This is a genomic window from Actinopolymorpha sp. B9G3 (assembly GCF_040120725.1).
GTDB lineage: Bacteria > Actinomycetota > Actinomycetes > Propionibacteriales > Actinopolymorphaceae > Thermasporomyces.
In genome coordinates, this window is sequence record NZ_JBEEAB010000034.1 from 1 (window position 1) to 56,575 (window position 56,575).

Here is a 56,575-nt window from a genome sequence, read left to right on the forward strand (position 1 = left end):
AGCCCTCCAGCGCCGATGGTACTGCAGGGGCCACCCTGTGGGAGAGTAGGACACCGCCGGACACCACACACAAGAAGAGGGCCACCCACCAGGGCGGCCCTCTTCTTGCGTCCCGAGGTATGTACGGTGTTCGGCAGTGTCGCAGGCTTGGAGGAACGAACGGAATGGGTGAGCGGTCGCGACGCGATGGCAGCGGCGATGATGGCCGTGACGATCGACAGCGCAAGCGGCCGGACCGGAAGCGCGGTCAACCGGACGATCGCCGCTCTGCGAAGGGACGGCCGTCCAAGGACACCAGGTCTTCCGACCGGGGGCAACCTAGGCGGCCCTCGGGCTCCGGACGGACAGATAAGCCCGCCGGGGGCGGCGGGGCGGCTCCGCGTCCGGCCCGGGAGGGCTGGGGTCGGTCGAGGAGTGGCGAACCTTCGGGTCGCCCATCCCGGTCCGGTGACGATCGCCGCGGGCAGGGTCGTTCGCAGGGAAGTCCGGGTCGTTCCGGCGGCGGCGGGGCCATGCGGGGTTCCCGTGCGGGGAAGCCAGGCGGAGATCGCCGAGAGCAACGGTCTGGCAAGGCGGGCGGGCCCAGTAAACGGCCAGCGGACCGGCGAACCGGGCGAACGGGGGGTGGCGCACCTGCACGGCCAGCTCCCGATCCTGGTCCGACGGTGCCGGATGGCATCACCGGTCTGGAGCTTGACTCCGCGGTACGCAGCGAGCTAGGCACCCTGACCCGACCAGCTGCGGAACGGGTCGCACGGCACCTCGTCGCCGCGGGCCAACTGCTTGATGACGACCCTGAAACCGCTCTGGCGCATGCGCTGGCCGCGCGGCGGGAGGGCTACCGACTGGGCGTCGTCCGAGAGGCCTGTGGGTATGCCGCCTACGCGGCTGGACACTTCGAGCAAGCGCTGGCCGAGTTACGAGCGGCACGCCGGATGACGGGGAGCGAGCACTACGCGCCCGTCATGGCGGACAGCGAACGCGGACTAGGCCGGCCCGAACGCGCCTTGGAGCTTGCCGCAAGTGTCGAGCGGGCCCGCCTCGATCACGCGACGAGAGTCGAGCTTCTGATCGTGGAGGCAGGGGCCCGACGCGATCTCGGCCAGCCAGGTGCCGCCTTGGGTCTGCTCGACGTGCCGGACCTGCACAGCCAGGCGATCGGCACCTCGGTAGCGAGACTTCGTTATGCGTATGCGGATGTCCTGCAGGAACTGGACCGCCGCGAGGAGGCCTCCGAGTGGTTCGCGCGAGCTGCGGCCGCAGACGTCGACACCGAGACCGACGCTGACGAACGTCGAACGGCACTCCAGTAGCGGGTGCGTTCGTTGCGCTACCCGTGGGACGGAGCGCACTTTCTGTCCACAGCAACAGAATCGGCGAGGTTCTCCACAGGCGGCCTGAGAGTTCCGGGATCCTTGCCACGTAGGAACGAGAGTGGGATCACCTTGAATTCTTGACGGAGGTGAGCCATGACGCTGGAAGAGCGGTCACTCACTGTGCACCGTAACGAGGTGCTCCTGGTGGGCAGGGTGTCCATGTGCGCCACCCGGCGTGAACTTCCCAGTGGGGACATCGTCAGCGGCATACGCATCGTTGTGGAGCGTGACCCGGAATCCCTGCACGGCCGCACTGCCAGGATCGACGCCATCGACTGTGTGGCGTGGTCCGAACAGTGGCATGACGAGATGCGACGGTGGGAGCTCGGCGATGTCGTCGAGGTCGTCGGTGCGTTGCGGCGCCGGTTCCGGCGGACGGAAGCTGGGACAGTCAGTCGTTACGAGGTGGAGGTCCAGCGTGCACGGCTGATCGGCGCGACGGCCGACGGTGCGCGACCACATGCCGAAAGCCGCAATGTCGAAGGTCAGGACGGTGGTGCGCGCCAGGTCGTCTAACCCTCGTCGAAACTCCGCATGACGAAGCCGGTCCGTGGCTTCGGCCCGAACGACGTCGACTTTCGCGGCATGCGCCCGCCGTGGCGGGCTACCTGCTGGACCCGGGTGAGATCCACGGGATTGAGCAAGACCGCCACCGTGTCCTCGTCAGCTCGGGCCGCCTGAATCGCAGAACCGGCGTCGTGCACGTATCTGATCCGGTCCTCCGGAATGCGCAGGAGGTGGCCGAGGATGAGTCCGTGCAGGATCTCGGTGTCGAGCGCCGAAGGGGTATCTGACGTTTGCTTGCCGCGGAGGGAAACACGCAGGAGCATCCAGGCGCTCCCGTCGGTCAGCAGGAATCCGTGTGCTGCGCCCTGGCAGTCTGCGATCGCCTGCCGAGCTGCCGAGCTGTCACCGCCGTACGCGAGGACCTCAACCTGAGGTGCCACGCGGTCGGCGACGTCCTGCATAGAGAGTCCGGTGACCAGACGGTGGATGGCGCGAAGTTCGAGCGGATGCGCGCGGTGGTCGACCAGGAGTGCCAGTCCGTTGTCCCATGGCCCTTCACCTGCGCCGCCGGCGTGGCGCTCGGCCTGGAGACGCAGGTAGGCGGCGTACCTGTGATGGCCGTCGGCGATCAGCGCCTGCCGCGGAGCGAGGTCGGCCGCGATCGCGGCGAGGTGGGCGGGGTCGTCCAGCCGCCAGATCCGATGGCCGGTGCCATCCGGGGCCAGGGCATCGACCAACGGCTCTGCCGTCGTGGCGGCGTCGACGAGTGCTGACGCCTGACCGTCCCCGTCGTACGCGAGGAGGATTGGCTCGAAGTTCGCCGCGCAGGCGCGCATCAGAGCGAGCCGGTCGCCGACAGGTCCGGGGAGCACATCCTCGTGAGGAAGGATCACCTGCTCGTCATAGGCCCGCAGGGCAACGGCGCCCAGCAGGCCGCGAAGAACGACTCGTCGCTGCGTTCGGTCCGATGGGGAACTCCGGCGCCAAGTGGCATCCTGCACATGGGCCGAGTGCTCCTGCAGAGGAACCGTGAGATCGAGATCCTGTTCGTAGACATATAGCGCCGGTGTGTCGTCAGGGACCACCACTCCCTCGCGGCGCCACTGGATGAAGAGGTCACGGGCATGGTCATAGCGACTCTCGTCGGCCCGTACGTCCGGAAAGGCTCGGTTTCGTGGAGTCGCGGCGGGCCGCTGGGCGGCGCCGACATCGGTCGCCGCGCCGCTGTGCGCAGGGTGTTTGCTGGGGCGTGGAAGGATGATTCGGACGATGTTGTAGGGCTCTGCCGCCTCGAGGGCGGCGATCGCGTCGTCGTCGAGAGTGTCATACGGCGGTGAGGTGACCGACGCGAGGTCCGACACAAGAGCAGGCGAGTATCGCAGGCCGCGGAAGGCTTTGAGCACGAGCGGGCGGCGTCCGGGGGCGGCATCAGTCACGCTGGGCATGGTAGGAGGCCGAGCCCTGTTCGCGTACCCGATGGGGATACGCGCGGAGCGGCCGTCGGCCCTCTGCCTTAGGTGCACGCGGCAGGAGAAGCCGTGGATCGGGAGGACATTGTGGATGACAGCGACACGACGTCGGGTCACGTCGAGAGTCCGGCGGGCCGGCCGACTGGTGGCGTCTACGACTGGTATCGCCGGGGCCTCGACCTGCTCGGATCCGGAGATGTGGCTGCCGCGGCACAGATTCTGTCCCATGCGCATGAGGCCGAACCCACCTCGAAGTCCATTCGCGAGGCTCTGGCACGGGCCCAGTTCAACTCCCGGCGCTACTCGGACTCGGCCGAGACGTTCGCCGCGCTCGTCGAGCAGGATCCTTCCGATGACTACGCACAGTTCGGGCTGGGACTCGCGCTCAGCCGACTCGGCGATCACCATGCGGCCGCGCCTCACCTCGCGATGGCCGCGGCGATGCAACCAAGTGCTCGGCACTACGCCCAGGCACTCCGCCAGGTGCGGGCGACGTTGCAGGCCCGTGGAGGTCCGGCGTGAGCAGGTCAGCATCGAGTTCTGCTCCGCCCCCGCTGTCCGCGGCAGGTGAGGCGCTGGTTCAGGGTCATGACGTAGGTCTGTTCGATCTCGACGGCGTCGTCTACGTCGGTGACGAGCCGGTGGCGGGGGCGCCGGAGGCACTGGGCAGGGTCCGTGAGCTTGGCATGAAGGTCAGATTCGTCACGAACAACGCATCCCGTACGCCTGATGCCGTGAGCGAACATCTCCAGCGGGTGGGGGTTCCCGCCACCGCGGCCGACGTCGTGACGTCGGCACAAGCCGCGGCTCACCTGGTCGCCGACCGGGTACCCGCCGGGTCGCGGGTCCTCGTCGTCGGTGGAGAGGGTCTGTCAGTCGCGTTGTCCGAGCGTGGCCTTGTTCCGGTGTTCTCCGCCACGGACGCTCCGGCCGCGGTCGTGCAGGGCTTCCACCCAGATGTCGGATGGCGCCAGCTCGCGGAAGGGGCGTACGCCCTCGCCTCCGATCTGCCCTGGATCGCCTCGAATGTCGACCGCACGCTCCCGACCGACGATGGTCTCGCCCCCGGCAACGGGGCATTGGTCGAGGTGATCCGGATAGCGACCGGCAGGAGTCCCCTCGTCGCCGGCAAGCCGGAGCCGCCGCTGTTCCTCGAGGCGGTCGTGAGTTCCGGCGCTGACCGGCCGCTCGTCATCGGTGACCGGCTCGACACCGACATCGAAGGGGCGCATAAAGCCGGGCTGCCCAGCCTGCTGGTGCTCACCGGCGTGACCAGCTTGGTGGACTTGGCGACGGCACCGCCGCATCGGCGGCCGACCTACCTCTCCCGGGATCTCGATGGCATGTTCGTCCCACACCCGTCTCCCGTGGTCGGACCTGATGGGACGACCTGCGGGGGCTGGCGGGTCGAACTCGAGAGTCAAGGTGCTGACACCCTCCAACCGCGGCTCACCGGCGACGGCGATCCCCTCGACGCCGCGCGCGCGGTCCTGGCGGCCATGTGGGCCAGGGGCGATCCGGCGCGGGTTGACGCGGCCGAGGTCCTCGAAGGTCTGGAAAAGGACGCGAAGCGATGAGTTAGTGTCCGTGGCGTGGGCTCGCCGTCGATTCATGGTCGCCTGTGAGGGGCGCCACCCATCAGCCGTCAGAGAGACGGGAGCCCCAGGGTGGGCACGCAGGTCAACACTCGTACGCGGATCGAAGGGGAGAAGCGGGCCAGGTGGAACACCAGGAGTTCGGCCAGGTAGGACCAGAGACCGATGCGGAAGTCGAGCAGTTTGGCGCACTCGCTGACCCGAGCGACGATTCGTTCAGCGTGGAGAGTGGTCGCGCGGTCGTGGAGTCGGTGGTCGACCATCCGGCGGAGAGCGAGGAGCGCGCGGCTGAACACGGCGCTGAACCAGAACACGGCGCTGAACCAGAACACGGCGCTGAACCAGAACACGGCGCTGAACCAGAACACGGCGCTGAACCAGAACACGGCGCTGAACCAGAACATGGCGCTGAACCTCAAGCCGCGGCGCACGGTGACGACGAGACCTTTCCTGGCTACATGCCGACCGGCAGGGACGACGTCGACGCCGTCCTCGACCGGCTCAGTGAACTCGACGGCCTGCCACCGAGCGAGCACGTCCACATCTACGAAGACGCGCACCGCAGGCTGCACGAGACCCTCGTGGCGGCCGGAGAAGGTCATGAGGATCCGGCCGGAACCTCCTGACCCACTCGCCGGCGACCCGCACGACATCACCGTCGACGAGACAGTCGGATGCGGCACCGTCCTACGCACGAAGGGACCACGACCGTGAGCGGAGGCAACCCCCGCCGCGTGCTGCTCGTCGCTCACACCGGTCGCCCGGAGGCGATCGAGGTCGCACGGGATGCCGCCGGCCGCCTGCGCCGGGCGGGGATCGAGGTGCGGGTCCTGGCGCCGGATGCCGCCGACCTCGGGATTCCGGACGCGGAGGTCACCGACGTCTCGGCCGATGCCGCCGAGGGTTGCGAGATCGTGATGGTGCTCGGCGGCGACGGAACGATCCTGCGCGGGGCCGAGGTCGCCCGGGCCTCCCGTACCCCTGTGTTGGGCGTCAATCTCGGCCACGTGGGGTTCCTGGCCGAGTCCGAACGTGACGACCTCGACGTCACCATCGACCACGTGGTCCATCGAAGGTACGCCGTGGAAGAACGGATGACCCTGGACGTGACGGTGACCCAGGACGGCATCGTCATCGCCCAGGACTGGGCGCTCAACGACGCCAGTGTGGAGAAGTCGGCGCGGGAACGAATGCTCGAACTCGTCGTCGAGGTCGACGGGCGTCCGCTGTCGCGCTGGGGCGGCGACGGCATCGTCGCGGCGACGCCGACCGGTTCCACCGCCTATGCATTCTCGGCGGGTGGGCCGATCGTGTGGCCTGAGGTGGAAGCGCTGCTGGTGGTCCCCCTGAGTGCGCATGCCCTGTTCGCGAGGCCGCTCGTGGTGTCGCCGCGCTCAGTGATCGCGGTGGAGTTGCTCCCACGCAACACCGGGCCGGCGGTGCTGTGGTGTGACGGCAGGCGTACGGAGGAGATCCGCCCTGGTGCGCGGATCGAGGTACGCCGGGGTGAGCACTCCGTTCGACTGGCCAGGCTCCATCACGGCCCGTTCACCGACCGGTTGGTCGCGAAGTTCGACCTACCGGTGCACGGATGGCGAGGACGGAGCTGGCGAACCCACCCCGACGAGGAAGTGGCGAGGACCCGCACCGCGAAGCAGGACAGCCATGACGTCGGTCCCACGGCGTAGAGTGCCGACGATGCTGGAGGAGATCCGGATACAGGGACTCGGCGTCATCGAAGACGCCGAGCTCGAACTCGACGCCGGGTTCACCGTCGTCACCGGCGAGACCGGCGCCGGCAAGACGATGGTTGTCAGTGGCTTGTCACTGCTGCTCGGCGGGCGGGCGGACGCCGGCCTGGTTCGCCCCGGTGGAAAACGCGCCGTCGTCGAGGGACGAGTCCGATGTCCCGGCGGGTCCGCGGTGGCGCAACGTGCGACCGACGCCGGCGCCGAGCTCGACGACGACACTCTCATCATCATGCGCACCGTCTCCCGTGACGGTCGCTCCCGTGCTTATGCCGGCGGTGCCGGGGTCCCAGCCGGACTGCTGGCCGAACTCGCCGAGGATCTCGTGGCATTACATGGTCAGTCCGACCAGATGCGCCTGCTGCGGCCGGCCCGGCAGCGGGAGATTCTCGACCGTTACGCCGGTTCTGAGGTCGAGAAGCCGCTTGCGGTCTATCGCGAGCGCTACCAACGCTTGGCAGCCGTGTCGGCCGAGCTCGACGACCTCGTGAAACGGGCGCGCGATCGGGCGCAGGAGGCCGACCGCCTGCGCTTCGGGCTCGAGGAGGTCGAGGCCGCCGATCCGCAGCCGGGCGAGGACGAGGCGTTGGCCGCCGAGGAGAGTCGGCTCGCGCACGCCGACGCGCTCCGCGGCGCGGCCGAGGAGGCCCACACCGCGCTGGTCGGTGGTGACGATCCGGCCGCCGAACCGGTCGACGCGTCATCGCAGATCGCACGAGCCCGCAAGGTGCTCGACGGCGCTGGCGTGCACGATCCCGACCTCGCTGCCGTGTCGACCCGACTCGCCGAGGCGGTCGCCCTCGTGGTCGACGCCGGGGCCGATCTCGCTTCGTACGCCACGAGCATCGACACCGACCCGGCCCGCCTCCAGGCAGTCAGCGAACGACGGGCGGCGCTGATCGCGCTGACCCGCAAGTACGGCGACACGGTCGATGACGTCCTCGACTGGGCCCGCACCGCCGCCGAACGACTCGCCGAGCTCGACGGGTCCGACGACCGGATCGACGCGCTACGGCAGGAGCGGGACCAGCTGCGCGGAGAGTTGGCCGACCTGGCCGGGAGGATCAGCGCGGCGCGCATGGCAGCCGGCGAGCGCCTCGGCACTGCCGTGACGGCTGAGCTCAGCGCCTTGGCGATGCCACACGCCGTGGTCACCGCCGAGGTCACCCAGACCGAGATCGCCGAAGCCGACGCCAGCGAATCAGACCGGCCCGGTTCGGGGCGACCGGGTCTGGCGGTTGAAGGACGACACGTCGCCTACGGCCCGCACGGTGTCGACGACGTGGAGCTCCGGCTGAGCCCTCACCCTGGTGCGCCAGCCCGTCCTGTCCAGCGTGGCGCGTCGGGCGGCGAGCTCTCGCGGGTGATGCTGGCCGTCGAGGTGGTGTTCGCCGGCGTGGGAGGCGTACCGACCTTCGTCTTCGACGAGGTGGACGCCGGCGTCGGCGGTCGGGCCGCAGTGGAGATCGGCCGCCGCCTGGCGATGCTGGCCCGCACCTCCCAGGTCATCGTGGTGACGCACCTTCCGCAGGTGGCAGCATTCGCGGACCGGCACTATGTCGTACGCAAAGCCAGCGACGGATCGGTCACCCGCAGCGGACTCACCGACCTCGACGCATCGGGTCGGGTCGAGGAGCTGGCCAGGATGTTGGCAGGCCTGGACGACTCCGCAAGCGCCCGCGCCCATGCCGAAGAACTTCTCGCCTCGGCGGCGGCCGATCGGGCGGCGGCCGCCTCGAACTGAGGCGGGTGTCCCGGTGTGTCCCTGAGCGAGGTGGAACTGCGGGTGGACCTGCCGGTGGTGGCTGCGGTGATGTAGTTCGGCACCGAGCTGCCGACTCCTGGTTGGCCAACCTATACGGCTGGGTGGCCAACCGGTACGCGAGGGAGTCCACAGAAGATGAGACTTTGCGTAGTAATGCTGACACATAGAGCGATCGAGTGGCAGCATCTCGACGCCATGAGACTCCCCACTTTGCGTCGCACTCGACCTGCTCGACTCCCTGGTGTCAGTGGCCCAGCCAGGCTCGACAGTCGCGTCGACCAGCTCCTGAAACGGCTCAGGCCCGGCGACGTCGCCGTGCTCCGTCATGTCGACCTCGACCGGGTGGCCGCTGAGGCCATGGTCGCCGCTGGTGTAGCCGCGGTGGTCAACGCTGCCCCGTCGATCAGCGGTCGCTATCCCAACCTCGGCCCCGGTGTCCTCGTCGCGGCCGGGATTCCACTCGTCGACGGCGCCGGCATGGGCGTGTTCGGCCGGGTCTCCGACGGGGACATGGTGCGCCTGGACGGTCCGGCACTGTTCCACGGCGACCTGCAGGTCGCGTTCGGCGTCGAGCAGACCGCCAACTCGATCGAGAAGGCGACCGCCGCCGCACGGGCTGGTCTGGTCGCCCAGCTCGAGGCGTTCACCGCGGACACGATCGAACACCTTCGGCGAAACCACGACCTGCTGCTCGAGAGCGTCGGGGTCCCCGACATCGACACCCGGCTGGCGGGCAGGCATGTCCTCATCGCCGTCCGGGGTGCTGAGATCAGCGAGGACCTCGCCAGCCTGCGGGCGTACATCCGCGAGTACCGGCCGGTCCTCATCGGCGTGGACGGTGGCGCGGACTCGCTGCTGGCGGCAGGGCACACGCCCGACATCATCGTCGGTGACATGGAGTTGGTACCCGACGGTGCTCTGCGGTGCGGGGCTGAGCTCGTGGTGCAGGGCGACCGTGACGGAAGCACCGCTGGTACCGACCGGCTGGAACGCATCGGCCTGGACTCGCGCGCATTCGACGCCCCTGGAGCGAGCGAGGACCTCGCGGTGTTGCTGGCCGACGCCAAGGGCGCCCGCCTCATCGTCGTCGCTGGCACGAGTGCGTCACTGCTCGACCTGCTCGATCGCGGTCGTTCGGGTGCGCCCAGCACTTTGCTCACCAGACTTCGGGCCGGCGCGAAACTCGTCGACGCCAAGGCCGCCGGCGAGCTGTGTCAGAGCCGCATCCAGACCTGGCACATCGTCCTTCTCGTGATCGCCGGTTTGCTCGCCCTGCTGGTGGCGTTGGCGGCGACACCCGTGGCCCAGGACTGGCTCGCGTCCGGCTGGGCATGGTCGACCGCAGGCTGGGAACGGATGCGCGGGTGATCGACTTCCGCTATTTCCTGGTGTCGATGACCGGGGTGTTTCTCGCCCTCGCGGTCGGAATCGCCCTGGGTGCGGGACCGTTTCGGGGGGACCTTGACCAGGAGTTGCGTTCGGACCTGCGGCAGGTGGGCCGCGAGAAGGACGACCTCCGCGGGAGGATCAGCCAGCTCCAACATGTCGACAGGTACCGCGACACCTTCGCCAAGGACCTGGCCCCGAACCTGGTGCGCGGGCAGCTCACCGGGCAGGACGTCGTGCTCGTCGCGTTGCCGGGCGCGGACACCGCGGTGGTGAAAGACGTCGAGGGCATCGTGGCCGCGGCCGGTGGTGGGGTGACCGGCACTGTGCAGGTGCGGCCGAAGTGGGCGGATCCGAGCGAGCAACAGTTCCTCGAGGACCTCGCGGGCCGCCTTGCCACCGGTCGGGTGGCGCCGGCGACCGCCGCCGGTTCGGCGTACGAACAGGCAGGCAGTGTGCTCGCACGGGCCCTGGTCACCGACGACGACGGAGCCCCCGGCCGCGGAGATGCCGCCACTGCGACGGTCGTAGGTGCGTTCGGGGAGGGTGGGCTCGTCGATGCCCCGGCGAGCCTGGCGCGGGCGAGCTTCGCCGTCGTCGTCGCCCCGCCAGCGACCGCCGGGGCCGGCCCGAGGGTGCGCGACGCCGCGGTGAACGAGGCGGCATCGGCCGATACGCCGGCGAATGCGGCTTGGGTCGCGCTGGCCCGCTCGCTCGACGATGCCGGTCAGGGAGTGGTGATGGCCGGTGAGACGTCGGCCGCCGAAGGCGAGCAGGGCGTGCTTGCCAGCCTTCGCGAGGACAGCCGCGCCAGTGCTGATGTGTCGTCGGTCGATGTGGCCGATCTGCCGAGCGGCCAGGTCGCGATCGTGTGGGCGCTGGTCGAGCAACGGCGGGGCGGTGCCGGCCACTACGGAGCGGTCGGAACGACCGACGGCGCGCTCCCGAAGGCGCCCGAGGGCCCTGGTGCCTGAGCTGGCCAGGAGCGCCGTTACCCCAGCTCGTGGCCGGTAGGACGGTCGTTGTCGGCCTTCCGGAGAGCTCGCCCGACTTCCGGCGTTCGCCGCAAACACCCACAATGTCGGTGTTCGGCGGCTGACCAGCTCCATTGCTTCGTCGTGCTTCGGGATAGGAACCGTCCGGGAGGCCCGCATGGATGTTCGCCGTTTCGCCCCGATCCGCCGGTCCCGTGCCCTCGCGCGGCTGGGTCTCGGCATGGTGTCTGCCCTCGTCCTGCTCGTCGCGTTCGCCGTCCCTGCCGGGGCGGTGCCGCAGGAGGTGCGCCTCGGGGTGCTCGCCAGCTGGACCCAACCGACGGCGGACAGCCGCCTGAGCTGGTCGGTGGCGAACGCCGATCAGGGCGCCTGGGTCGAGTACGCCTTCGACTGGTCGACCGACCTGTGCACGTTCAGCCCGGACAACCCGTTCGGTTTCGGCTTCGAGTCGTCGTGTGCTCGCCATGACTTCGGCTACCGCAACTTCCGGCTCGAGGGGATCTTCGCCGAGAACAAGGACCGGGTGGACGAGGCGTTCTATGCCGATATGTCTGCGGTCTGCGCGGGCGAGTCATGGTGGGCACAGCCTGCCTGTTACAGCCTGGCATGGACCTACTACCAGGCGGTACGGGAGTTCGGTTCCCTCGACGCGGTGAAGCAGAGTGACCTCGACCGGGCGCGGGCGATGCTCGCCAAGGGCCGGGCGATGGCGGCGGCCGCGGGGTAAGCACGGCGGCGAGCGGGCCCATACGGTCTTACTGTGGGCTCGATGTGGTAGCCGCCCGGCGTGGTGTGTCGCCTCCTGGACGGTCGTTGATAGGCTGAAAGCCCGTGGAGCTAGTCGGATTCCGCCCGGGTCTCCGGCTCGATCAGACCACGGGGAGTTTGCTTTGGCAGCCTCATCGCCGACCAGGCACGTGTTCGTCACCGGAGGCGTCGCCTCCTCCCTCGGCAAGGGCCTCACCGCTTCGAGCCTGGGCAACCTGCTCAAGGCTCGCGGTCTGCGGGTGACGATGCAGAAGCTCGACCCCTACCTCAACGTCGACCCCGGAACGATGAACCCGTTCCAGCACGGGGAGGTCTTCGTCACCGGTGACGGTGCCGAGACCGATCTCGACATCGGCCACTACGAACGTTTCCTCGACGTCGACCTCGGTCGCAGCGCCAATGTCACGACCGGACAGGTCTACTCGAGCGTCATCGCGAAGGAACGTCGCGGCGACTACCTCGGCGACACCGTGCAGGTGATCCCGCACATCACCAACGAGATCAAGGCCCGGATCCGCGCGATGGCGGGCCCTGACGTCGACGTGGTGATCACCGAGATCGGTGGCACGGTCGGTGACATCGAGTCGTTGCCCTTCCTCGAAGCGGCTCGCCAGGTACGTCATGACGTCGGCCGCGACAACGTCTTCTTCCTGCACGTCTCTCTCGTTCCCTACCTCGGTCCGTCGGGCGAGTTGAAGACCAAGCCGACCCAACACTCTGTCGCCGCACTGCGGAGCATCGGCATCCAGCCAGACGCGATCGTCTGCCGCTGCAATCGTGAGCTCCCGTCGAGCGTGAAGCGCAAGATCTCGCTGATGTGCGACGTCGACGAGGAAGCGGTCATCGAGAATCCGGATGTACCGAGCATCTACGACCTGCCCAAGGTGCTGCACGCCGAAGGCTTGGATGCCTACATGATCCGGCGGCTCAACCTGCCGTTCCGGGACGTGGACTGGACCCGCTGGGACCAGCTGCTGCGCCGGGTCCACCATCCGGCGGACGAGGTGACGGTGGCCCTGGTCGGCAAGTACATCGACCTGCCTGATGCGTACCTCTCGGTCACGGAGGCGCTGCGCGCCGGCGGTTTCCACCACGACACCCGGGTCGAGATCCGTTGGGTGCCCTCCGACGAGTGCACCTCGCAGGAGGGCGCGGCGAAGCATCTTGCGGACGTGGATGCGGTGTGCATTCCTGGTGGGTTCGGTGTGCGGGGCGTGGAGGGCAAGATCGGCGCCATCACCTACGCCAGGGAGCACCACCTGCCGGTCCTCGGCCTCTGCCTGGGCCTGCAGTGCATGGTGGTGGAGTTCGCCCGCAACGTGGCCGGCCTCGACGACGCCAACTCCACCGAGTTCGACGCGAGCTGCTCCCATCCGGTCGTCGCGACCATGGAGGAGCAGCGCGAGATCGTGGCCGGCGCCGGCGATCTCGGCGGCACCATGCGCCTCGGGCTCTATCCGGCCAAGCTCACCGAAGGGACGCTGACCCGGCGGGCCTATTCCGAGCCGTACGTCGAGGAGCGCCACCGCCACCGATACGAGGTCAACAACGCCTACCGCGGGCAGCTCGAGGACGCGGGCATGGTCATCTCGGGAACATCTCCGGACGGCCGGCTGGTGGAGTTCGTCGAGTTGCGTTCGGACCTGCATCCGTACTTCGTGGCGACCCAGGCCCACCCGGAGCTGCGGTCCCGCCCCACCCGCCCGCATCCCTTGTTCGCCGGTCTGATCGAGGCGGCGCTGGTCCGGCAGCGCGAGATGCAGCTCCCGGTCGGCGACGTGCAGGTCGCCTACGCCCCTGACGGCAGGCTGGGGAACCGGGTCGCCGACGTGGATGGCCCAGGCGTGGATGGCCCAGGCGTGGACGAGGCAGGCGTGGAGGGCGCAGGCGTGGACGAGGCAGGCGTGGAGGGCGCAGGCGTGGACGCTGAGCGCGACGCGCGCGAACGCGCCCGGGTCGCCGCGAGCGCCGGGTGGATCCAGGCCGGTGCCCGCCGGTGAGTGACGAGGCGGTTCCGGGCGGAGTGCGGGACGTGCCCGAGCAGTGGCAGGTCGCCTCGTCGACGTACTCCCTGCGTACGCATCGGGTGGTCGATGTACGCCGGGACGACGTCGTGGGCGCCGGACCTGCGGACACCAGCCAACACTTCACCCGCGACGTCGTGGTCCATCCGGGCGCGGTCGGCATCATCGCGCTGGACGACGAGGAGCGGGTGCTGCTCGTCCGGCAGTACCGTCACCCGGTCGGGCACCGCCTCTACGAACCTCCGGCCGGCCTGCTCGACGTCCGCGGTGAGGACTACCTTGCGGCAGCACAGCGGGAGCTGTATGAGGAGGGGCATGTCCGCGCCCGGGACTGGCGGGTGCTGGTCGACGTGTTCACCTCGCCCGGCATGACGACCGAGGCGCTGCGGATGTACCTCGCGCGCGGCCTGGACGATGTGCCGGCGGGGGACCGGTTCAACGGCGTCCATGAAGAAGCCGACATGCCGGTGTCCTGGGCTCCGTTGGCGGAGATCGTCGCCGGCATCATGGCAGGCGACCTGCAAAGCCCGACCCTCGTGATGGGAGCGCTCGCCGCTTGGGCGGCGCGGCAGGGAGCCGGCTACGACGCGCTGCGACCGGCCGATGTCCCATGGCCGGCGCGTGACCAGCTCGCGGCAGCCATCGATCCGTCACTCTGAGGCATGTCGCTCGCCGACTCCTCAGGGACGCCTCACACGTCGACGGTGCCGCCGATGCGCCAGTAGATGCCGTACTCCCGGGCCAGGAACCCTTCGTCGACGAGAGCCCTGCGCAGCTCGGCGTAGTCGTCGTAGACCTGGTGCAGGATCAGGTTGACGCGCGACTCGGGATACCTGACGCCGGGTTCGAACAGTTGGGCCACGTGGTCGAGGAGCTGCCGGCGACGGGCGTACTTCGCCGGCATCGCGTGGATCCGGCCGTCGTGCACGAACGCCCGGAACAGCTTCTGGGTGGGCTGGTCGGCGTCAGCTGGCGGCACCAGCGTGCGCTCGATGGCATCGACATCCACCGCTGTGCGCTCCCTTCACCTACGGCGACGCTGCCCCCGCGAAACAGCTGTCACGTCCCAGTTTGGCAGCGTTCAGTGCGTTCATGCTCGACCTTTTCCGGTCCCCGCCCGACCACGTACCCGTCACGGAGCGGCCCCGCGCTGTGACCGTCCGGGCCCTACTGCGGCCGGCGCAGGTCGACTAGCCTCCGGCCATGGCGGTCCGGTCGTTCGTCGAGCTGCTCTACGAGCAGGCTGCACCCGAGGCGTTCGAGGAGCAGTTGCGGTGCGCCCAGACCGATGGCGCCGGTCCGGAGGAGATGCAGCGACTCCGGCAGGAGCTCGGAATCGCGCTGCGGGTGCGCGCGCAGATGGCTCGCCAGCGCCAGCGCGAGGCGGAGCTCTCCGCGTTGTACGAGACCGCCAACGACCTCACCTCGATCAGGGACGTCGACGCCGTGCTCACCGCCATCGTGCGGCGCGCCAGGCAACTGCTCGGGGCCGACCTCACCTACCTCAGTCTCAACGACCACGACCGCGGCGACTCCTTCATCCGGATGACCGACGGGTCGGTGTCCGCGCGGTTCCAGCAACTGCGTCTGGACCTCGGCACGGGCCTGCTCGGGTTGGTCGCCCAGACCGGGGCGCCGTACTTCACCGACGACTACTTCGCCGACCAGCGGTTCCTCCATCGCGACTACATCGACAGCGCGGTGGCCGAGGAGGGGATCCACGCGATTCTCGGCGTACCCCTGCTGCTCGGCGGGAAGGTCGTCGGTGCGCTCCTCGCCGCCAACCGGAGCGCCCGGCCGTTTCCACCCGGGGAGGTCGTCCTGCTCGGATCGTTCGCCGCGCACGCGGCAATCGCACTCGAGAACGCCCGGCTCTTCGAGGAGACCCAGCAGGCCATCGCCGATCTGGACGCCGCCAACGCGACCGTACGCGCGCATTCGGAGGCGGTCGAGCTCGCCGCCAGCGCCCACGACCGGCTGGCCGACGTGGTGCTGCACGGGGGCGGAGTGGAGGCGGTGGCCTCGGTGCTGGCCGACGTTCTCGGGAGCATCGTCGTGGTCCGTGAGCCTGGCGGCCATCTGATCGCCTGCGCCGGGGACGGAGCGGCTGCTTCCGGCCTCACGGCCGTGTCCGGCAGGGCCGCGCCTCCGGACGGGCCGAGCCGCCCTTCCGCCGCCCGGCAGTCGAACGGTTTGAGCGGAACCTCTACTGCCCACGCTCCGGACACGTTCGCCGCCTCGGTGACCGAAGCCTTGCGGAGCGGTCGCAGCGTCGAGATGCGTCTCCCGGCGACGACGGGTGAGCGGGCCTGGCTGGCGGTCGCCGTCGCGGGCAACGACCACCTCGGCACGCTCGTCGTCGGGCGCACGCTCGATCTCGGCGAGGCCGACCGCCGGATCCTGGAACGCGGCGCCCTCGTCACGGCCCTCCTCCTGCTGTTCCAGCGTTCTATGGCGGAGGCCGAGGACCGGGTCCGTGGCGAGCTTCTGGATGACGTCCTCTCCGACCCACACCGCGACCCGGCGACCCTCCGCGAGCGGGCGCGGAGGCACCACACGGATCTCGAGGCGCCACACGTCGTGCTGGTGGTGGCTGCCGACGCGGTCGAACGCCATCGGGTGGTCGCGGCGGCGTCCCGGCTCGCGGCGGGCAAGGGCGGCCTCGGCGGGGTGTACGACGGGGCAGTGGTCCTCGCGCTGCCCGGCGAGCAACCGGCCGGCATGGCTCGAATCGTCCGGGACCGGCTGTCCGACGTTCTCGAGACGACGGTGACCGTGGGCGCGGCTGGCCCATGCAAGGGCCCGGAGGGGATTGCCCGCTCTCACCGGGATGCTCACCGGTGTCTCGCCGCCCTCCTCGCGCTGGGCCGGCGAGGGGACGCGACGGATGTGGCGGGGCTGGGCTTCGCACGGCTGCTGTTCGGCGGCGGGCCGGCGGAGATCGAGGACTTCCTGACGGCGACGATCAAGCCACTGCTCGACTACGACGCCGACCGCGGAACCGAGCTCGCCGGGACCCTGGAGGCGTGGTTCGCCGCGGGTGGCAGCCCGGCGAGAGCTGCCGAGGCCCTGCACGTCCACACCAATACCGTCACCCAGCGGCTGGAGCGGGTCGCGGCACTGATCGGCCGGGACTGGCGTACGCCCGAACGCGCTCTCGACGTCCAGCTCGCCCTCAGGCTGTGGCGGTTGCGCTCGGTCACTTTCGGGAGATAGCGGGCCACCACATGGGTGGGGCCATGATGTGTGGCCCGGACACATCGCCTCCGCAGGGTCGCCGCGCCTACCTTCTGCTCATTCATCACCGAACGAGAGTGAGGTCATGAATGAGCAGAGCACCTTGGGCATGGGCCGACGAAGGAGCCCCGTGATCGATCTGTCCGGCCGGACCGCAGCCGTGACCGGTGCCGCCAGCGGGATCGGCCGGGCCTGCGCGGTCCGGCTCGCCGCCGCGGGCGCCCGGATCGTCGTCATCGACCGGGACGCGGACGGAGCGGAAGCCGTGGCTGGGGAGCTCGGCGGAACCGCCCTCGCCCTGGACCTCGCCGAACCAGCAGCCTTCGACGACCTGACGCTGGAGGCGGACATCCTCGTCAACAGTGCCGGCCTGCAGCACATCGCGCCGGTCGAAAAGTTTCCGCCCGAGCGGTTCGCGCTGCTCCTGCGGGTGCTGCTCGAGGCGCCGTTCCGGCTGGCACAGAACCTCCTTCCCGGCATGTACGCACGAGGCGGGGGGCGGCTCGTCCACATCTCGTCGGTCCATGGTCACCGGGCCTCGGCGTACAAGTCGGCCTACGTCGCGGCAAAACACGGGCTCGAAGGCCTGTCGAAGGTCCTCGCCCTCGAAGGCGCCGGACGCGGCGTCACCTCCAACACGGTGTGTCCCGGGTATGTGCGTACGCCGCTCGTCGAAGGGCAGCTGGCGGCACAGGCCGAGACGCACGGCATCACCGAGGCAGAGGTGGTCGACGGCGTCCTGCTGGCCCGTACACCGGTCAAGCGACTCATCGAGCCCGCCGAAGTAGCTGGCACGGTCGCCTACCTGTGCGGCCCTGACACGGCATCGATCACGGGATCGTCCTTTCACCTCGACGGTGGCTGGACGGCCAGCTGAACCTGCATTTCCGCATCACCTCATCCTGACCCGACTGCTGTCCAGGAAAGGAACCGTCGATTTCCACCCAGGCGAGCACCACCGCGCCCCGCAGCAGCTTCGCCAAGGTCGTCATGGCGAGCCTCGTCGGCACGACCATCGAGTGGTACGACTTCTTCCTCTACGGTTCGGCCGCCGCCCTGGTCTTCAACACGCTGTTCTTCCCCGAGCAGGACCCGACCGTCGGCACGATGCTGGCGTTCGTCACCTACGCGCTCGGCTTCGTGGCCCGGCCGATCGGTGGGATCGTCTTCGGTCACTTCGGCGACAAGCTGGGCCGGAAGAAGATGCTGGTCGTGAGCCTGCTCCTGATGGGTGGGGCGACCTTCGCCATCGGCCTGTTGCCGACGTACGCCACGATCGGCGTCGCGGCGCCGCTCCTGCTGTTGTTGTGCCGGTTGGTCCAGGGGTTCGCGGTCGGCGGCGAGTGGGGCGGTGCGGTGCTCATGGTCGCCGAGCACGGATCGGCGGAGCGCCGCGGCTTCTGGTCGAGCTGGCCGCAGGCCGGGGTTCCGGCGGGAAACCTGCTCTCGGTTCTGGTGCTGTTCATCCTCGCCTCGACCACCTCCGACGAGGCGTTCACGACGTGGGGTTGGCGGGTGCCGTTCCTGCTGAGCGCGATCCTCGTCGTCGTCGGGTTGTGGATCCGGCTGCGCCTCACCGAATCGCCACTGTTCACGCAGGCGCAGGCGGAGTTCGAGGCGCGCAAGGTGCAGCGGCGGGCACCGGCGCTCGACGTCGTACGGAAGTACCCGCGCGAGGTGCTCCAGGCGATGGGGGCGCGGTTCGCCGAGAACGTCTGCTACTACATCTTCACGGCGTTCGTCCTGGCCTATGTCACCGAGAGCGTGGGCCTCGACCGGCAGGTGGCCCTCAACGCCGTCCTGGTCGCGTCGGCGGTGCACTTCATCGTCATCCCGCTCTTCGGAGCGTTGTCGGACAGGGTTGGACGCAAGCCGCTCTACCTGGCCGGAGCCGCCGGTGTCGGAGTGTGGGGTTTCGCCTTCTTTCCGCTGATCGACACCAGGTCGCAGGCCGCGATCACCCTCGCGATCACGGTCGGTCTCGTCCTGCACGCCGCGATGTACGGACCGCAGGCGGCGTTCTTCTCCGAGCTCTTCGGCACCAGCGTCCGCTACAGCGGTGCGTCGATCGGTTACCAGCTGGCCTCGGTGGTGGCGGGTTCACTTGCGCCCATCATCGCGTTGGCGTTGCTCGCGAGGTTCGGCTCCAGCATTCCGGTCTCGGTGTACCTGCTGGGGGCGGGCGCCCTGACGGTGGTCGCCGTGCTGCTCACCAGGGAGACGCGGGGGACCGGTCTCGCCGAGGACCGCGTGCTCGCCGGCGTCACCGAGGCCCCGGCGGCGGCGGACTCCGCACCCGCGGACGGCCGCTGAGCCCTCCGGGCACGGAGGGGCGCCGCGCGATATCCGTTCGTACGACGTGGGCGTGGGCGGGCATCCTGGTGCGATGACGACGGATGTTCGCCTGCGACCGCTCTCCTACGACGATTGGCCGGCCGTTCACGCGTGGGCGAGTCTGCCGGAGGCGTGCCGCTACCAGACGTGGGGACCGAGCACGGAGGAGGAGACAGAGGCCTTCGTCAAGGCCGCTGTCCAGGCGTGGGAGCAGAGTCCACAGGTGCGGTACCTCCACGCGGTCGAGGTGGACGGGGTGGTGGTCGGCAACGGTGAGCTCAAGATCCTCGACCGTACGCACCGACAGGGCGAGATCTCCTACATCGTGCACCCACGGCTGTGGGGTCGCGGGGTGGGCACGGCGGCCGGGCGTGAGCTGTTGCGCATCGGTTTCGAGGAACTGGACCTTCACCGCATCGTCGGCACCTGCGATCCGCGCAACCTCGGCTCTGCGGCCGTGCTCCGCAAGCTGGGGATGACCTATGAGGGGCACCTCCGGCACACCCAGCTCATCCGTGACGGCTGGCGGGACTCCCTGGCGTTCAGCATCCTCGACGACGAATGGCGTCTCGCTCGCGACGTGGAATGATCACGGATGCGTGGTCATTCCCCTAAGGCTCGAGCGACTAGATGTCGCGGAACGTCTCGATCTGGGCGCCGAGTTGGTTCAGGCGTTCGGCCAGATCTTCGTAACCGCGGTTGATGACGTAGATGTTGCGCAGCACCGACGTCCCCTTCGCCGCCAGCATCGCGAGCAGGATGCAGACCGCGGGTCGCAACGCCGGCGGACAGATCACCTCTGCCCCTGACCAGTGGGTCGGACCGTCGACGTAGATGCGGTGCGGGTCCGCCAGCCGGACCTTGCCGCCGAGCTTGTTCAGCTCGGTCAGGTGGATGGCCCGGTTCTCGTAGACCCAGTCATGGATCAGTGTCGTCCCGTGGGCCGACGCCGCGATGACCGCGAAGAACGGCAGGTTGTCGATGTTCAGCCCCGGGAACGGCATCGGGTGGATCTTGTCGATCGGCGCGTGCAGCCGCGCCGGCGAGACGGTCAGGTCGACCAGCCGGGTGTGACCGTTGACGGCTGGGTACTCCTCGTTTCGCCGACACGCCAGCCCCATCTCCTCCAGCAGCGCCAACTCGATCTCGAGGAACTCGATCGGCGCCCTACGGATCGTGATGGTCGACGACGTGACGATGGCGGCCGCGATGAGGCTCATCGCCTCGATCGGATCCTCCGAGGGGGCGTAGTCGACGTCGCGGTCGATGACGGGTACGCCGTGGACGGTGAGGGTCGTACTCCCGATCCCGTCGATGCGTACGCCCAACTCCGTCAGGAAGAAGCACAGGTCCTGCACCATGTAGTTCGGGCTCGCGTTGCGGATGACGGTGACCCCATCGCGACGGCTGGCTGCCATCAGAGCGTTCTCGGTCGCCATGTCGCCCCGCTCGGTCAGGACGATCGGGCGGGTGGGTGCGACCGAGCGGTCCACCTCGGCGTGGTAGTAACCGCCCGTCGCCTTGACCTCGAGGCCGAGTTGACGCAGCGCGACCATGTGCGGTTCGACGGTACGCGTGCCGAGGTCACACCCGCCCGCGTGCGGGATCTTGAACCGGTCCTCCAGGTGCATGAGCGGGCCGAGGAAGTTGAGCACCGTCCGGGTACGGCGGGCGGCCTCGACGTCCATGCTGTCGAGGTCGAGCTTCGCGGGCGGCACGATCTCGAGGTCGTTCTGCGGGTTGAGCCACCGGGTGCGCACTCCGATGCTGGTCAGCACCTCGAGGATCCGGTTGACCTCCTCGATGCGCGCGACCTTGCGCAGGGTGGTCCGCCCCTTGTTGAGCAGCGACGCACAGAGCAGCGCGATGCCGGCGTTCTTGCTGGTCTTGACATCGATACTGCCCGACAGTTCGCGCCCGCCGACGACCCGCAGGTGCATCGGGCCCGACGTGCCGAGCGAGACGATCTCCGAGTCGAGAGCCTCACCGATGCGGGCGAGCATGTCGAGACTGAGGTTCTGGTGGCCGTGCTCGATCCGGTTGATCGCGCTCTGGCTGGTGCCGAGCGTGTCGGCCAGCCGGGCCTGGGTCCAGCCTCGGTGCTGGCGCGAGTCGCGGATCAGGCTGCCGATCCGGCGCAGGTAGTCTTCGCTCATGGCCGAGGACCATATCTCATATCTGAGGTACGACAGACGTCTAAGCTGCAGAATCTCCAGGGAGCTCGCGAACGTCTTCTCCAGATATTGCATTTCATGATGTCGGCTGGGCCGCTCGGTCGAAGCGCGCGTTCATGCGTTGGTCCTACCCGACCGTCGCCATGACCACTCGTTGTGGAGCGCGCTCAGGTCAGGGCGTCGAGTGCATGGTCCACGTCGGCGGTGGTGGAGTAGACGTGGCACGACACCCGGACCCGGCCGTCGCGAACGGCTGCCCTGATCCCCGCCCTGGCGAGCTTGTCCTCGGCACCGGGAATGTCCGCCGACACGATCGCGGAGTCTGCCGGCGCCAGGCCGAGCCCGGCTCGGAACCGGTTGGCGAGCGCGACATTGTGGGCGTTCACCTGCTCGATCCCGATCTGGAGCAGGAGTGCGAGCGCCGGAGCGGCGCCGACAAAGCTGAACCAGGCCGGCGACACGTCGAAACGCCGGGCGTCGCCCGCCAGCCGAAGCGGCGGGCCGTAGTACGAGTCATGCGGATCAGCGCCGGCGTACCACCCTGCCTGCAGGGGGGTGAAGCGGTCACGTACGGCGGGGGAGAAGTAGCCGAACGCCGCACCCCGAGGCGCCATCAGCCACTTGTACGCCGCGGCCACGACGACATCGGCACGCGACCAGCGCCATGGCAGCCAGCCGGCAGCCTGACTCGCGTCGACGACCACCAGCGCGCCGACCGAGCGGGCTGCCTCCACCACGGCCTCGAGGTCTGCGACCTCGCCCGTCGCCGACTGCACGGCGCTGAACGCCACGACCGTCGTACGCCCCGAACCGCCGCCGGCGCCAGCAGTCACGGCGTCGGCCAGGCGGGCGGTGGGCACCGTGACGACCTCGACGCCACGCTCGGCCTGGACCAGCCATGGAAAGAGGTTGGAGGTGAACTCGATCTCGGGGACGACAACCCGCGAGTCGGCGGGCAGGCTCGCCGCGACGGGTGCGAGAAGCCCCGACGCCGTGCTGCCGACGGCGATGTCGCCCACGTCCGCCCCGGTCAGGCGCGCGAAGGCCGCCCGGGACGCCTGCGTGGACTCGTCCCAGTGCTCCCAACTCGTCCGGCCGTGCCGCCACTCGTCCAGTGCGGACTGGAGTGCGTTCCACGCCGGGCGTGGGGGCAGTCCGTAGCTCGCGGTGTTCAGCCACCCGGGAGTGGCGTCCCACAGGGTCTGTGCCTCGGTCACGTCCATCGGCAGCAACCCTGCCAGACACGTCTGGCGATCATGAAGGTCCGCCGATGCACTGAGGCCGGGGAATCTTCCAGGATGGCCTGGCGCGGTGCGCGCATGTCGCCCAAAAGGTCGCGATATCCGGATTACACTCGCCCCGCCCAGACCTGAGGTCGCACGACCGAGCGACGATGGAAGGGTGGGTCGGCAACGACGCCGTCCCCAGCAGTGGTGAGGCCTCCCCGCTACCGCGGGCCCTTCACCACACAGTCAGGAAGGCGCTGAGCAACCGTGAAAATCGGGGTTCCCAAGGAAGTCAAGTGTCATGAGTACCGCGTCGCCCTCACCCCGGCGGGGGCGCACGAACTGACCCGGCACGGCCACGACGTGGTGGTCGAGCGTTCCGCTGGCGAAGGCTCGGCGATTCCCGACGCGGAGTTCGTCCGCGCCGGTGCGCGGATCGTGCCCACCGCCGACGACGTGTGGGCCGAGGGTGAGCTCCTGCTGAAGGTCAAGGAGCCCGTCGCCGAGGAGTACGACCGGCTGTCGAAGGGGCAGGTCCTCTTCACCTACCTTCACCTGGCCGCGTCGCGGGCCTGCACCGATGCGCTCCTCGACTCGGGCGTGACGGGTATCGCTTACGAAACGGTCCAGCTGGCCGACGGTTCACTCCCGCTGCTCGCGCCGATGAGCGAGGTCGCGGGCCGGCTCGCCCCCCAGGTCGGTGCGTACCACCTCATGCGTCAGGGCGGCGGCAGGGGCATCCTCATGGGCGGTGTCTCCGGTGTCTACGCCGCGAAGGTGGTGGTCATCGGCGCCGGTGTCTCCGGCCTCAACGCCGCCGCGATCGCCCTCGGCATGCAGGCGGAGGTACTGCTGCTGGACAAGAACGTCGAACGGCTCCGCCAGGCCGACCGCATCTACCGGGGCCACCTGCAGACCGTCGCCTCCAATGCGTACGAAGTGGAGCGCGCGGTCCTCGACGCCGACCTCGTGATCGGCGCCGTCCTCGTGCCCGGTGCGAAGGCGCCGACACTGGTGACCAACGACCAGGTGGCGCGGATGAAGCCCGGCAGCGTCCTTGTCGACATCTCGATCGACCAGGGCGGCTGTTTCGAGGACTCCCGGCCGACGACCCACGACGAGCCGACCTACCGTGTCCACGACTCGGTGTTCTACTGCGTCGCCAACATGCCGGGGGCGGTGCCGCACACGTCGACCTACGCGCTCACCAACGTCACGCTGCCGTATGTTCTCGAACTCGCCGACCGCGGGTGGCGCGACGCCTGCCGCGCCGACCACGCACTCGGGCTCGGCGTCAACACCCACGAGGGCCATCTGGTCAACGCCGCCGTCGCCGAGGCACACAGGCTGCCGCACGCCGCGCTTGACGAGGTGATGGCCTGAACGTCACACACCTGAGCGACACACACCCGAGCAGGGCCCGGCAGGACGGCCGCCGCCTGCGCCACAATCAGAGGGTGGCGCAGGCGGCGGAGTCGAGCGTGCTGGGCAGGTCGCTGAATGGCTACCTCGACCACCTCGCGGTCGAACGCGGGCTCGCGGAGAACACCCTGTCGTCCTACCGTCGCGACCTCCGCAGATACGCCGAGTTCCTGGCGGTCCGCGGCCTCGACCGGGCCGACCAGATCGGTGAAGCCGACGTGACCGCGTTCCTGGTCCGCCTTCGCGAGGGGGACGCCGAACATCCGCCGCTCGGGGCCAGTTCCGCGGCCCGGACCGTGGTCGCCGTCCGGGGCTACCACAGGTTCGCCCACCGGGAGGGCTGGACACCGTCGGACCCTGCCCGCGACGTACGTCCGCCCGCGCCACCACGACGGCTGCCAAAGGCGCTGCCGGTCTCCGACGTCGGACGCCTCCTCGACGCCGCGGGCATCGGTGACACTCCGCTCGCGCTGCGCGACCGGGCCCTGCTCGAACTGCTCTACGGCACAGGCGCGCGCATCTCCGAGGCCGTCGGGCTCGACGTCGACGACCTCGACCTGGCCGTCGGCGAAGTCCTGTTGCGTGGCAAGGGAGGTAAGGAGCGCGTGGTGCCGGTCGGTTCGTACGCCAGTGAGGCGGTGTCCGCCTACCAGGTGCGCGCACGCCCGGCGCTCGCGACCGCGGGACGCGGGACCCCGGCGCTCTTCCTCAACGCCCGCGGCGGACGGCTGTCCCGCCAGAGTGCCTGGACCGTGCTCCGCCACGCGGCTGAACGCGCCAAGGTGACCGCGGAAGTCTCGCCGCACACGCTTCGCCATTCGTTCGCCACGCATCTGCTCGACGGTGGGGCGGACGTGCGTGTCGTGCAGGAACTCCTCGGGCACGCGTCGGTGACGACGACCCAGGTCTATACGCTCGTCACGGTGGACAAGCTGCGCGAGGTCTATGCCGCGACACACCCCCGTGCGCAGGCCTAAAGCCCGCCCTCCGGCACGATCAAGGGCTACCGTCTTAGAGAGCACGGCGTGTGTGCCGCACGGCTCGGACCATCGGGGCGGACGGCTCGCCTGCCTGGCTCACCACCGCGCCCTCGGGCATGAAGACGCGGAGTGCCCCGAGCGGGCACCCGCTAGAGTCACCGGACCGCGAGTGGCCACACCGGCGGTGCTGGCCAGATGGGGCAGGAGGTTACGCGAGCCGTGAACGACTCGATGAACGGTCCCGGAGCCGAGTCTGCCCAACTCTCTCGAGACGTGCAGAGCGACGGCCTGGAAGAAGCGCCCCGCCCTCGGATCAAGTTCCCCAAGCCGCCGCCGCTGGAGTCACACGGCCCGGCCAAGGTGATCGCGATCGTCAACCAGAAGGGCGGCGTCGGCAAGACCACCACAGCAATCAACCTCGGTGCGTCCCTCGCGGAGTTGGGCCGTCGGGTGCTGCTCGTCGACTTCGACCCTCAGGCGTCGCTCACGATCGGTCTCGGTGTCGACCCGCTCGGTCTCGACGCGTCGACCTACGACCTGGTCATCGACCACGAGATCAGTGCGCCGGACGTACGCCTGAAGACGAGCATCGACGGCATGGACTTGCTGCCGTCGGACATCTCCCTGTCCGGGGCGGAGATCCAGCTCGTCACCGAGGTCGCGCGGGAGACCACGCTGATGCGTGAGCTCGACCCGATGCGCCCGGAGTACGACTTCATCCTCATCGACTGCCAACCGTCACTGGGGTTGTTGACGGTCAACGCGCTCACCGCCTCCGACGGCGTCATCATCCCGCTGGAGTGTGAGTACTTCGCCCTGCGTGGGCTGGGATTCCTCGTCGACAAGACTATTCGTACCGTCCAGCAGCGGATCAACCCGAAACTGAAGATCGAGGGCATCCTCGCGACGATGTTCGACATGCGTACGCTCCATGCGCGCGAGATCCTCGAGGAGGTCGTCGAACGGTTCGGCGAGACGGTCTTCCACACCATCATCTCCCGCACTGTGCGCTTCCCCGAGACCAACAAGCTCGGCGAGCCGATCACCACCTACGCTCCGAGCAGCATGGCCGCGGAGGCCTACCGCCAGCTTGCGCGGGAACTCCTCACCCGGCTGTGACGGCGACGACTGAGGTGACCGACTCCGATACCGGAGGCGCGGCGGGGGATCCCGAGTTCGTCCGTGCCGAGCGACGCGCGCAGAGCTTCACCGTGCGCCTGGACAACTTCGAAGGTCCCTTCGACCTGCTGCTCGGCCTGATCTCCAAGCACAAGCTCGACGTCACCGAGATTGCGCTCTCCGTCGTGACCGACGAGTTCATCGGCTACATCCGGGCGATGGGGCCGCAGTGGGACCTCGACCAGACGACGGAGTTCCTGCTCGTCGCGTCGACACTGCTCGACCTCAAGGCCGCGCGGCTGCTGCCACAGGGTGAGGTCGAGGACGAGGAGGACCTCGCGTTGCTGGAGGCGCGGGACCTGCTCTTCGCCCGGCTGCTGCAGTACCGGGCGTACAAACAGGTCGCGGGCATCATGGCTACCCGGATGGCAGCGGAGGCGCGGAGGTTCCCACGGGCGGTGGGGTTGGAGGACCGCTTCGGTCAGCTGCTGCCCGAAGTGCTCATCGGGCTCGGCGTCGAGGAGTTCGCGAGACTCGCCGCCAACGCGCTACGTCCTCGGGCCGAACCGGTGCTCTCGCTCGCGCACATCCATGCGCCGCGGGTCAGTGTGCGGGAACAGGCCACGGTGATGATCGAGCGGTTACGCCGGACGCGGTCGACGACGTTCCGGGCGTTGACGGCGGACTCGCCCAACCTCGTCACGACCATCGCGCGGTTCCTGGCTCTGCTGGAGCTCTTCCGCGAAGGTGCGGTGGCGTTCGAGCAGGCGGAGGCGCTGGCCGAGCTGACCGTACGGTGGTCGGGGAGCGATGAGGGTGACATCGCGGTCGGGGACGAGTTCGACGAAGGCGACCAGGCCGGGCTCCGGCCCGTCCAGGACACGGGACAAGCTCCGGCCGAGTCAGCCGAGGAAGCGCCTGGCGACGAGGCGGTCGAAGCGGAACCTGCGCGGGAGCCGGTCGCGGAGGGAGCTGCCGGGGAGGGAGCTGCCGGGGAGGGCCCTACAGAGCGGCAGCCGACCGGGGAGCATGCTGGTCAGGAGCAGGATGAGCGGGAGTCAGGGGAGTGACGGTGACGAGCGAGTACGAGGGGGACGTGTCAGAGGAAGCTCGCGATCCGGGACGAGATGACCCCCACTCGGTCGAGCACGAACCGTCGCCGACCGAACCACACCCTGTGGGCGAGCAGTCAGTCGGCAGGGAGCCGCTGGACCAGGAGCCCGTGGACCAGGAGCATGGTGGACCCGCCGACGAGACGCTGGATGTCAGTGTCCCTGGTGACCTGTACGGACCGATCGAGGCGATCCTGCTGATCGTCGATGAGCCGCTGCCGGCGGTCACGCTGGCGCAGGTGCTCTCCCGCCCTCGCCCCGAGATCGAGGAGGCGCTGCGTGCCCTCTCCGACTCCTACACCAAGGAGGGACGCGGGTTCGACCTCCGCGAGGTGGCGGGTGGGTGGCGTCTCTACACCCGCGAGGAGTACGCCGATGTCGTCGAGCGCTTCGTCCTCGACGGCCAGCAGGCACGACTCACCCAGGCTGCGCTGGAGACCCTGGCGGTGATCGCCTACCGGCAGCCGGTGAGCCGGAGTCGCGTGTCGGCGATCCGTGGCGTCAACTGTGACGGCGTCGTCCGTACCCTGCTGACCCGTGGTCTGATCGAGGGGGCCGGTGCCGACGGAGAGAGCGGGGCGACGCTGTACCGCACCACGTCGTACTTCCTCGAGCGACTCGGGCTCGGTTCGCTCGACGAGCTCCCGAGTCTGGCCCCGTATCTTCCCGACGTCGACGAGATGGACCCCGAGCAGGCGTCTTCCGCGATGGGAGAGTCGCCGCCCTCTCCCACCACCGGCGAATCGGCGCAGGCCGAGCCGGAACTTCCCCTGTCCGAGCAGCCGGAGGCGCCCGACGTCGCCGAGGCGACCGAGCTTCCCCACCAGGCGACCGAGCTTCCCCACCGGACCGAGGATGACTGAGCCGACCGCGACCGAGCGCGAGGGCGCTACCGAGCGCGAGGGTGTACGCCTGCAGAAGGTCCTCGCGCAGGCGGGTGTCGCCAGCCGCCGCGCGGCCGAAGACCTCATCACCGCGGGCCGGGTGAAGGTCAACGATGCCGTGGTGACCACGCTCGGCACCCGGGTCGACCCCGAGCACGACGTCCTGCGAGTGGATGGCGAGCGGGTCGTCGTCGATGTCGGCAAGGTCTATCTCGCACTCAACAAGCCGCGCGGTGTGGTGAGCACGATGAGCGATCCGGAAGGTCGCCGCTGCCTGGGTGACCTGGTTCGAGACCAGAAGGAGCGGCTCTTCCACGTCGGCCGGCTCGACACCGACACCGAGGGCCTGTTGCTGCTGGTCAACGATGGGGAGTTTGCGCACCGGCTGGCTCACCCGTCGCACGGGGTGGAGAAGACCTATCTCGCGGAGGTACCTGGACCTGTGGCGGCCAGGGTGGGTCGCCAGCTGCGCGAGGGCGTCGAGCTCGAGGACGGTGTCGCACGCGCGGACGCGTTCCGGATCGTCCAGCGCGTCGAGGGCCGGGCGATGGTCGAGCTGGTGCTCCACGAGGGGCGTAAGCACATCGTGCGGCGGATGCTCGCCGAGGTGGGGCATCCCGTCCGGCGCTTGGTGCGTACGTCGATCGGACCGGTCAAGCTCGGCGACCTGCGTGCGGGAAGCATGCGGCCCCTCACCTCGCAGGAACTCGCCGTCCTCCTCGACCTGGTGGAGCTGTAGCGCGAGTCAGGAGTCCCGCGTGAGGTCGGGATGCAGGGCGTAGAAGAGGGAGTACGCCCGAGCGTTGCGTCCGGGTTGGCGCGCCTTGAACTCCTCGAGCAGGGCGTTGAGGCGGGTGTCGAACTCGTCGCGTTCCTTCGCGGTCAGGCGCAGGCCGAGTCGGCTCGCCCTGATCTGGTCCGGGCGTTCGGCCAGGGCTCCCTCGACCTCGCTCAGGAAGGCGTCGATCATGGCCTGCAGGCCTCGTGCGGGTCCTGGCAGCTCGCTGACGTCGAGCGTCCACGACTTGCCGGTGGCGAGGTAGGGCACCTCGCGGGCGCCTCGGGTGCCGCGCCGGGCCTCCTGCGCGTCGAGGAAGCCGGTCGCGACGAGGGTGCGCACGTGATGCAGCGTGGTCGCCGGGTTGGCTCCCAGTCGTTCGGCGATCTGCTTGTTGGTGAGTGCCCGGTCGAGGCAGAGGCGCAGGATCCGCAGCCGGATCGCCGAGGCCAGCGCGCGGGCTTCCGCTTCGGTCGCTGGACGTCGCCGGACGGTCATGGCGGTCAGGATAGGACGTAACTGATTGACGAATCCCAATCACTCCGCCACGATCACGTCCATGTCACGAGATCGCTCCCGGCTCGGCCTGTTGCTCGACCGCGACTTCCGCCGGTTGTTCGCCGCGACGACGGTGAGCCAGTTCGGGTACCAGGTCAGCTTCCTGGCGCTCCCGCTCGTGGCGGTGGAGACGTTGGCGGTGAACGAGTTCGAGGTCGGCATCCTGACCGCGCTCACGACCGCGGCGTTCCTGCTCGTCGGACTACCCGCCGGCGCATGGGTCGACCGGATGCGGCGGCGGCGCGTCCTCATCGCCGGCGACGTGGGCCGCGCGATCCTGCTGGCGACGGTTCCCGCGGCGTGGTGGGCGGGCATGCTCACGCTCTGGCAGCTCTACGCCGTCGCGCTCCTGCACGGGATCCTCACTGTCTTCTTCGACGTGGCGTACCAGAGCTATCTGCCGCACCTCGTCGGTCGGGCCAACCTGGTAGAGGGGAACTCGCGGCTCGAGTCCGTCCGGGCTCTCTCCCATGTGGGCGGCCCGGGTGCGGCGGGATCCCTGATCCAGGTGGTCACGGCGCCGGTGGCGTTGCTCGCCGATGCGGTCGCCCTGGCGTTGTCGGCGGTGTTCGTCGTACGCATCACCAAACGTGAAGAGCGACCACGCCGGCCCGACACCCATCTGGTGCGCGACATCGGTGAAGGTCTGCGGTTCGTGCTGGGACACCGGCTGCTCCGGTCGATCGCGGCATGCACGAGTACGGCCAACCTGTGCAGTGCCGCGACGGGTGCGATGGTGATCTTCTTCCTACGCCGGGACCTGGGCCTCGGGGCCGGCGTGATCGGTCTGGTCCTGAGTGTCGCTGGGATCGGAGGGGTGGTGGGTGCCCTCGTCGCGCGACGGTTCGCGGCGTGGGTCGGCCAGGGTCCGGCGATCTGGCTGTCGGTGTGCTGTACGGCGCCGTTCGCACTTCTCCTTCCGCTCGCCGAGCCGGGATGGCGGATCTGGCTCGCGGCGGCGGGTGGCGCCGTCTTCGCGGTGGGTGTCGTGGTCTACAACGTCACCCAGGTGAGCTTCCGCCAGGCCGTCACCCCGGATCATCTTCTCGGCCGGATGAACGCCACCATGCGCTTCCTCGTCTGGGGTACACAACCGATCGGCGGGATCCTCGGTGGCGTACTCGGCAGCGCGGTGGGTGCGCGGACGACACTGGTGATCGGTGCGGTGGGCGGCAGCCTCGCCTTCCTGCCGGCGCTGCTCTCGCCGCTGCGGACGATGCGGGAGCTACCCTCCGGGCCTGAAAACCACCTCGAGGACCCGCTCGAAGTACAGGTCGTCGAGCGGATCGAACGGCGGCGATCCGAGCGGTCGTGACGAGGGTCTCGCCCGCGTCGAGCTGGTCGCCCGCCTCGACGCAGCCTCCTCGTGAGAGTTTGACCAGATGAACGCATGTGGTCATTCGTTCATGACTACCGGTCGCCGCTCCACCACGCGATCCGGCGCCCGGCACGCCCGCTGCAATCCCGGCCCAAGGCTCACACGAGGCGTCCTGGCCGATTTCGGCCAGCGCACACACGTTCCGGGAACCGCCCGACGTCGTATCGGGGACGTGACGGCGATCGCGATGCGCATGACCGCCTCCCGCGGCAGCGGCGGTCGGCTGTTGGCGGCCTGGGGGGTGTCCTGCGTACGCTGCTGCCTGCATCGCCGCGCACGCCGTCGCGGTGCAGGAGAGCTCGGTGATGCGGGCCGACGCAGCAGGCCGGCTGGAGCGCCACAGGGCGGTAGGTTCCGGTGGCGGCGCCTGTGAGCAGCCGGTCATCAAGGGTGCGACGGAGGATGTTGTGAACCTGGAGTCGGCGATGGTGGGCACGTCGGTCGGTCGCTACCGACTCGACGAACTGCTCAGCCGCGGGGGCATGGGGGAGGTGTGGCGCGCCTTCGACACGACCCTCGGCCGGCCGGTCGCCGTGAAGCTGCTCCGCGCCGGACTCACCGACGCGGCGGACAAGAAGCGCTTCGTCCGGGAGGCGCGCTCGGCCGCCCAGCTCAGCCACCCCAACGTCGTCGCCATCTTCGACGTCGGCGACTGGCTCGGCTCCTCCTACCTCGTCATGGAGCTGCTCGAAGGCAAGACCCTCGCCGAGGAGCTGGCCGACAACGGGCCCCTTCCGATTGCCGACGTCCGCGACCTCGGCGCGCAGGCCGCCGCCGGCCTGATGGCCGCCCATGCGGCGGGAGTCGTGCACCGCGACGTCAAACCGAGCAACCTGGTACGCACCCGGGAGGGCACGCTCAAGGTCGTCGACTTCGGGATCGCCCGCGTGCTCAACGAGGCATCGACCAGGCTGACCCGGACCGGCACCATCGTGGGGACCGCTGCCTACATCGCACCGGAACAGGCGCGTGGGACCGACGCCGACGCCCGCACCGACCTCTACGCCCTGGGTTGCGTCCTCTACCAGCTGCTCGCCGGTCGCACGCCGTTCGTCGGCGGACCGACCGAGGTGATGTACGCCCACCTCTACACCGAGCCCGAACCGGTTACCCGGCTCCGTCCCGACGTACCTGCCGACCTCGAGGCACTCATCCTCAGCCTGCTCGCCAAGGATCCGGCAAACCGGCCCGCCGACGCCGCGACCGTGCGGACCGCGCTGGCGGGCACGGCGCAGGCTGTGCGAGCAGGTACCCAGGTCGACGCGGAGGCTGCGGCCGCCGCACCCACGATGGTGACGCCCGCCCTGCTGATGCCCGATCCAGCAGCGACGTCCCAACCGTCCACACCACCGGAGGCGTCGGCCGGACCGACGGTGGGTCAACGCGGCACGGTGAGGCCGGCACCGTCGACGTCCGCGTGGGGATCGGACGCCGCGAGCGCGGCAGCGAGCGGTTCCGGCACCGGATCGACGCGACAGTTCCGGATCGACGACCCTCAGCGCCCTCCCGAACGCGGTTCCGGTGGTGGTCCACGTCGGGGCCGGCGGAGACTGCGTACCGCTCTCCTGGTGCTGGCTGTCGCGCTCGCGGTGGCCGCCTTGGCCTGGTCCGTCCAGTACCTGCGTACTCAGGAGGACCCGACCGCGAACGCGCCGGCTCCGAAGACCACGCCGAAGCAGACCGTGCCCTCCAACACTCCGTCGCCCGAGACGCCGGGCACCGCCGAGGACGTTCCCGCCAATCCGGAGTACGGATCGCCGCAGTGGCTCCAGCAGCTCGACTCGACCCTTGCGACGCTGGAAGCCGAGGACCTGATCGAGGAGGACGTCGCGGACGACCTGCGCGACAGCATCGACGACGCCCTCCAGGCATACGCCGAGGGTGACGACAGAGGGGTGGAGCAGGAGTTGTCCCGCCTGAACAAGGATCTGACCAAGGGGTTCCAGGACGGCGACCTTCCGTTCGACGGTCCGCTCACCACGTTGTTCAACCAGGATTTCTCGGGCGACAGCGGTGGAGACGGCGATCGGAGGGGGGACGGCGGCGACGGGAACGACGGCGACTCTGACGAGGGCGATGGCTCTGACGGCGACGGTTCCGGCTACTGAGCGAGCGTGAGTCTGTGAGGGGTGTGGGAACCATGAGCGTGCTGCGATGGGCGGAGCTGACCCGTGAGCGGCTCTCCGAGCTGCTCCCCGAGGCGCTGGTCGTCCTGCCGGTGGGCGCAATCGAGCAACATGGGCGCCATCTCGCCACCGGGACCGATGCGTTGTTGGCCACGACCGCCGCCGAACGCGCGGTGTCACTCGCTGCGGAGTCCGCGCCGCGGAAGCTCGTTCTGGCACCCACACTTGCCTTCGGCGCATCGGACCACCACCTACCATTCGGGGGCACGCTGTCGCTGCGTCCCGAGACGTTGCTCGCGATCTTGCTCGACCTCGCCCGCTCCGTCGCCGAATGTGGTGGGCGGCGGCTCGTCCTCCTCAACGGACACGGCGGCAACCGGGGGATCTGCTCGGCAGCGGCGGCGGCGGCATCCGTGCGTAACCCGGTTGCCGTGGCCTACACCGACTACTGGGACGCCGCCGTCGGTGCCGACCTCGCCGGAGTGGGCGGTGGTGACACACCGCTACCTGGGCACGCGGGTGGCTTCGAGACGTCCCTCGTCCTCGCCGTCGCGCCGGAGTTGGTGGTCGACCGGACTGAGCGGTCGGCGGTCCCGGAGATTCCCCAGGTCACCGGCCTGGAGATCCATCGGCAGGCATCCTGGCACGAGCAGGACGGCTACACCGACCAGCCGGCCCACGCCACCGCCGACCGTGGTGAGGTATGGCTCGACCACCTCGTGTCCGTGCTGGCCGACCGGTTGGTCGATCTAACGAAGGCGCTCTGAGCGTCGGCCGCCACCGTCGGCGGGGCGAGGCCCCGAACGTCGCGGGTGAAGATCTGGCACGGCATCTGCCCGGCTCAGCCCGGGGCTGTCGCGTTCATGGACTCCAGGACTCCGTGAGACGTGTCAGCCGGTCGTGGAGGTACGCGCGCAGGTCCTGCTCAGGTGCGAACGCCCACCACAGGACGGCGCCCTGCCAATGTGTGAGGAGCAGGTCCGCGGCATCTGCCGCCGCGTCGGGAGCCTCGGTGAAGCAGGCACTGAGGACCTCCACCAGGAGCTGCCTCCACCTGGCTCCGCGCTGCCGCAGCTCGGGATCTCGCAGGTCCTCGCGCAACAGGAGGAGTCCCTCAGCGAACTCCTCGATGTCGGTGTCGTAGCGGGCCGACAGTCCGACGAGAAGGTCCACCGCGCCTGCTGGTGTGTTCTCGATCTCCTTGCCCAGCGCGACAGTCCTGGCCTCGAGCTGGTCCCACGCATGGTGAAGCGTCCGACGGCGCAGGTTCACCACTGTGCCGAACCGTTGGACCAGGGTCGCGGCGGACAATCCGCACGAGCTGGCCACGGCCGTGAACGTCAGTCGCTCGACACCGGTACGCCTGGTCACCGCGAGCGCAGAATCGAGGATCTGCGTGTCGGTGAGGGTCTTGGGTCGTGGCACAATTCCAAGTATAAATGAACGTCCGTTTATTAACTCGGAGGGTGTGAACATGACCACGCAGACACTGGGGGGCAAGGTTGCGCTCGTCGCGGGCGGTACGCGCGGAGCCGGCCGCGGGATCGCCGTCGAGCTGGGAGCCGCCGGGGCGACCGTCTACGTGACCGGCCGGACGACGCGAGAGCACCAGTCGGAGTACGCGCGACCGGAGACCATCGAGGAGACCGCCGATCTCGTCTCCAGTGCCGGCGGGACCGGCATCGCCGTACGCGTCGACCACCTCGTACCCGAGCAGGTGCAGCACCTGGTCACGCGCATCCGCTCCGAGCACGGCCGGCTCGACATCGTGGTCAACGACATCTGGGGCGGGGAACATCTGTTCGAGTGGAACACCCCGGTCTGGGAGCACGACCTCGAGAACGGCCTGAGGCTGCTGAGGCTCGGTGTCGACACGCACCTCATCACGGCACACTTCACCTTGCCGCTGCTCATCGAGCGCCCAGGCGGACTTCTCGTCGAGGTGACCGACGGGACCGCCGACTACAACGCGCGGAACTACCGCAATTCCCCGTTCTACGACCTCGCCAAGGTCTCTGTGCAGCGGATGGCGTGGGCGCATGCGAAGGACCTTGCCCCACACGACGCTACCGCGCTCGCTGTCACGCCCGGCTGGCTGCGTTCGGAGAACATGCTCGACCACTTCGGGGTCACCGAGGCGACCTGGCGCGATGCTCTGGAACAGGTGCCGCATTTCGCGATCTCCGAGACCCCGCGCTTCGTCGGGCGCGCCGTCGCCGCAGTCGCCTCGGACCCCGAGCGTGCCCGATGGAACGGACAGTCGGTCTCATCCGGCGGCCTTGCGAAGGTCTACGGATTCACCGACACCGACGGCAGTTGCCCCGACGCCTGGCGCTACCTGGATGAGGTACAGGATGCAGGCAGGCCGGCCGACGTCACGGGCTACCGCTGACGAGACCCGTGCACGTCCACGGGTCGGCGACGACGTGACGTGTCCGGCGTACGGACATCAAGGACTGCTACCAGGCGTGGGTAGTCCATGTGCTGAAGCGGGCCCCGGAATCGGCTGGGCCTCTCACTGCTGTGCGGAGCCGGCCCAGGCGTCAGCGGCGCTGGTAGACGCGTACGTAGTCGACCTCGAAGGCGTTCGGGAAGACGGTGCCCGCGTCCGGTGGCCCGCCGCGGTCGTCGTTGACCCAGACCCCGCTGTTGAGGATGACGTACATCGGCTTGTCGGGAACGAACGAACCCTCGAACACGGCGGTCGGAGCGCCGTCGACGAAGAACACCGCGCGCCCGGGCTCCCACTGCAGGGCGTACGTGTGCCAACCGGTCGTCGGTGCCGGGCTGTAGGTCCACTGACTGTGCCAGTCGACGTCGGGCCACTGGCCGGTGGCGATGCCCTGGTGCAGCCCTTCGTTGCCGCCGAACCACTCCGCGATGTCGAACTCCGGCGGCCAGCTGCGGTCCTGCGGCACCAGCCAGAACGCCGGCCACAGGCCGCGGCCGGCTGGATACTTCGCGCAGATCTCCCAGTGGCCGTACGCCTGGTAGAACAAGTCATGGGAGGACATGAATCCCTCGGAGTAGGCGTACGTGCCGGGCGGGTCGTCGCCCACGACCGGTTCGTCGTTCGCGATCAGGTGGAGGCGACCGTTGCGCAGGACGATGTTCTCGTCGAGGGCGTAACTTCCGTACGAACTGTTGTGGTAGTGCCCGCCGGCCCGGCCCGGAAAGTCCATGACGGTGTTCCACTTGGAGCGGTCGAGCCGCGACGTGGCGAACTCGTCGTGCCACGTCAGCTTCCAGTCCCGCCCAGGGGACGGCGAGCCTGTGCAGGTGCGCGACGACGCGACGTCGGTCGCGGCGTCGGTCGCGGTTTCGGGTGGGGGTGGTGGGACGGCTGAGGCGGCCGGCAGGTGAAGCGTCGCGACGAGCATGCAGAGGCCCGCGACGACCGCAGGTCCCAACCGGGTAAGGCGACTCATGACGGCGACCTCCTGATGGGCCACCCTGAGTGAAACCCGTGCCCGGGTGGCGCGTCAACGCGGCCGTCCGAGGTTGCCCGACCAAGTACGGCGAACCGCCGGTTCGGGACCGTTTCGTGGGCACGACAGCGGGGAACCTGAACCTGAATCGAGGGTGACCCCGACCGGGAGGTCCGTGTTGAGCGCTCGCACCGCCGAATCGCCAAACGTCCTTCCGCCGTCCGAGCGGGAACTCCTCGACGCCTACTGGCGTGCGGCGAACTACCTGTCGGTCGGTCAGATCTACCTGCTCGACAACCCGTTGCTGCGTGAACCGCTACGTCCGGAGCACGTCAAACCTCGGCTGCTCGGCCATTGGGGTACGACACCGGGGCTCAACCTGGTCTACGTCCACCTGAACCGGCTGATCCGGTCCCACGACGTGTCGGCGATGTACGTCACAGGACCAGGGCACGGCGGACCCGGACTGGTCGCGAACGCCTACCTCGAGGGGACCTACTCCGAGGTCTACCCGCACGTGTCACGCGATCTGGAGGGGCTGCGGCGACTCTTCCGGCAGTTCTCGTTTCCGGGCGGGATACCCAGCCATGTCGCGCCGGAGACGCCCGGCTCCATCCACGAAGGTGGCGAGCTGGGGTACTCCCTGGTCCATGCGTACGGCGCGGCGTTCGACAATCCCGATCTGCTCGTCTGCGGCGTGATCGGTGACGGCGAGGCCGAGACCGGGCCGCTGGCGGCGAGTTGGGACAGCAACAAGTTTCTCGACCCGGCCCGCGACGGTGCCGTCCTGCCGGTCCTGCACCTCAACGGCTACAAGATCGCGAACCCGACGGTGCTCGCGCGGATCCCCGAGGCCGACCTGCTGCACCGGCTGGAGGGCCATGGCTACCAGCCGTACGTCGTCGCGGGTGACGACCCCGCGCAGGTGCACCAGCAGCTCGCCGCGACGCTCGACCGGGCGTATGAGGAGATCGTCGCGATCCAGCGCGACGCCCGGACCGGGCGTGCGGCGCCTCGCGAGCTGCCACGGTGGCCGATGATCGTGCTGCGGACGCCCAAGGGCTGGACCGGTCCCCGCGAGGTCGATGGCGTCCAGGTCGAGGGGACGTTCCGCTCCCACCAGGTACCCGTGTCCGACGTACGCACGAACCCCGAGCACCTCGCCGAGCTCGAGGCGTGGATGCGGCGGTACCGGCCGGAGGAGCTGTTCGACGCGGCCGGCGGCCTGCGCGCCGAGCTGGCCGCACTCCCGCCGACAGGGGAGCGGCGGATGAGCGCCAACCCCCATACCAACGGCGGCCTTCTGCTGCAGGGCCTCAGGCTGCCGGACTTTCGTGCGTACGGCGTGGACGTGCCCTCACCCGGCGCCGTCGACAACGCGCCCACCAAGGTGCTCGGCACCTGGCTGCGTGACGTGCTGCGGGACAACCCGACGACGTTCCGGCTGTTCGGTCCGGACGAGACGGCGTCGAACCGGCTGTCGGCGGTGTTCGAGGCGAGCGACCGCACCTGGGAGGCCGCGGTCGTCCCCGGCGACGACCACCTGGCCCCCGACGGCCGGGTGATGGAGGTGCTGTCCGAGCACCTGTGCCAGGGCTGGCTGGAGGGCTATCTGCTGACCGGCCGACACGGGCTCTTCAACTGCTACGAGGCGTTCATCCACATCGTCGACTCGATGGTCAACCAGCACGCGAAATGGTTGAAGGTCACCCGGCAGATCCCGTGGCGGCGGCCGATCGCCTCGCTCAACTACCTGCTGTCGTCACACGTCTGGAGGCAGGACCACAACGGCTTCTCCCACCAGGACCCGGGCTTCCTCGACCACGTGGTCAACAAGAAGGCCGAGATCGTGCGCGTCTACCTGCCCCCGGACACCAACACCCTCCTCTCGACGGTCGACCACTGTCTCCGCAGCCGGAACTACATCAACGTCGTCGTCGCCGGCAAGAATCCCGCACCCGACTGGCTGTCGATGAACGAAGCCGTGGAGCACTGCACCCGGGGGATCGGGATCTGGGACTGGGCGAGCAACGACCGCGGCGGCATCCCCGACGTCGTGCTCGCCTGCGCCGGCGACGTACCCACCCTGGAAACGCTCGCCGCCGTCGATCTGCTGCGCCAACACCTTCCCTCGCTCGCCGTCCGCGTCGTCAACGTCGTCGACCTGATGCGCCTGCAGCCGGCGAGCGAGCATCCACACGGACTCCCCGACCGGGAGTTCGATGCGCTGTTCACGACAGATCGGCCGGTGATCTTCGCGTTCCACGGCTACCCGCTGCTGATCCACCGCCTCACCTACCGTCGGACGAACCACGACAACATCCACGTCCGCGGCTACAAGGAGGAGGGGACGACGACCACGCCGTTCGACATGGTGATGCTGAACGATCTCGACCGGTACCACCTGGTCATCGACGTGATCGATCGCGTACCAGGGTTGGCGATCCGGGCCGCGGAGCTGCGGCAGCAGATGATGGACGCCCGGCTCAGGGCGCGGATCTACACCCGTGAGTACGGCGAGGACGCCCCCGCCATCCGCGACTGGCGCTGGCCGTCGGCGCGGGTGTGAGAGGCGCTGGAGCTCCGATGCGGGTGCTCGTCGTCAACGCCGGGTCGGCGACGCTGAAGCTCGCCCTCCTCGACGGCGACCGGGTACGTGCGAGTCACCAGGTCGACGTGTCGGGCGATGACTCGCAGTCGAGCGAGTTGGAGTCGGTCCTCGACGGGTGGGACACCCCCGACGCGGTCGGCCACCGGGTCGTGCACGGTGGTGGACTGTTCACCGGGCCCGTACGCATCGACGTCGGCGTACGCACCCAACTCCAAGCCCTGGTACCGCTGGCTCCGCTGCACCAGCCGGCCGCCGTTGCCGGTATCGACCTGATCGCGCGCCTGCTCCCCGACGTCCCGTCCGTCGCCTGCTTCGACACGGCCTTCCACTCCACCCTCCCACCCGCCGCCACGACCTACGCACTCCCGGCCGCGTGGCGGGAGTGCTCAGGCTTCGACGTACGGCGGTACGGGTTCCACGGCCTGTCCCATGCGTACGCCTCGCGCCGGGTGGCGGATCTGGTCGGGCGCCCGGTCGAGGACCTGCGGACCGTCGTCTGTCACCTGGGTGCGGGCGCGTCGCTCTGTGCGGTCCGGGGCGGGGAGAGCGTCGACACGACGATGGGTTTCACTCCGCTGGAGGGGTTGGTGATGGCGAGCCGGTCCGGCGACGTCGACCCCGGACTGCTGGTGTGGCTCCTGCGGCAGGGCGAGGTCGATGTCGATGCGCTCGACGACGGGCTGGAGCACCGATCCGGGCTGGCGGGGCTCGCCGGCACGCCGGACATGCGCGAGGTACTCGCACGGGCGGGTGACGGCGATGCCGCCGCGCGTCTGGCGATCGAGGTCTATCTGCATCGGTTGCGGGCGGGGATCGCCGCCATGGCGGCGAGCCTGTCGGGCCTGGACGTCGTAGCGTTCACCGGCGGCGTGGGGGAGCACGCTCCGGCGATCCGGGCGGGGGCGGCCGATGGGCTCGGCTTCCTCGGGCTCGGCGTCGATGCGGTCCACAACGCTGCCGCCGAAGGGGATGCGGACATCAGCGCGCCAGGGTCACCGGTGCACTGCCTGGTCGTCGCGGCGCGCGAGGACCTGCAGATCGCCCGAGAGGTCGCCCAACTCCTCAACTAACTCCCGCCGGCGATGCGGGCCAATTCCCCACGATGCACGGCGAATATGCCGCGCCATCGTGGGGAATGATCACGTGTGCGTGATCATTCCCCGCACTTCTCGGCTAACCCGCTGGTTGTCCGGGTGATGGGGACAGCGCCATCCAGCTCCGGACAGGGTTGGTGCACATGGCCGTCAAGCCGGTTGACTCACCGCCGGCGTGATCTAGGGTTCGGGCGTCCCGCCATCAGGCCCCACTGCGTAAGCCCCGAGGGAGATCCCATGGTCAGCCGACGCGTGTTTCTCACCGGCGCGGTCGCGGCCGGTGTCGCGTCCTCTGCGACGAAGCCGGAAGCCGCACTTTTATTTGAGTCGATTGGTAAGACCTCTGACAATGTATCGGCGTCAACCGCCACCGACGCAGGTGGCATCAGCTGGCCCGAGGGCCAGGCGTTGCCGCACTTTCCCCGGGCTCGACACCTCCTGGTGGCCGATCTGGAGGAGGTTCCGCGCGACGAACAGGTGCTCTTCGCCTGCCTGCAGGGCATCGTCAACCGCACCTTGCCTCGCATCTACCTGCTCCAGCCGGGGGACCAGGGCAAGCAGACCTGGCTCACCGACGGCCTCGGAATCACGTACACCATGCTCGATTCGAGGTGGCGGCTGCTCGAGGAGTTCGCGGACGTACCGACGGGGATCGTGATCTACGACCCCGACGTGCTCGACACCATCAACGCGGCAACGGGTCTCGCGGGTCTGCGGGACGCGCTGGCCGTCAGCCCCGAACTCGCCGCGAAGCTCGCTGCAGACGGCTACGACTACCCCGTTCTCGAGGATCTACGGGGACGGTTCACCGGCCGCCTGGACGTCTACCAGTGGACCTACGACAACCTCTGGCCCGAGGCCACCCACCGGATGCTCGTCGGGCTCAAGCCCGAGGGCCAGCGCACCGGATCGGCGTACCTGCGGGACTATCCCGTCGCCAACCGCTCCCTCGTGATCTGGCTCGACTCCGCGATCCCTGCCGAACGCGCGCTCTACGCATGTTTTCTCGCCGACATGCCGACGAACTCGCCGTACCTCGGCTGGTTCCCGCCGGGAGAGTTCAGCTCCACCCAGCTGTGTTCGGAGAACGCCGTCTACGTAGTGCCGGCGGACTGGTTCGCCAACATGAGCGTCTGGTCGGGTACGCGGGCGGAGCCGATCGCGCAACCGAAGGCCAAAGCCCCAAGGCTGCGCAACAAGATCTATGTCACGTTCACGATGTCCGAAGGCGACAACCTGCAGTACAACCAGCGGGTCCTGCGCAGGATCTGGGGTGACCCGGCGCGGGGGAGCGTCCCGCTCAACTGGGGGATCAGCCCGCTGCTGCTCGACGCCGCCCCCGCGATGCTGCGCTACTACCAGTCGACCGCGACACCGAACGACCACTTCATGGCGGGACCCTCCGGGGCTGGCTACATCAACCCGACGCCGTGGCCGGACGCCGACTTCCGTACCTACACCCGACACTCGGGGAAGTACATCGAGGCGGCAGGGCTCGAGACCGTCTACGTCCTCAACCGCGTCAACGGACCGAGCGTCTGGATGACGGAGCACGAGGTGACGGCCTACTCCGAGGACATCGATCCGGCGGGTGTGATGTTCGGCTGGGAACGCTGCACTCTCACGAAGATGCTGACCGACGACCTGCCGCAGTCGGTCGTCATGCTCAACAACAACGTCGCGGAGCTGAAGGCCTCCATCGCCGAGGCGTCCCGCGGCTGGGACGGCAACTCGCCGCTGTTCCTGTCGATGGGCGTGCTCGCGATGGCGATGACACCGACCGACGTGGCCGGTGTCATCGCGGAACTCGGGCCGGAGTACGAGGTCGTGCGCGCCGACCAGTACTTCGACCTCATCCGGATGGCGAACCGACTCGACCCGATCAACGACGACGACGTGCCGGAGTTCGCGCATGTCGTCCCGCAGGGACAGATGACGGCGACGGCGACGAGTTCGCTCGAAGGATCCGGTCCGCAGAACGCGATCGACAGCGACGACGCGACCCTGTGGCACAGCGCGACGGGACCGGAGAACCCGCTGCCACAAGCGATCACCCTCGACCTCGGCGGCGACTACGTGACCCGTGCACTCGTCTACACACCCCGCCAGGACGTGAGCTGCAACGGCACCATCATGGGATTCCGCATCGCCGTCAGTACCGACGGCGCCGCCTTCACCGAGGTCGCGCAGGGGGAGTGGAGCTACTCGTACCACCGGAAGTACGCCGAGTGGCAGCCGGTCACTGCCCGCTTCATACGCCTGGAGGCCGTCGAGGGCTACAAGGGTCTCGCGTCGGCCGCGGAGGTCAACGTCGCCTACGAACCGGAGGCCTGACCCGCGGGCTCCTGGGAGCGCCTGCGACAGACGGGGCGCGGACGCCCGCACGCGTGGGAGAAGGGCATCAGCGGCGGTCGTAGAAGCCGCGAGGACCGGGGCATGGCAGCATCGTCCCCGCTGGCCAGCCGTGGTCGGCACACCAGGTTCGGTGGGGGCGCGGCTGGCGTTCTCCCGGGTGGATCTGGTTCGGTGGTCGGGCGGGTCGCTCGCGTGGGTCCTCGACGCCCTCGGTGCCGGTCCCCGCGAAGACAGGTCGAGGTTCTACGGAGGTGGCGGTCGTTGGGTACCGACGTCGATGCCGCAGCAGTCGTCACGCTGCTCGGATCTGGTCAGGAGCACGCGGACTGGGTGGCCGAACTCGCCCGGCTGTCACCGCCCGTGAAGGAGGTCCCACTCCCTGACCTCGCCGAGATCGACCCCCTCCTCCAACGTGTCGGCGTCCTCCCGGACGACGCCGCGGAGATCATCGCGACCCGCCCGTCCGCCGCCGGGGACCCCGAGCTCTGGTGGCTCCTACAGCGTTGCCACCAGTTGCTCGAGACCAGCATGGGCGACCTGAACTGGGACTGGCTGCGGTGGCCGCACCTTCCGGCGAGCCTCGGCGCCAAGGGTCGGTTCTTCTATGTCCACGTCCTCCTCGCCGCCGTGCCCACCGTCCTGCGCTACCACGAGGAGCGCGGCATCCCGGCCGACGTGAGCTGGGCGACCTTCGCCGACCTGGGCCGCCAGATCGCCATCTACCGGCGAATCCACGGCGTCGGCGGTCTCGACGTGCAGTTCTGGTTCTCTCTGCACTTTCGTGGCCTGATCTACGACATGGGCCGGCTGCAGTTCAACCGCGGGACCGTCAGCTTCGACGATGAGGCGATCGCCGCGACGGACGCTCCGTTCCGCAGGGGCGACACCGCACTGGGTGTCCACATCCCGGAGTCGGGTCCGATGACGCACGAGGCGTGCGAGGAGTCGTTCCGGCGGGCGCGGGAGTTCTACGACCGGTACTTCCCTGAGGAGGGCTACCGCTACGCCATCTGCTCGTCGTGGCTGCTCGATCCGCAGCTCGCGGAGTACCTCCCCGCCGACTCCAACATCGTCCGGTTCCAGCGCCGCTTCCAGCTTGTTCCCGGGGGACGGGTCGGCGACAACGACGTGTTCCAGTTCGTGTTCAGGAAGATCAACCCCACGATCGACGAGCTTCCCAGGCGTACGACGCTGGAACGCGCGATCGTGACGCACCTGGAGGCCGGTAGGCACTGGGAGATCCGGGCCGGCTGGGTCGCCCTCTGACGCCGGGTGATACCAGGCGCGGATAGGGTGACCCCGACGACAGGCGTCGCCACAGGGACAAATGCCGCGTTACCGGCGCTGTTCGTCGTACGCCTCCTTCTGGTAGGCGTACCCCTTCAGATGACGCGGCGACTCACAGCGGACGGAAGGATTCACCGTGCCGGTCCGGGCAGTCCGGGGTGCGACCCAGCTCGAGATCGACGAGCGCGAGCACCTGCTCGATCGCGTGGCCGAACTCGTCAAGGAGGTCCTGCGCACCAATGACCTCGACAACGACGACCTGATCAGCATCGTCTTCACGGCGACGTCCGACGTGCACTCGGAGTTTCCGGCCTACGCCGCGCGCCTGATGGGTATGACCGACGTCCCCCTGCTCTGCGCGCGTGAGCTCGAGATCGGTGGCGGGATGCCGCGGGTGATCCGGCTCATGGCCCATGTCGAGACCCCGCTCAGCCGGGACGAGATCACTCACGTCTACCTCCACGGCGCGGCCGCGCTGCGCCGGGACCTCTCCCATGTCTACGCCGTGCCGGACGACTCGCCGACGCCCCCTCCGGGGCAGCCATGAACCGACGTCCGACGGGTCGCATCCTCGTCATCGGTGCCGGATTGATGGGCACCTCGGTGGGGCTCGCGCTGAGTCGGGCGGGTCTCGAGGTCCTTCTCGAGGACCGCGATCCGGGACATGTGCGGGTCGCCGTGTCTCTCGGCGCGGGCGTACCGGCCAGTCGAGCGGACGTCGGCGGCGCGGATGGCCCGGGCGAGACGGATGGTGCGGCCGGGACGGATGGTGCGGAGCCCGATCTGGTCGTGGTCGGCGTACCACCCGCTGCCCTCGGGACCGTCATCGCCGACGCGCTGGAGCGGTTCCCGCGGGCGACGGTCACCGACCTTGGCAGCGTGAAGGCCGCCACGGTCGTCGCCGTCGCTGCGAGGGCGCCTGAGTTCCTCGACCGGTACGTCGGCGGGCACCCGATGGCCGGCAGCGAGCAGTCGGGACCGCTGGCCGCGCGAGCTGACCTGTTCGACGGGCGGGCGTGGGCGGTGACGCCGCATCCGGGAAGCCGGCCCGAGGCGGTCGAGGCGGTCGAGGGCCTCGCGGCGACCTGCGGCGCGTTCGCGGTGCCGATGACGCCGGCCGAGCACGACGAAGCGGTGGCGCTGATCTCCCACCTTCCCCAGGTCGCCTCCTCGGTGGTGGCCGGCCTGCTCACCACCGCGGCCGAGGACCACCTGGTGCTGGCCGGGCAGGGCCTGCGCGACGTGACCCGGATCGCGGCCGGTGACCCCGACCTGTGGAGCCAGATCCTCGCCGCCAACGCCGAGCCGGTGGCCAAGCTGCTCCACGAGACGGCCGAACGCATGCACCAGTTCGCTGTGACCCTGGAGAAGTCCGTCCCGCCTGCGGAGACCGAGCTGGCGGCGCCCGGGGCTCCCGACCTGAGGAACGTCCTCGAACGCGGTGCCACCGGCGTACGACGACTCCCCGGCAAACACGGCATGCGTCCCGAGACCTTCGCGTCGGTACCGGTGCAGCTGCGTGACCAGCCCGGTGAGCTGGCGCGGCTGTTCGCCGATGTCGGTGCGGCCGGAGTCAACATCGAGGACGTACGCATCGACCACAGCCCCGGCACCCCCGCCGGGTTGGTCCAGCTCGCGGTGCACCCTGATGCCGTACCCGCACTCTTGCAGGCCCTGGCGCAGCACGGATGGGACGTCCACGGTTAGCCTGCGCGGCGGACCGGGCGGATCGTGGGAGGAGACGACAAGGTGGAGCGAGCCGACGAGGCAGATCTGGCCGGCATCGTGGTGGCGATCGACGGACCGTCGGGTTCAGGAAAGTCCAGTGCCGCACGAGGGGTGGCGCGACGCCTCGGCCTGCGTTATCTCGACACCGGTGCGATGTACCGCGCCCTCACCTGGTGGATGCTGCGAGCAGGCGCACCCCTCGACGACGCCGAGAAGATCGCCGCGCGCTGTGGGGAGCCCCACCTCGAGGTGACGACCGACCCGAAGGCGCCGAGGATCGCGATCGACGGGGTGGACGTCTCCCGTCCGGTGAGGTCGCGCGAGGTGACCAACGCGGTGAGCGCCGTCGCCGCCGTGCCAGCGGTCCGGACGCGACTCATCGACCTGCAACGTGAGCTGATCGGTGACGGCGGCATCGTCGTCGAGGGCCGCGACATCGGCACCACCGTGGCTCCAGACGCCGATGTCAAGGTCTACCTGACGGCGCGAGAGGATGTCCGTGCCCATCGCCGCGCGGCCGAAGGCCTGGCCGGCAGCAGGGTGGAGGTCGGCCTCACCCGCCGGGAGATCGCCCGCCGCGACCGGTTGGACTCCGACCAGTCCGGCCGTGCGTCCGACGCCGTGGTTCTCGACACGACTGAGCTCGACCTCGAGCAGGTCATCGACCGAATCGCGGCCCTCGCCGGCGAACGGGTGGGGGCGTGCGGTCCCCGATGAGCGGAGCGGCCGACCCGCCGCCCACTCCGTTCCCGCCACAGTTTTCGTCCCCCTCGGCGTACTGGCGAGGCACGCCCGGCCCGCCGAAGTGGCCGATGCGCCTCTCGCGGCGGCCCGCCTCTGGAGTGCTGAAGCTGGCCTGGAGGATCCGCGTCCATGACCGGCACCACGTGCCGGGCGACGGCCCGGTGATCCTGGCGTCGAACCACCTCGCGATCCTCGACGGGCCGGTCCTCGCGGCGGCGATGGCGCGGCCGGTCCATGGGCTGGTCAAGAAGGAGATGTTCCACGGCCTGCTGGGTAGGACGTTGCGGCGCCTCGGCCAGATCCCGCTCGACCGTGGGACGGCCGACGCCGGTGCCCTCAAGGCCGCGTTGGCGGTGCTGGACCGGGGCGACGTCCTCGCCATCTACCCCGAGGGCAAGCGCGGACCCGGCGACTTCACCGTGATCAAACCCGGCGTCGCGTATCTCGCCCTGTGCACGGGGGCGCCGGTCGTCCCGGTGGCCTGCCTGGGGACGCGCGCGCTCGGGAAGTCGACGGGGGCCGTACCCTCGATGAGGACGCGGATCGACGTGGTCTTCGGCCGGCCGGTCGTCCTCGAGGCGGTGCCGTGGCCACGCCGTCGCGAGGTCGTACGCCAACAAGCTTCCCGACTGCGCCAGGCCCTGATCGCCCACCTTCGCGAGGCGGTCGAGGTCAGCGGCCAGGCGGCGCCCGGCGCCGAGCAGGAGGCGGGACCCCGCGAGGCTGCCGCGCCCACCCCGGGACGCATCGACGTAGAGGAAGTTTCGTGACTGACAGGGAATCCCGGCAGGCTGCCGAGCTCGCCGACGCCTTTGCCGACGAAGGTGATGACGGCTATGCCTTCGTCGACGTAGGGGGGCCCGCAGACGACCTCGACGGCCCGGTGGCCGCGGACGCACCGGTCGTCGCGGTCGTCGGACGTCCCAATGTCGGCAAGTCCACGCTCGTCAACCGCATCCTGGGCCGGAGAGCAGCCGTCGTCGAGGACGTTCCCGGTGTCACCCGCGACCGGGTGACCTACGACGCCGACTGGCGCGGCCGGCGGTTCACCCTGGTCGATACCGGCGGATGGGACCCCGATGCCAAGGGCTTCATGGCCCGGGTGGCCGCCCAGGCAGAGATCGCCGTCACCGCCGCCGATGTCGTCCTGTTCGTCGTCGACGTCACCGTCGGCGCGACGGACGTCGACGAGGCCGTCGTACGCATCCTCCGGAGGGCCGGCAAGCCGGTGATCCTCACGGCCAACAAGGCCGACGACCTGCGCGGCGAAACCGAGGCGGCCGCCCTGTGGTCACTCGGACTCGGTGAGCCACGGCCGGTCTCGGCGATCCACGGTCGGGGGACCGGCGACCTGCTCGACGCGGTGCTGGAGGCGATGCCCGAGGCGCCAGCCGACCGCGGTCCAGGAGCCGGCGGCCCGCGGCGGATCGCTCTCGTCGGCAAGCCGAACGTCGGCAAGTCCAGCCTGCTCAACCGCCTCGCCGGCGAGGAGCGCGTCGTCGTCGACGAGGTGGCCGGCACGACCGTCGACCCGGTCGATGAGTTGGTCGAACTCGGCGCCAAGACCTGGCGGTTCATCGACACCGCGGGCATCCGGCGCCGGGTCCGCGACGCGGCCGGACACGAGTTCTATGCCAGCCTGCGTACGACCGCGGCGATCGAACGCGCGGAGGTCGCGATCGTCCTGCTCGACGCGGCCGAGCCGCTGTCGGAACAGGACCTGCGGATCATCTCGACCGTCGTCGAGTCGGGTCGCGGCCTGGTACTTGCGTTCAACAAATGGGATCTTGTCGACGAGGACCGGCGGCTGCGGCTGGAGAAGGAGCTGGACCGGCAGGTGCGGGTGCGCTGGGCCCCTCGGGTCAACGTCAGCGCGCTCACAGGCTGGCACGTCGACCGGCTGGTCCGGGCGATGGAGACCTCGCTCGAAGGCTGGTCGACCAGGGTCCCGACCGGCACCCTGAACGCCTTCCTCGGTCGGCTGGTGGCGGCCAATCCGCACCCGCTGCGAGGCGGCAAGCAGCCACGGATCCTCTTCGGCACCCAGCCGCAGACGTCGCCGCCGAAGTTCCTGCTCTTCACGACGGGCTACCTGGAGCCTTCGTACCGGCGGTTCATCGAACGCCGGCTCCGGGAGGAGTTCGGGTTCGCCGGCTCGCCGATCATGATCACCCTGCGGATCCGCGAGAAGCGCCAGCGCAAGGGGAAGTAGCGGGTGCGCCGGCCGGCGGCGCAGTTCGAGCGGCTCTGCGGTAATGTTCCATCCGCCCGACCGGGAGGTTTCGGGCGACGGGCTGTGGCGCAGTTTGGTAGCGCACTTGACTGGGGGTCAAGGGGTCGTGGGTTCAAATCCCGCCAGCCCGACCAGCGTTTCCGCAGGTCAGAGGCGCAGAACGATCGTCATGGTGTGCGCCTCGCACCCGTCGATGTCCGATTCTGGGAGCGATATGGGAGCGGAGCTCCCAAAGAACGCCAACCGACACCGCAGGGTAGGGCTTTCCTTCTTCTCCAACTGCCGCGCAAGCCTCTGCACTAATCAAGGCGCCGCTGACGCGGCGCAGCCGCCCGGCCGCCATGCGGGCGGCGCCAGTGCGCCGTCCTCGGGCTCACCGGACGGCACGACAGTCAGGAAGCCGTGGCTGAGGTGGTCGCCGGACCGTCAGGCTTTACCCACCTCCCTCGGATCGGGTCCCTAAGACCGGGGGACCGCCTCGGGCCACAACGGGCAGGCCAAGAACCCGCCCGAGCCGCGGAAGCTTACGGCCCCCGGTCTCCGCGACCCGAGTCAGGACACCGGCCAAACCCCGCCGGTCCTTAGTTCGGTCCGGTGGATTCGACGTAGCCGGGCGAGTGATGTGCGGCGTACTCCTCGACGGTCATCCCCATCAGCACCAGCTCGTGGTATGCGCCGGCGAAGAACTGTCGACGGCGACGCCGGCCTTCCTCGATGAAGCCGAGCTTCTTGTGGAGCCTCAAGGACGCGGTGTTGTAGGCGTACATGTCGACATCACACTTCTGGAAGCGCCGTTCGCCGAACATGTACCGCAGCACCAGGACGATCGCTTCGCTCGCGTAGCCGCGCCGCTGGTACTCGCCGCCGATGGTGATGCCGTAGGAGAAGACTCCAGCATTCTTGTCCACGTCGGTCGTACCGAGCCAGCCGACAGGCCTCTCCTCGGGCAGCGACTCGATAACGAGGCTGAACGCGTCGTCGTCTCGGAGCTTGTTTGTGCTCTCCGCCCACTGGCGGTAGCTGGCCCTGGATCGCGGTGGGTGCAACGCCCCGGCGTTCCGCATCACCGTGGAGTCCTGCTCGAACTCCACCGCCAGCTGCTCCCACTCTTCCGGCTCGCCACCCCGCAGCCGAACCCGCTCGCCAACCCAGACCGAAGCCATGCGCCCGGACCTTAGCAATGACTTGTCACCGCGTGCGGCTACAGCATGCCCATAGTCCTTCGGCACCCACGCTTGTCCCCTACTACTGTCTCGCCATGATCATTCGACCCGTGCGCGAAGAGGATGCGGCCAGTTTGCAGCAGAACTGTTTCAGCGCGAACACCTTCGAACAGACCGCCGCCATGATCCCGCCCGCGATCGATGGACTCGAGCACGGCGAGTCCGCCATGCTCGTTGCAGAGGAGAACGGTGACGTCCTGGGAACCTGCACAGTGGAACGCTTGGCGCACCGCATGTGCCGCCACCGTGCCGACATCGTTGGCTTCGTGATCACACCCGCCGCCCAAGGGACTGGGCTCGCTCGCAAGCTCGTCGACGCGGCAAACCAGCGGGCACGGGACTGGGGCTGCTCGATCCTAGAGATCAGCTGTCGTGGCGGCACTCACGCCGAGGACGCCTACCGTAGCCTCGGGTTCCGCGTATGGGGCCGGCTGCCCGAGGGCTACCGCGACCGCGATCAGACCTTCGACGAGGTTCTCCTGTGGAAGCCAATCAGTCCGGGCTAACTTCGCTATGAGGCTGCCTGTCAAGGTCGTGTCTGGGCGTTGTCGCTCACAATGGTCGCTCAGGGACGGCGAAGGGGTGCCACCGCGTGGTTGACACCCCTTCCTAGAGCTACCGATAGCCAGCTGCCTGCAGGTCGAACAGGTGGGCGTATCGGCCACCTAGGTCGAGGAGTTCTTCGTGGGTGCCGGCTTCGGTGATCTGGCCGTCTTGCATGACAAGGATTCGGTCGGCGATCCGGACGGTCGAGAACCTGTGCGAGATGATGATGCCGATCCGGCCACTGAGATTTTCCCGGAGTTGGGTGAACACTTCGACTTCCGCCTCCGGGTCAAGGGCGCTGGTGGGCTCGTCCAAGATCCACACGTCGGCGTTTCGGTACATCAGGCGAGCCAGGGACAGTCGTTGCCATTGGCCGCCTGAGATGTCCTGGCACCACTCGTAGCCCTTTCCGACTGTCGCGTCCAGTCCCATGGTCAGATCCTGAACGAAGTCGGCCCTGGCGGCGTGCAGCGCTGTCCACAGATCGGAGTCCGATGCCTTGCGTTCGACTCGACCGAGTTGGAGGTTCTCGCGCACGGTCAGGTTGTAGTGGACGAAGTCCTGGAACAGGACGCCGAAGCGTGACTGGAGTTCGGTCGGGTCGGCGTCACGGAGGTCCACGCCACCCACGAGCACCTGCCCGTCCTGCGGGTCGTAGTGGCGAAGGAGCAGCTTGACCAGCGTCGTCTTGCCCGCTCCGTTGTCCCCGACCAAGGCGACCATCTCCCCCGGGGCAATCTCCAGGTCGATCCCACGGAGTGCCGGTCGAGTGGCCGTTGGATAGGTGAACGTTACGTTCTTCAGTGTCAGCCCCGGTTGGGCAGGCGACGGCTGCGTGGCCTCATCCGTGCGCGCGACCGTCGCCGGTAGGGGAATCGGGTCGGGACGTACGGGTAGGCGTTGGCGGAGGTCGAGAAAGTCGAAGTAGTCACGCAGGTATGGGGCATGCCCCTGCAAAGCCACCAGTGATCCGGAGAGACCGGAGACAATCGCACCTACCGACGTGAACGCGCCCAACACCAGGAAGAGATCACCTGCCGTGAGCGTTCCAGCGAGCCCCTGCCGCGCGACGAACCAGTAAGCCACCGTGAGCAGCAGGGCGCTGATCGCGCCGGCAACCAACGCTTCGCCTTGTCCCTTGCGATAGACGGCAGCGAGGCTCGCCTCGTACCAGCGCTGCAGGTCGGTGTGCTGTCTCCTCATGTGATGCGCGGCACCCAGGCCCTGCAGCTCCTTGATGGCCGCCTCGTTGGTCATTAGGTGACGGCGGTAGTACATCTCTCGGAAGCTCCGGCTGTTCTGGAGGTCAGTCGCGTACACGTTCTTGCTGACGCGGGCCTGTGCGACGGCCGTCACCGCAACAGAGCCGGCAATGACCACCAGCAGCGCCGGATGGACCGCGCTCATCACTCCGACCAACCCCACGACAGCCACGAGTTGAGCACAGAACGTCACAACCTCACCGGTCACGGCGAACGGACGGGTCATCGACGTCTTGCTCGCTCGAATCATCCGCTCGTGAAAGCCTGGATCATCCAAGTACGGAATATCGATGGTCACGGCACGACCTAGGAAGCGCTCTTCGGCCGCGTGGTGAACCTGATAGCTAAATGCCTGCTGCTGGTAATTGGCCACCGCGGAAAGAACGCGCTGCACGATAGCCAGCGCGCCGATTACCAGAACCGTCGGAAGAACCGAAACGTGACGTCCCGAAGAGCCCTGGGTGACAAGGTTCACCAAGTGTCGCCCCGCCCACAGGATGGCAGGCGTACAACCAGCCGACACCATCGCCGAGAGCACTAGAAACATCCATCCAGAAGGCGAGGTCTGCCAAGCCAGACGGAGACCCAGGGTGACCGCTCTCACCAGCGCCATCTTCGGCTGAACATGAGCCCAAGCCGCATAGTCCAAGGGTTCTTGCCGGCCACTGTTTCCGTCGTTTCGCTGCCGCTTAACCTCGGCAGTTGACCTCATCCGCTGGCTCAGAATTCGAATGGGTGAAAGCATGCACGATCGTATCAGGAATCAAGGAGAACAAGCCACTTCATGCCCGGTGGAAAGCCCACGTAAATACTGCTGGTTGCCGCGAAGGGATAGTGCCAGGGGGCGCTGTGCGGCTTACAGTGGGCCGAAAGGATCAGGGAGGCAGAATATGCCGTGAATCTCAGTCCAGTCCGTCAAGTGGCCCTCTGGAGCCCTAGGGCAGGTCATTCCGGAGGAATTGTCAAGACCTGTGGATCAAGATCGTTTCGGCGGCTTGGGTTGTAGTGGGTTCGTCGGTTCGTTCGACGAGTTTGCCTTTGTGGAATGTGGCGCCGGCGCGGCGAGGGCGACGAGGTGGGGTGCGTTGACGGCGCGCCAGCGGTCTTGGGCTGATTCGATGAGTTTGAACGCCATCGCGATCCGGGCGGCTCGTGAGCCGGGTCTCTTGGTGACTCTGGTGCGTAGCCTGACGGTGGCGAAGGTCGACTCGATCGGGTTCGTTGTGCGTAGGTGGACCCAATGTTCGGCCGGGTAGTTGTAGAACTCCAGGAGCACGTCGAGGTCGGCGGTGATCTTGGCGACCGCCTTGGGCCACTTCGCGCCGTAGTCGATCTCGAACGCCTTCGCCGCCTTCTCGGCGTGGTCGCGGTCTTCGGCGTTGTAGATCTCTGCGAGCGCTGCCTTCGCGCCCGGGTGCACCGATTTCGGTAACGCGGCAAGGACATTCGCCATCTTGTGCCACCAGCAGCGCTGCTCGCGGGTTTCGGGGAACACATCCCGGATCGCCTTCCAGAACCCCAGCGCCCCGTCGCCGACGGCGAGTACCGGCGCTGCCATGCCGCGGCGGCGAGTCGAGCGGAGCAGGTCGGCCCCACGACTCGGCTGATTCACGGAACCCGTCAGCCAGGGCGATCAGCTCCTTCTTGCGGTCGGCGCACACCCCGATCATCACCAGCAGGCACACCTTGTCCTGGTCGAGTCGGACCTTGAGGTGGATGCCATCGACCCACACGCACACGTAGTCGACCCCGGCCAGCGAGCGGGTGTTGAACGCGGCAGCCTCGTCCTGCCACTGCGTGGTAAGCCGGGTGATGGTCGCCGCCGACGGACCCGCACCGGTGCCGAGGAACTGCTCGAGCGCGGGTGCGAAGTCGCTACTGGACAAGCCATGCAGATACAGCAGCGGCAGCACCTCGGCGACCTTGGGAGACTTGCGCGACCAGGCCGGCAGGCTCGCAGAGGAGAACCGCTTCCGCACCCCAGTGTCGGGACCGAGGCGATTGTCGTTGACCCGCGGGGCACGCACCGTGATGGCTCCAGCGGCGGTGGTCACCTCCCGCTCGACGTGATAGCCGTTGCGGACCACCAGCCGATGGCCGTTCTCATCCAGCTGGCCGAGATGAGCCTCGATGTAGGCCGCGACTTCAGCCTGCAACGCCGCCGCCAGCATCCGCCTCGTACCGTCCTGCACGACCTCATCCAGCAACGACCCGCCGACCGAGCCGCCCGCGTTGGACTCCTCATCGTCGTGGACTACCTTGAGCATGGGCGTACCTTCCCGAACCAGCGCGCCAACGCCGGTCCTGATCAGAACTCCTTGGGCTTTCAGATCATCCTCGGGAAGGTGCGCCCCTTCACGTCACCTCACCGAGCATCATCCACAGGTTCTGATCATTGCTCCTCTCCACAGCGGAGTCGATTCAGCGCAACAGCGAGCAAACGTTCCTGGCCGAACGTCCGGCAGGCTTCCAACCGCTAACTCGTTCCGGAGCGTTCGACACAGTAGACAGCGGCTTGGTGCCACTGGCACTGGACGAGCTGTACGGACCACAACGCTGGCAGCGCCCCCTGCGCGGCGGAGGAGTGCTGGTGACATTTCGCGTACCAGGACAGCCGTGGGACGTACCTCACAGGGGCTGGCACTCCGACGGCCGAGCCGACCCCACCAGTGGGGAACCGTCGCAAGTCACGATCTTCACCATCCTCGCTCCTCTACGCCCGAGGGGTGGCGGCACTCTGGTCCTCACCGGAAGCCATCATCTGCTCCGGCACCACGGGTGGGAGACCGACAACGCCAAGGCGATCAGAATGGGACTCGGCGCCCGCTATCCCTGGCTGCACGACCTGTGGAGCGAGTACACCAGTCCAGGCATCGACCGCCGGAAGCGATACCTCGACGAAGTCGTCCTCGACGGCATGCCACTACGACTCGTCGAGCTAACAGGAGAGCCCGGGGACGCCTTCGTGATGAGGGGCGACATCCTTCACATGCCAGCACCGAACGGCCTCGACGATCCGCGGATCATGCTCGTCAAAGGCTGCCGGATCATCTGACGCAGGAGGCGGAGATGTCGGTGGATTGGACCCGGAGGAGGCCGGCCGGTTCATAGCTGCGTGTTGAGCCCCACGTTGGCTGAGGACGCGGGAGGCATGTGGCGACGCCGTAGGTGAGAACGGCGGCTGGGTGGTGGTGGGGGTGCTGTTGGGGTTGGAGGGCGCGACGACCGCGCACCCAGAGCACCGAGAGACCGACACCGTGTTACCCGAAACTGTCTCGCCCGTTCTGTGGTCCGACGTTACGGTCGGGGGATGTCGGAGCGCGAAGTCAGGTCAGCATCCGACGTCGACCGCAGTCAGCACCTCGCCGCGCTGCACAGCGCGTGGGTGACGCCGCTGGACGTCGTGGCGGCTGTGGTCGGCGAGGTGGCGAAGGCGCCGGTCGTGGACTTCCGCCGCATCGTCGCCGGCGAGCAGAACGAGGTCTACGACATCACTTTGGAGCAGGGCCCGTCCTTGATCGTGCGCATCTCGCATGACGGACCCGAGGGGCACGACCGGGAGGCGTGGGTCATCGGCGAGTGCGCGTCGCGGGGCATTCGAGCGCCTCGGGTTCGCGCTCTGCGTCGCGTCGAGGTCGGGAGCGAGCTCCGGTCCGTCATGGTGATGGAGAAGCTGCCGGGTGAGCGACTCAGCGACATCGATCCCGACGAACTCGACGTTCGCCGCGTGCTGGAAGAGGTTGGAGCATGGCTGAAGCAGCTCCACGCCATCCCGGTGCGAGGCTTCGGCTGCCTCGATGGCTCCGGCGTCGGCGAGTTCGAGACGCTGGATGACTGGCTGGCCAACGTGGCCACGGAGGCGCATGCGTTCGAGGAAGCTGGCCGCTCCGTCGGACTCGAGCCGGCGACGATCCGAGGATGGCTCGGTGAGATCGTCGACTCGTTCCGGGCAGCCCCGCCTCGGGTGACGATGAGCCACAACGATCTCAAGGCCGTTCACGTCCTGGTGCACGAGGGGAGGCTGTCGGGGATCATCGACTTCGGTGTGGCCGCAGCCGAACCCGCGGCGAACGACTTCGCCAAGTGGGACTTCCGAGAAGGGACGCGCTTCCCGGCCGAGTGGATAGAGGCCGGCTACGGCGACCCCTCCTTGTCCGAGCCCTCGAACGACCGCACCTACCGTGCGCTCTGGCTCCTCGACGGGCTCTGGCATTTGCGCCACTACCACGTGACGGATTTTCCCCCGGGCGTCGAAGCCGGCCGGGACCGACTGCTGAGCGGACCAGAGCGGTAGCCCAGCTACTCGATGGCGCGCACGTCGACTCCGTTCGACCGCAACTACGTCTCGTCGTCGGCGTGAGGAACTCGGCCCGACACCCGCCCCGGTCCTGGTCCCACCAACAGACGGCGCGCCCGGCCACAACATGAAGGTCGCAGTAGGGAGTATTGCGGTCAAACGCCGGGGGGGAAGGCTCAGGCCGACTTCGATCACGATGTCCGGCGTCGGCGTCCGGACGGCCGGCAACTTGCCTTCGATCAGCACCGGGCCATCGGGTGCGGGGAAGACGACGACGGCCGTTGCCCCCGCGCTCGGGGGCACCCTTTGTGCCGCGGTGCGGACGGCTACGAGGTTCCGTGCGACACGAGGTCTCCCGGCAGTACGTGATCGTCGACATGCGCAGGTGGGAGCGGGATGGGAGCGGAGTTGGAGCGGCAGGTGCGGTCAGGTGCGGTAAGCCGCTCTCTGAAAAGGCCGCTGGCCTGCGCCGATGCGCGCTGCCTGGTCGCCGATCGGAGCCGGAGCGATGCTGGGGGTCAAGGGGTCGTGGGTTCAAATCCCGCCAGCCCGACAGCGTTTCCGCAGGTCAGCGCCGTGCGGGTCCTGACTGGCGGGCCATCTGGGACCACGGGTTGCTTATTGCGTGTCCCAGGATGCGGCCTGGTGCGACCTAGATCGTTGATCGGAATTTTGACCGGGTCGGGACATGTGTGCGACACGCTGGGTCTGACCTGGGGTGATGGGGCGAAGGGTGTCCAGGATCGGCGTGTCTACACACGCCGACTTGGAGGTCTTCGTGATCGCCGACCTGGACACCCTTCTGA

The 56,575-nt window shown here is 68.7% G+C and carries 48 protein-coding genes, 1 tRNA gene and 1 pseudogene; 39 read left to right on the forward strand and 11 right to left on the reverse strand.

The features are described 5' to 3' along the window. The first annotated feature begins 665 nt into the window (after positions 1 to 665). Together ABNF93_RS32325 and ABNF93_RS32330 are read left to right on the forward strand one after the other, a co-directional pair. Entirely contained in the window at positions 666 to 1,313 is a 648-nt protein-coding gene (locus ABNF93_RS32325; RefSeq protein ID WP_349332064.1) for a tetratricopeptide repeat protein, read from the forward strand. Between the two features lie 156 nt (positions 1,314 to 1,469). Next, positions 1,470 to 1,892, forward strand: a complete 423-nt coding sequence (locus ABNF93_RS32330) for a single-stranded DNA-binding protein (protein WP_349332065.1) — start codon at positions 1,470 to 1,472, stop codon at positions 1,890 to 1,892. Here ABNF93_RS32330 and ABNF93_RS32335 read toward each other — a convergent pair. Beyond that, positions 1,889 to 3,319 carry a DUF1015 family protein gene (locus tag ABNF93_RS32335; RefSeq protein ID WP_349332066.1) on the reverse strand — a complete coding sequence of 477 codons (1,431 nt, stop codon included), beginning with the start codon at positions 3,317 to 3,319 and terminating at the stop codon, positions 1,889 to 1,891. The genes ABNF93_RS32330 and ABNF93_RS32335 overlap by 4 nt on opposite strands. A gap of 102 nt (positions 3,320 to 3,421) precedes the next feature. Here ABNF93_RS32335 and ABNF93_RS32340 point away from each other — a divergent pair, with 102 nt between their 5' ends. After that, positions 3,422 to 3,874 carry a tetratricopeptide repeat protein gene (locus ABNF93_RS32340; protein WP_349332067.1) on the forward strand — a complete coding sequence of 151 codons (453 nt, stop codon included), beginning with the start codon at positions 3,422 to 3,424 and terminating at the stop codon, positions 3,872 to 3,874. Next, positions 3,871 to 4,929 carry an HAD-IIA family hydrolase gene (locus tag ABNF93_RS32345; protein WP_349332068.1) on the forward strand — a complete coding sequence of 353 codons (1,059 nt, stop codon included), beginning with the start codon at positions 3,871 to 3,873 and terminating at the stop codon, positions 4,927 to 4,929. Before ABNF93_RS32340 ends, ABNF93_RS32345 begins: the two co-directional genes overlap by 4 nt. A gap of 68 nt (positions 4,930 to 4,997) precedes the next feature. Here ABNF93_RS32345 and ABNF93_RS32350 read toward each other — a convergent pair whose 3' ends face one another. Next, a complete protein-coding gene (locus ABNF93_RS32350; protein ID WP_349332069.1) occupies positions 4,998 to 5,351 on the reverse strand; it encodes a hypothetical protein in 354 nt (117 codons plus the stop codon). A gap of 54 nt (positions 5,352 to 5,405) precedes the next feature. Here ABNF93_RS32350 and ABNF93_RS32355 point away from each other — a divergent pair, with 54 nt between their 5' ends. The 8 genes from ABNF93_RS32355 (at position 5,406) to ABNF93_RS32390 (ending at position 14,292) form a co-directional block, all read left to right on the forward strand. Further along, positions 5,406 to 5,573, forward strand: a complete 168-nt coding sequence (locus ABNF93_RS32355; protein WP_349332070.1) for a hypothetical protein — start codon at positions 5,406 to 5,408, stop codon at positions 5,571 to 5,573. Positions 5,574 to 5,621: 48 nt separating this feature from the next. Next, complete coding sequence (locus ABNF93_RS32360) at positions 5,622 to 6,635, forward strand: NAD kinase (RefSeq protein ID WP_349332071.1); 1,014 nt, start codon at positions 5,622 to 5,624, stop codon at positions 6,633 to 6,635. A gap of 10 nt (positions 6,636 to 6,645) precedes the next feature. Continuing rightward, on the forward strand, positions 6,646 to 8,439 hold the full coding sequence (recN, locus tag ABNF93_RS32365) for a DNA repair protein RecN (protein WP_349332072.1): 1,794 nt from the start codon (positions 6,646 to 6,648) through the stop codon (positions 8,437 to 8,439). Between the two features lie 216 nt (positions 8,440 to 8,655). Beyond that, positions 8,656 to 9,828 (forward strand): putative cytokinetic ring protein SteA, encoded by a 1,173-nt coding sequence (gene steA / locus ABNF93_RS32370; protein WP_349332073.1) that lies wholly within the window; start codon positions 8,656 to 8,658, stop codon positions 9,826 to 9,828. Then, complete coding sequence (locus ABNF93_RS32375; protein WP_349332074.1) at positions 9,825 to 10,820, forward strand: copper transporter; 996 nt, start codon at positions 9,825 to 9,827, stop codon at positions 10,818 to 10,820. Before steA ends, ABNF93_RS32375 begins: the two co-directional genes overlap by 4 nt. A gap of 178 nt (positions 10,821 to 10,998) precedes the next feature. Then, a complete protein-coding gene (locus tag ABNF93_RS32380; RefSeq protein WP_349332075.1) occupies positions 10,999 to 11,568 on the forward strand; it encodes a phospholipase in 570 nt (189 codons plus the stop codon). A gap of 163 nt (positions 11,569 to 11,731) precedes the next feature. Beyond that, positions 11,732 to 13,609: a CTP synthase gene (gene pyrG, locus ABNF93_RS32385; RefSeq protein WP_349332076.1), complete on the forward strand. Its 1,878-nt coding sequence runs from the start codon at positions 11,732 to 11,734 to the stop codon at positions 13,607 to 13,609. Then, entirely contained in the window at positions 13,606 to 14,292 is a 687-nt protein-coding gene (locus tag ABNF93_RS32390) for an NUDIX domain-containing protein (RefSeq protein WP_349332077.1), read from the forward strand. Before pyrG ends, ABNF93_RS32390 begins: the two co-directional genes overlap by 4 nt. Before the next feature lie 32 nt (positions 14,293 to 14,324). Here the strand turns inward: ABNF93_RS32390 and ABNF93_RS32395 are convergent, their stop codons facing one another. Beyond that, on the reverse strand, positions 14,325 to 14,642 hold the full coding sequence (locus ABNF93_RS32395; RefSeq protein WP_349332078.1) for a DUF2087 domain-containing protein: 318 nt from the start codon (positions 14,640 to 14,642) through the stop codon (positions 14,325 to 14,327). Between the two features lie 194 nt (positions 14,643 to 14,836). Here ABNF93_RS32395 and ABNF93_RS32400 point away from each other — a divergent pair, with 194 nt between their 5' ends. The 4 genes from ABNF93_RS32400 to ABNF93_RS32415 all read left to right on the forward strand — a co-directional run bounded on the left by ABNF93_RS32400 (position 14,837) and on the right by ABNF93_RS32415 (position 19,793). After that, complete coding sequence (locus tag ABNF93_RS32400; protein ID WP_349332079.1) at positions 14,837 to 16,849, forward strand: helix-turn-helix domain-containing protein; 2,013 nt, start codon at positions 14,837 to 14,839, stop codon at positions 16,847 to 16,849. 151 nt (positions 16,850 to 17,000) lie between these two features. Beyond that, positions 17,001 to 17,747 carry a 3-hydroxybutyrate dehydrogenase gene (locus tag ABNF93_RS32405; protein WP_349332080.1) on the forward strand — a complete coding sequence of 249 codons (747 nt, stop codon included), beginning with the start codon at positions 17,001 to 17,003 and terminating at the stop codon, positions 17,745 to 17,747. 113 nt (positions 17,748 to 17,860) lie between these two features. Next, complete coding sequence (locus ABNF93_RS32410; protein ID WP_349332081.1) at positions 17,861 to 19,183, forward strand: MFS transporter; 1,323 nt, start codon at positions 17,861 to 17,863, stop codon at positions 19,181 to 19,183. 73 nt (positions 19,184 to 19,256) lie between these two features. Beyond that, positions 19,257 to 19,793 carry a GNAT family N-acetyltransferase gene (locus ABNF93_RS32415; protein ID WP_349332082.1) on the forward strand — a complete coding sequence of 179 codons (537 nt, stop codon included), beginning with the start codon at positions 19,257 to 19,259 and terminating at the stop codon, positions 19,791 to 19,793. A 37-nt stretch (positions 19,794 to 19,830) separates the two neighbouring features. Here the strand turns inward: ABNF93_RS32415 and ABNF93_RS32420 are convergent, their stop codons facing one another. Together ABNF93_RS32420 and ABNF93_RS32425 are read right to left on the reverse strand one after the other, a co-directional pair. Continuing rightward, a complete protein-coding gene (locus tag ABNF93_RS32420; protein ID WP_349332083.1) occupies positions 19,831 to 21,360 on the reverse strand; it encodes a helix-turn-helix domain-containing protein in 1,530 nt (509 codons plus the stop codon). Between the two features lie 185 nt (positions 21,361 to 21,545). After that, positions 21,546 to 22,601: an aminotransferase class V-fold PLP-dependent enzyme gene (locus ABNF93_RS32425; RefSeq protein WP_349332084.1), complete on the reverse strand. Its 1,056-nt coding sequence runs from the start codon at positions 22,599 to 22,601 to the stop codon at positions 21,546 to 21,548. A 270-nt stretch (positions 22,602 to 22,871) separates the two neighbouring features. Here ABNF93_RS32425 and ald point away from each other — a divergent pair, with 270 nt between their 5' ends. The 6 genes from ald to ABNF93_RS32455 all read left to right on the forward strand — a co-directional run bounded on the left by ald (position 22,872) and on the right by ABNF93_RS32455 (position 28,860). After that, positions 22,872 to 23,987, forward strand: coding sequence for an alanine dehydrogenase (gene ald / locus ABNF93_RS32430; RefSeq protein ID WP_349332085.1), 1,116 nt, complete (start codon positions 22,872 to 22,874; stop codon positions 23,985 to 23,987). A 74-nt stretch (positions 23,988 to 24,061) separates the two neighbouring features. Then, positions 24,062 to 25,003 (forward strand): site-specific tyrosine recombinase XerD, encoded by a 942-nt coding sequence (gene xerD, locus ABNF93_RS32435; protein WP_349332086.1) that lies wholly within the window; start codon positions 24,062 to 24,064, stop codon positions 25,001 to 25,003. A 234-nt stretch (positions 25,004 to 25,237) separates the two neighbouring features. Then, positions 25,238 to 26,125 (forward strand): ParA family protein, encoded by an 888-nt coding sequence (locus ABNF93_RS32440; protein WP_502877666.1) that lies wholly within the window; start codon positions 25,238 to 25,240, stop codon positions 26,123 to 26,125. Further along, positions 26,122 to 27,195, forward strand: coding sequence for a segregation and condensation protein A (locus ABNF93_RS32445; RefSeq protein ID WP_349332088.1), 1,074 nt, complete (start codon positions 26,122 to 26,124; stop codon positions 27,193 to 27,195). The genes ABNF93_RS32440 and ABNF93_RS32445 overlap by 4 nt, the downstream gene beginning before the upstream one ends. Positions 27,196 to 27,197: 2 nt before the next feature. Next, on the forward strand, positions 27,198 to 28,100 hold the full coding sequence (scpB, locus tag ABNF93_RS32450; protein ID WP_349332089.1) for an SMC-Scp complex subunit ScpB: 903 nt from the start codon (positions 27,198 to 27,200) through the stop codon (positions 28,098 to 28,100). Further along, the gene (locus tag ABNF93_RS32455; protein ID WP_349332090.1) at positions 28,093 to 28,860 is read left to right on the forward strand and encodes a pseudouridine synthase; all 768 of its coding nucleotides are present in this window, start codon (positions 28,093 to 28,095) and stop codon (positions 28,858 to 28,860) included. Before scpB ends, ABNF93_RS32455 begins: the two co-directional genes overlap by 8 nt. Before the next feature lie 6 nt (positions 28,861 to 28,866). Here the strand turns inward: ABNF93_RS32455 and ABNF93_RS32460 are convergent, their stop codons facing one another. Next, positions 28,867 to 29,397 carry a helix-turn-helix domain-containing protein gene (locus ABNF93_RS32460; RefSeq protein WP_349332091.1) on the reverse strand — a complete coding sequence of 177 codons (531 nt, stop codon included), beginning with the start codon at positions 29,395 to 29,397 and terminating at the stop codon, positions 28,867 to 28,869. 61 nt (positions 29,398 to 29,458) lie between these two features. On the opposite strand from ABNF93_RS32460, the gene ABNF93_RS32465 reads away from it, so the two are divergent. The 3 genes from ABNF93_RS32465 to ABNF93_RS32475 all read left to right on the forward strand — a co-directional run bounded on the left by ABNF93_RS32465 (position 29,459) and on the right by ABNF93_RS32475 (position 33,728). Further along, positions 29,459 to 30,772, forward strand: coding sequence for an MFS transporter (locus ABNF93_RS32465; RefSeq protein ID WP_349332092.1), 1,314 nt, complete (start codon positions 29,459 to 29,461; stop codon positions 30,770 to 30,772). Positions 30,773 to 31,242: 470 nt separating this feature from the next. After that, positions 31,243 to 32,943, forward strand: a complete 1,701-nt coding sequence (locus tag ABNF93_RS32470) for a serine/threonine-protein kinase (protein WP_349332093.1) — start codon at positions 31,243 to 31,245, stop codon at positions 32,941 to 32,943. Positions 32,944 to 32,975: 32 nt separating this feature from the next. Continuing rightward, positions 32,976 to 33,728, forward strand: a complete 753-nt coding sequence (locus ABNF93_RS32475) for a creatininase family protein (protein WP_349332094.1) — start codon at positions 32,976 to 32,978, stop codon at positions 33,726 to 33,728. Between the two features lie 94 nt (positions 33,729 to 33,822). Here the strand turns inward: ABNF93_RS32475 and ABNF93_RS32480 are convergent, their stop codons facing one another. Beyond that, positions 33,823 to 34,386, reverse strand: a complete 564-nt coding sequence (locus tag ABNF93_RS32480; RefSeq protein WP_349332095.1) for a TetR/AcrR family transcriptional regulator — start codon at positions 34,384 to 34,386, stop codon at positions 33,823 to 33,825. Between the two features lie 49 nt (positions 34,387 to 34,435). Between ABNF93_RS32480 and ABNF93_RS32485 the strand changes: the two genes are divergently transcribed. Beyond that, positions 34,436 to 35,353 (forward strand): SDR family oxidoreductase, encoded by a 918-nt coding sequence (locus ABNF93_RS32485; RefSeq protein ID WP_349332096.1) that lies wholly within the window; start codon positions 34,436 to 34,438, stop codon positions 35,351 to 35,353. Positions 35,354 to 35,504: 151 nt separating this feature from the next. Here the strand turns inward: ABNF93_RS32485 and ABNF93_RS32490 are convergent, their stop codons facing one another. Further along, positions 35,505 to 36,389 (reverse strand): glycoside hydrolase family 16 protein, encoded by an 885-nt coding sequence (locus tag ABNF93_RS32490; protein WP_349332097.1) that lies wholly within the window; start codon positions 36,387 to 36,389, stop codon positions 35,505 to 35,507. 178 nt (positions 36,390 to 36,567) lie between these two features. On the opposite strand from ABNF93_RS32490, the gene ABNF93_RS32495 reads away from it, so the two are divergent. The 10 genes from ABNF93_RS32495 to ABNF93_RS32540 all read left to right on the forward strand — a co-directional run bounded on the left by ABNF93_RS32495 (position 36,568) and on the right by ABNF93_RS32540 (position 48,575). Next, positions 36,568 to 38,958 carry a phosphoketolase family protein gene (locus tag ABNF93_RS32495; RefSeq protein WP_349332098.1) on the forward strand — a complete coding sequence of 797 codons (2,391 nt, stop codon included), beginning with the start codon at positions 36,568 to 36,570 and terminating at the stop codon, positions 38,956 to 38,958. Between the two features lie 17 nt (positions 38,959 to 38,975). Beyond that, positions 38,976 to 40,070, forward strand: a complete 1,095-nt coding sequence (locus ABNF93_RS32500) for an acetate/propionate family kinase (RefSeq protein WP_349332099.1) — start codon at positions 38,976 to 38,978, stop codon at positions 40,068 to 40,070. A 261-nt stretch (positions 40,071 to 40,331) separates the two neighbouring features. Then, entirely contained in the window at positions 40,332 to 42,428 is a 2,097-nt protein-coding gene (locus tag ABNF93_RS32505; protein WP_349332100.1) for a discoidin domain-containing protein, read from the forward strand. A gap of 282 nt (positions 42,429 to 42,710) precedes the next feature. After that, on the forward strand, positions 42,711 to 43,715 hold the full coding sequence (locus ABNF93_RS32510) for an acyltransferase domain-containing protein (protein ID WP_349332101.1): 1,005 nt from the start codon (positions 42,711 to 42,713) through the stop codon (positions 43,713 to 43,715). 157 nt (positions 43,716 to 43,872) lie between these two features. Next, positions 43,873 to 44,283 carry a chorismate mutase gene (aroH, locus tag ABNF93_RS32515; protein WP_349332102.1) on the forward strand — a complete coding sequence of 137 codons (411 nt, stop codon included), beginning with the start codon at positions 43,873 to 43,875 and terminating at the stop codon, positions 44,281 to 44,283. After that, a complete protein-coding gene (locus ABNF93_RS32520; RefSeq protein WP_349332103.1) occupies positions 44,280 to 45,443 on the forward strand; it encodes a prephenate dehydrogenase in 1,164 nt (387 codons plus the stop codon). The genes aroH and ABNF93_RS32520 overlap by 4 nt, the downstream gene beginning before the upstream one ends. 42 nt (positions 45,444 to 45,485) lie before the next feature. Then, positions 45,486 to 46,181, forward strand: coding sequence for a (d)CMP kinase (gene cmk / locus ABNF93_RS32525; RefSeq protein ID WP_349332104.1), 696 nt, complete (start codon positions 45,486 to 45,488; stop codon positions 46,179 to 46,181). Then, complete coding sequence (locus ABNF93_RS32530; protein ID WP_349332105.1) at positions 46,166 to 46,978, forward strand: lysophospholipid acyltransferase family protein; 813 nt, start codon at positions 46,166 to 46,168, stop codon at positions 46,976 to 46,978. The genes cmk and ABNF93_RS32530 overlap by 16 nt, the downstream gene beginning before the upstream one ends. Positions 46,979 to 47,091: 113 nt before the next feature. Then, positions 47,092 to 48,420, forward strand: coding sequence for a ribosome biogenesis GTPase Der (der, locus tag ABNF93_RS32535; protein ID WP_349332111.1), 1,329 nt, complete (start codon positions 47,092 to 47,094; stop codon positions 48,418 to 48,420). Positions 48,421 to 48,498: 78 nt separating this feature from the next. Then, positions 48,499 to 48,575 (forward strand) — tRNA-Pro (locus ABNF93_RS32540). 447 nt (positions 48,576 to 49,022) lie between these two features. Here ABNF93_RS32540 and ABNF93_RS32545 read toward each other — a convergent pair. Then, positions 49,023 to 49,604 carry a GNAT family N-acetyltransferase gene (locus tag ABNF93_RS32545; RefSeq protein ID WP_349332106.1) on the reverse strand — a complete coding sequence of 194 codons (582 nt, stop codon included), beginning with the start codon at positions 49,602 to 49,604 and terminating at the stop codon, positions 49,023 to 49,025. A gap of 95 nt (positions 49,605 to 49,699) precedes the next feature. Between ABNF93_RS32545 and ABNF93_RS32550 the strand changes: the two genes are divergently transcribed. Next, on the forward strand, positions 49,700 to 50,170 hold the full coding sequence (locus ABNF93_RS32550; RefSeq protein WP_349332107.1) for a GNAT family N-acetyltransferase: 471 nt from the start codon (positions 49,700 to 49,702) through the stop codon (positions 50,168 to 50,170). A 109-nt stretch (positions 50,171 to 50,279) separates the two neighbouring features. Here the strand turns inward: ABNF93_RS32550 and ABNF93_RS32555 are convergent, their stop codons facing one another. Together ABNF93_RS32555 and ABNF93_RS32560 are read right to left on the reverse strand one after the other, a co-directional pair. Then, positions 50,280 to 51,947, reverse strand: a complete 1,668-nt coding sequence (locus ABNF93_RS32555; RefSeq protein ID WP_349332108.1) for an ABC transporter ATP-binding protein — start codon at positions 51,945 to 51,947, stop codon at positions 50,280 to 50,282. A gap of 487 nt (positions 51,948 to 52,434) precedes the next feature. Continuing rightward, positions 52,435 to 53,739 (reverse strand): annotated as a pseudogene (locus ABNF93_RS32560) (IS256 family transposase). A gap of 251 nt (positions 53,740 to 53,990) precedes the next feature. Here ABNF93_RS32560 and ABNF93_RS32565 point away from each other — a divergent pair. Continuing rightward, positions 53,991 to 54,527, forward strand: a complete 537-nt coding sequence (locus ABNF93_RS32565; protein ID WP_349332109.1) for a phytanoyl-CoA dioxygenase family protein — start codon at positions 53,991 to 53,993, stop codon at positions 54,525 to 54,527. A 255-nt stretch (positions 54,528 to 54,782) separates the two neighbouring features. Continuing rightward, positions 54,783 to 55,766, forward strand: coding sequence for a phosphotransferase family protein (locus ABNF93_RS32570; RefSeq protein ID WP_349332110.1), 984 nt, complete (start codon positions 54,783 to 54,785; stop codon positions 55,764 to 55,766). Positions 55,767 to 56,575: the final 809 nt, after the last annotated feature.

Bases quoted from the DNA above. Each gene is read 5' to 3' on its own strand.
- ABNF93_RS32330 (WP_349332065.1), top strand. From the start codon at position 1,470: ATGACGCTGGAAGAGCGGTCACTCACTGTGCACCGTAACGAGGTGCTC.
- ABNF93_RS32350 (WP_349332069.1), bottom strand. From the start codon at position 5,351: ATGTTCTGGTTCAGCGCCGTGTTCTGGTTCAGCGCCGTGTTCTGGTTC.
- ABNF93_RS32355 (WP_349332070.1), top strand. From the start codon at position 5,406: ATGCCGACCGGCAGGGACGACGTCGACGCCGTCCTCGACCGGCTCAGT.
- ABNF93_RS32360 (WP_349332071.1), top strand. From the start codon at position 5,622: ATGCGGCACCGTCCTACGCACGAAGGGACCACGACCGTGAGCGGAGGC.
- recN (WP_349332072.1), top strand. From the start codon at position 6,646: ATGCTGGAGGAGATCCGGATACAGGGACTCGGCGTCATCGAAGACGCC.
- steA (WP_349332073.1), top strand. From the start codon at position 8,656: ATGAGACTCCCCACTTTGCGTCGCACTCGACCTGCTCGACTCCCTGGT.
- ABNF93_RS32380 (WP_349332075.1), top strand. From the start codon at position 10,999: ATGGATGTTCGCCGTTTCGCCCCGATCCGCCGGTCCCGTGCCCTCGCG.
- ABNF93_RS32400 (WP_349332079.1), top strand. From the start codon at position 14,837: ATGGCGGTCCGGTCGTTCGTCGAGCTGCTCTACGAGCAGGCTGCACCC.
- ABNF93_RS32410 (WP_349332081.1), top strand. From the start codon at position 17,861: ATGGCGAGCCTCGTCGGCACGACCATCGAGTGGTACGACTTCTTCCTC.
- ABNF93_RS32415 (WP_349332082.1), top strand. From the start codon at position 19,257: ATGACGACGGATGTTCGCCTGCGACCGCTCTCCTACGACGATTGGCCG.
- ABNF93_RS32420 (WP_349332083.1), bottom strand. From the start codon at position 21,360: ATGAGCGAAGACTACCTGCGCCGGATCGGCAGCCTGATCCGCGACTCG.
- ABNF93_RS32425 (WP_349332084.1), bottom strand. From the start codon at position 22,601: ATGGACGTGACCGAGGCACAGACCCTGTGGGACGCCACTCCCGGGTGG.
- ABNF93_RS32440 (WP_502877666.1), top strand. From the start codon at position 25,238: ATGAACGGTCCCGGAGCCGAGTCTGCCCAACTCTCTCGAGACGTGCAG.
- ABNF93_RS32455 (WP_349332090.1), top strand. From the start codon at position 28,093: ATGACTGAGCCGACCGCGACCGAGCGCGAGGGCGCTACCGAGCGCGAG.
- ABNF93_RS32460 (WP_349332091.1), bottom strand. From the start codon at position 29,397: ATGACCGTCCGGCGACGTCCAGCGACCGAAGCGGAAGCCCGCGCGCTG.
- ABNF93_RS32465 (WP_349332092.1), top strand. From the start codon at position 29,459: ATGTCACGAGATCGCTCCCGGCTCGGCCTGTTGCTCGACCGCGACTTC.
- ABNF93_RS32475 (WP_349332094.1), top strand. From the start codon at position 32,976: ATGAGCGTGCTGCGATGGGCGGAGCTGACCCGTGAGCGGCTCTCCGAG.
- ABNF93_RS32485 (WP_349332096.1), top strand. From the start codon at position 34,436: ATGACCACGCAGACACTGGGGGGCAAGGTTGCGCTCGTCGCGGGCGGT.
- ABNF93_RS32490 (WP_349332097.1), bottom strand. From the start codon at position 36,389: ATGAGTCGCCTTACCCGGTTGGGACCTGCGGTCGTCGCGGGCCTCTGC.
- ABNF93_RS32500 (WP_349332099.1), top strand. From the start codon at position 38,976: ATGCGGGTGCTCGTCGTCAACGCCGGGTCGGCGACGCTGAAGCTCGCC.
- ABNF93_RS32505 (WP_349332100.1), top strand. From the start codon at position 40,332: ATGGTCAGCCGACGCGTGTTTCTCACCGGCGCGGTCGCGGCCGGTGTC.
- ABNF93_RS32520 (WP_349332103.1), top strand. From the start codon at position 44,280: ATGAACCGACGTCCGACGGGTCGCATCCTCGTCATCGGTGCCGGATTG.
- ABNF93_RS32545 (WP_349332106.1), bottom strand. From the start codon at position 49,604: ATGGCTTCGGTCTGGGTTGGCGAGCGGGTTCGGCTGCGGGGTGGCGAG.
- ABNF93_RS32550 (WP_349332107.1), top strand. From the start codon at position 49,700: ATGATCATTCGACCCGTGCGCGAAGAGGATGCGGCCAGTTTGCAGCAG.
- ABNF93_RS32570 (WP_349332110.1), top strand. From the start codon at position 54,783: ATGTCGGAGCGCGAAGTCAGGTCAGCATCCGACGTCGACCGCAGTCAG.